This window comes from Isoalcanivorax indicus, assembly GCF_003259185.1.
GTDB lineage: Bacteria > Pseudomonadota > Gammaproteobacteria > Pseudomonadales > Alcanivoracaceae > Isoalcanivorax > Isoalcanivorax indicus.
The window spans coordinates 507,894-563,650 of sequence record NZ_QGMP01000001.1; the positions used below are offsets into that span (position 1 = coordinate 507,894).

Consider the following 55,757-nt stretch of genomic DNA (forward strand, 5'->3'; position numbering starts at 1 on the left):
AGCTGTACGCCGCCATGAACAAGTTCGAGAAAATCGGTGGCCGTACCGCCGATGGCCGTCGCAATCCCTGGTTCCAGATCATTCGCCAGCACGCCAAGTTTGTGGTGAATCGCAGTAACCGCGTCTATCACGTCCCGGTGGATGCGGTGGTCCGGTTGACCGGGCATATCCCGCGCCGGGCCTTGCCAGCGGTGCCCTCCTGGGTGAAAGAACTCACTTATCGTCCGGCCGCCTGAACAGCCTGAACAGAGAGATACGCCACATGAGCACAGTGTCTGAAACACGCAAACCGCGCCGTAAGGCCGCCGCCCGCAAGACCACGAAAGCCGGCGCGCGTTCGGCCAGTTCGTCATCGTCCCGCACGGATGCTGTGGTGGCTCGCAGCGAAGTGCTGATCATCGGTGCCGGGTTTGCCGGGCTGGGATCGGCCATTCGACTGCGCCAGCAAGGTATCGAGGATATCGTAATCCTGGAACGGGCAACTGACGTGGGGGGCACCTGGCGGGACAACACCTACCCGGGGGCGGCCTGCGATATCCCCTCGAACCTGTACTCGTTTTCCTTTGCCCAGAATCCGGAGTGGTCGCGCAGCTTCTCCGGTGGCTCGGAAATCCTGCGTTACGTGCATCATCTGGCGGATCACTACAACCTGCGCCCACTGGTGCGTTTCGAGCACAACGTCGAATCCATGCAGTACGACGACCAGCGCGGCGTCTGGTGTGTAAAAACCTCAAAAGGCGTATTTGAAGGTCGCTCCGTGGTGATGGCGCAAGGCCCCCTGTCCAACGCCAGTCTGCCGAACATTGCCGGTATCGAGGATTATCAGGGCCACAAGATCCACAGCGCCATGTGGGATCACGATTACGATTTTGAAGGCAAGCGGGTGGCCGTTATTGGCACCGGCGCCAGCGGTATCCAGATCATTCCGGAGTTGGTGAAAAAGGCCGGGTTCGTCAAGGTGTTCCAGCGTACGCCGGGCTGGGTGCTGCCGCGTCCGGATTTTGAAACACCTGGCTGGAACAAGGCGCTGTTCCGTCGCTTCCCGGCCAGCCAGGATGCCATGCGCAAGGCACTCTATCTGTTTCACGAATCCGTGGCGCTGGGCATTATCTGGGATACCCCGCTGACAGCGCTGGTCGAGCGCATCGGGCGCCTGCATCTGCGCATGCAGGTGAAGGATCGCTGGTTGCGTCGCCAGCTGACGCCTGATTTTCGCATCGGCTGCAAGCGGGTGCTGATGTCCAGTGATTACTACCCGGCGCTGCAGAAAGACAACTGCAAGCTGATCACCTGGCCGATCGCTCGTCTGAGCGAGAAAGGTATCCGTACGGTGGAGGGGATCGAGCATCAGTTCGATTGCATCGTCTTTGCCACCGGCTTTGACGTATCGCATTCCGGCACGCCGTTCCCGGTCACAGGCCGCGACGGCCGTGTGCTGGGCGAGGAATGGTCTGGCGGCGCTCAGGCCTACAAGAGCATCAACGTGTCCGGCTATCCGAACCTCTACATGACGTTTGGCCCGAACTCCGGCCCCGGCCACAATTCAGCGCTGGTCTACATGGAGGCGCAGATTGATTACCTGGTGCGTGGCATCCAGACGCTGCGCGAGCGCAAGCTCAAGGCGCTGGATGTAAAGCCGGATGCACAGCGCGCTTTCAATCGGGATATCCAGCGTCGCCTGGCCAAAACCAACTGGAATTCCGGCTGCAAGAGCTGGTACCTCACCGAGGACGGCTTCAACGCCACCATGTTCCCCGGTTTTGCCACCCAGTTTGCCCGGCAGATGGCAGCGTTTGATCTGGGCGATTATACCGAATTGCCCGCCTGATTCGGCTTGTAGTTCTTCTCCTTCGCGTTATTATCGGTCCGCGCGGGATCGCGAATGACAAAATCCAAGGTATTGAAGGGGAAGTATTATGAAAAAGATTGTTTGCCTGGCTGCGATGGCCATGTTGGCCAGTCCGGCCGCCATGGCGAGAGAGGGTCTCTATGGCGGTCTGATGATCGGGATCGGAGACACGCAAATCGAGATGCGTGACCGTGAAGTGGGTTTCGTGGATGTGCGTGTTGAAGGGCTGGGCGCGTCTGGCGCCGCAGCGCAGCTGTTTCTGGGTTCTGCCATCCCGACGGACTCCGGCTACTGGGCTTTCGAGCTCAATGCCGGGGGTTCCAACATCGAATACAAGGAATCCTATGGCGATGAGCTGACCTTCGAGAGCGGTGCCTCTGTTGGTGTCAGTACGCTGTTGGCCGCGCGCTTTGGCGAGGCGCATATGTATGGTCGTCTCGGAATACAGCGCACTACCTATGAGTTGACCTATCGTGAGCTCGGTTCCGGCAGTTTCAGCCGTGACGATAATCATGTCGGGGCGCGGCTTGGTCTCGGGGTGGATCTCCCGATGCCTTCCGGCATTGATCTGCGATTGGACTGGACCCGAACCTTCTACAATTCCCGGGAATATTTCGGCGACAGCAGCAGTGATGTGAGCTTCCGGCCCAGAGAAAGCATATTCAGTGTGGGTGTCGTAGCCTCATTCTGACCGTTCCGGGTTCGCAGGGAACTCAGAACCACCATCGCGGCAGCAGCGCACGGATATCCGGGCGGGCGAAGCGCTCATCAATCAGATAGATCACGCCACGGTCGTCGCGGGTGCGGATAACGCGCCCGGCGGCCTGGATCACTTTCTGGACTCCGGGATAGAGGTAGGTGTAATCGAACCCGGTCCCGGGGATCAGTTGTTCCAGGCGATCCCGCATCTGCTCGTTGACCGGATTGATCTGCGGCAGTCCCAGCGTGGCGATGAAGCTGCCGATCAGCCGATTTCCGGGCAGATCAATGCCCTCGGAAAAGGCGCCGCCGAGCACCGCAAAACTGACCTGCTGACTTTCCGGGACGAAGCGCGCCAGAAACGCATGGCGTTCTGCCTCGGGCATACCGGGTTGCTGTCGGTGCACGGGGATATGCGGTGCAAGCCGTTGTAACGCATCGGCCACCAGAGCGAGATAGTCAAAGCTGCTGAAAAAGGCCAGATAATTACCCGGTTGCGCATCGAATTGTCGGGAGATCAGCCCGGCGATGGGTAGTGCTGTGCCGGGGCGTTGCTGGAAGCGAGTAGATAGCGGCACCTGATGCACGCGCAGTTGGCTGGCATCAAACGGTGGCGGAATATCGACAAAGCGACTGTTTGCGGGCAGGCCGAGCAGGTCGGCATGGAAGCGAGGCGGCGTCAGGGTGGCGGAAAACAGCACGGTGCCGCTGGCGGTGGCCAGGCGCTCGCGAACAAAGGGCGCTGGCACCAGGTTGCGCAACGTCAGGCGCGTTCGAGTCGGGTCTTCCTGCGACGGTTCACAGTCACACAGATAATGCTCGTCAAAAAACTCGGCGATGCGGGTGAACTGCAAGGCGTCAAAATAGAAGGCCAGCACCGCCGCTGACGTATCAGTGGGGTGATCGTTGCGATAGTCGCTGATGGCGTGGACGCTGGCGACCAGTGCACTCATCAGTGTCTGGGGTGGCTCCGGCAGCTTCCGGTAGGCCGTGGCGGCGGCGCCCGCGGTCTGGTTCATTTCCTGCCAGGCCTGTTCAAGGCGGCGCAAAGGTTTGCGCAGTGCGGTGGGGGCATGCCGGGCGAGGCGGGCAATGGCGTCCTCATCCAGACTGGCGGAATACATGTCGCGACTGCGCGGCAGCAGATTATGGGCCTCGTCCACCAGTACCAGTGCCTGCCACTGCTGCTGGCTGGTCAGTGCGAACAGGAGCGCGTTGAGGTCGAAGTAATAGTTATAGTCGCCGACCACCACGTCACTCCAGCGCGCCATTTCCTGAGCCAGATAGTAGGGGCAGACCTGATGGCTGTGAGCGATCTCGCCCAGTGAGGCCTGATCAAGCCATCCTTGTTCGGCGGCAGCCTGCCGGGCGGCGGGCAGGCGGTCGTAAAAGCCACGTGCCAGCGGGCAACTGTCGCCATGGCAGGCCGCCTCCGGGTAAACACAGGCCTTGTCCCGTGCAATCAGTTCCAGCCGCCGCAGCGGCAACGCTGTCCCGGCGTCGAGTTGCGAGAGCGCGTCCAGTGCCAGCTGTCGGCCGGTAGTGCGCGCGGTAAGGAAGAACAGCCGATCCTGTTGGCGGGTAGCCAGTGCTTTCAGGGCCGGAAACAGCGTGCCCAGCGTTTTGCCAATCCCCGTCGGTGCCTGGGCCATCAGCACGTGTTTCTGATGTAGTGTGGTGTAGACCGCTTCTGCCAGGTCTCGTTGCCCCGGGCGAAATTCCGAATGCGGAAAAGACAGTGTCTTCAGGGTGGCATCGCGCGCCTGTCTGTGTGCCTGTTCCTGCACAGCCCAGTCGAGAAAGGCACCGGCATGGCGGGCAAGAATGTCGTCCAGAGCCTGCCGTGACCAGTGTTCTTCGATACGGGTTTCGGTTTGTTTCACGACATCGAAGTAGACCAGCGCCAGGGTTACGGCGTCGCACGCGCGCTGGGCGCAGAACAGGGCACCATAGCAATGCAGTTGCGCCCAGTGCAGGGCACGGTGATTGGCCGGCATCCGGCTCAGGTCGCCGCGAAAGGTCTTGATCTCTTCCAGCGTGTGGCGTTGCGGGCAATAGCCATCAGCGCGACCACGCAGCAGAAGCTGGCGGTATTCACCCTGGAGTGGAATTTCCGTTTCATAGTCGTCATCACGGCGACTGGTCACCAGTTGATGCCCGGCAATGCCCTCGCGGGCACTGGGTGCTGGCGTAAAGCGCAGGTCCAGATCGCCGCGCCGGGCAGTGAAATCGCACAGGGCGCGAACGGCGACGGTGTAACGCGTTGTGCTCATGGTGACGGCGCCCACTGCACATGACAGACCCGCGCCGGGATACCCTGCTGGCAGAAGAAGGTGAGCCAGCGTTGCTGATGGTCCTGCAGTCGGTCGCCGGGGCCTTTGATCTCGATCAGCGCATAGCGTTGCCCGGCAGGCCAGAACTGGATCAGATCCGGGAAGCCGGCACGGTAACGGTCTGGCGCACGCAGCAGACGCTGGAAGACCGCACGAAGGTGGCTTGCCGGGATGCACGACAGCGCCAGCTCAAGCAGCGTGTCGCTGAGGGCGGGCCAGATCACGAACGGGTTGCGCAGACCGGCATGCTCGCGATAGCGGCGCAGGATCAGATCGCGATAGCTGCCGTCGTCGAGGGCGGCCAGACATTGAGCAAAATCGTCGCGGCGGCGGGCGACAAAGTCCGGGTCACGCAAATCGGCGGGGCCGTCCTGAAACGGATGGAAAAAGGCGCCGGGCACAGGCCGGAACAGGGCTGGCCAGCACAGCAGGCCGAACAGGCCGGGCAGCAACGCATTTTCCACGTAATGGACGTCGCTGTCCGGCTCCCGGGTGGCCAGTGCCAGGGCCGCAGCAAGCTCCACGCGGGTGTGGGTACTGGCGGGCAGGGTGATGTGTTGCACCGGCGGGTCGGGGTCAGTCGTGGGCGGCGGCCGTACATCGCCCGTCTTGCGGCACAGGCGCGGCACGATGCGCTGCAACTGCAGCGCGGTTTCATCATCCGGGAGGTCAGCCAGCCGCTGCCGGGCCAGACGCAGGGCATACCGGTGCTGGCCGAGGCGTTCCAGCGCGCGCACCTGACGCACGCGGGCTTCCGGGGTGTCGCTGGCGGCATAGCATGCCAGCGCGCGGGCGGGCTGCTGGCGCCGCTCGAAGGCTTGGCCGAGTCGGCACAACAGCCGTGCATGGCGCGCACGCAGCCAGGGCAGTGTCGGTGGCGGCGGCAACTGGGCCACGGCCTCTTCCGGGCTGCCTTCGGCTGCCAGGGTGTCGCGGCTGGCGGATAGCGCGGCCGCGATATCGATATCGGCGCGTGTCCGGAAAGCGCGTGCTTCCGGATGCAGGGGGACTGGCACAAACCGGTGGTGCCCCAGTTCGGTCAGCACGAAGGTGGACCAGTCCTGATAGAGGTTGCCGAAGAACATCAGTCGCAGCCGCTCGCACAGCGGCATGAGGGTCAGGCTCAGGAGGGTGTCGTCTGCCAGTCGGGGGCTGCCGTGACACCAGTCCTCGAAGCGCGCTTCGTGACGGTGCTGCTCGTCCAGCAGCGCGGTCAGCGCCGGTTTGCGCAGACGCCGCAGTGCAGTGGGTGGCGGACTGTCCGGTCGGCTGCCGAGCACGGCCATCAGTTCCTCGCGGGTGAGCAGGCTGGCCAGGGTGGCGGCATCCAGCGGTGCGTCGTGGCGCAGCCAGCCGAGTGCCTGCAAGGGTGCGGCGGCCGTGCGGATGTCGCCGAGTTCGGCGTACGCCAGCCGTTGCAGACGGAAATGAATGCCACGCCGCATGATGAGTCGTACCAGCAGCCCCTGGCTGGCATCGGGCAGCGCGGCGAAGGCGCGAAGAAACGCCTGTTCCTGTGCATCCAGCAGGTCGTCATAGCGGGCAGCCAGCCACGCCAGCACGCTGCGGAAATTGCGCAGATAATAGAGGGGATCGCTCAAGGGGGCGGCGAGCGGCGTGGCGGCAATACTGTCCATATGGACATGTTAGCGTTTGCGGTGGCGACGCGAAAGGTCAAGACCCTGCCTGGCATGCAGGGCACGCTCGGACGCCGATGCCCGACACAAGACACGAGAGAGGACATGATATGGCTCACCTGCGCGGCAAGACCATTGTGCTGACCGGCTCCTCAAGCGGTATCGGCGCCATCGCGGCGGGGAAGATGGCTCGCGCGGGGGCGCGGGTGTGTCTGGTGGCGCGCAATGCCGGGCAACTGGCGAGTGTCCGCGACGAGATCGAGGCCGCCGGGGGCAAGGCCTGGATTTACCCGGCAGACCTGACGATCGAGGCTGAACTGGCCGCCTGCGCCGAGGCGATTCTGGCCGAGCATCGACGGGTGGATGTGCTGATCAATAATGCGGCGCGTTCGATACGGCGGCCGATCGAGCAGGCCCTGGACCGGTTGCACGACTACCAGCGGACCATGCAGATCAATTATCTGGGCGCTGTCGGGCTGACCCTGAAGTTGTTGCCGCGCATGCTGGAGCAGGGGCAGGGCCAGGTGGTGAATATCTCGACCCTGTCCACCCAGGTGCCCATTCCGCTGTTCTCGGCCTACCTGGCCAGCAAGTCAGCGCTCGAGTCGTTTTCCCGTTCCTTGCAGGCTGAGCTGGGCCACAAGGGCATTGATGTGACGGTGGTGCATTTCCCGATGGTGCGCACGCCGATGTCGAACAAGACTTCGATCTACAAGCATATGCGCATGATGGACACCGAGGCGGCGGCGGACTGGCTGGTCAAGGCGGTGCGCGAACGCCCGGCGCGGATTGCCCGGCCGCTGGGTAACGTCAGCAGCGTGATACTGGCGGCGCTGCCGGGGCCGGCCACGCGTTATACCCAGCCGTTGTTCCGGCTGATGGATTACCGCCTCAAGCGCAAGCTGGAGAAGGAGTAATCAGCGGCTGAAGCGTACCGGCACCACCAGCACCATCTCCATGGGCTGGCCCTCGGTGTCCCGTGCGGGCTCGAAACGCCACTGGCCGACCGAGGTCAGGGCCGCTTCGTCCAGTGTGGCCGATCCGGAGGTCTGCACCAGCACGCGGTCTCCGGCACTGCCGTCCGGCAGCACCATCACCTGCACCATGGCCTCGCGGCGTTCGCCCGCTTCCAGCGCGGATTCAGGGTAGTCCACTGGCTGGTGGGTGGGTTGCGGGGGCACCGCCAGGGTCTGGCCGGTGTTCATCGGCTGACGGCTCTGTTCGGGGGCCGGGTTGGGCACGTTCAGGCGTTCTTCCGTAACCGTGACGCAGGCGCTGAGGGTCAGACTGGTGCCAAGCACCAGAGCGGGCAGGGAAAATCGTATGACAGTCATGCCTAGGGGCATCCTTGTGTGATCCGGGCAGGGTATAACCCTACCCGGCATCCCGTCTGTCGTCACCCCGCCGCCGCCTCGCGCAGCAGCGCTTCGGTAGGCGCCCAGCCCAGACAACCGTCGGTGATGGACTGGCCGTAGCGCAGGTCTCCGCCCAGATCCTGCCGCCCGTGCACCAGATGACTTTCCAGCATCACCCCGGCGATGGCGGTCTGCCCGGCGCGGCGCTGGGCCAGCAGGTCGTGCAGCACGGCAGGTTGGTTATCCGGGTGCTTGCCGCTGTTGGCATGGCTGCAATCCACCATCAGGCGTGCCGACACGCCGGCCTGGGAGAGCGCCCGCCGCGCTGCCTCGACACTGTCAGCGTCATGGTTTGGCCCGCCGTTGCCGCCGCGCAATACCAGGTGCGTGTCCGGATTCCCGGGCGTGATACGCATGGCGGGGTGGCCCAGCTCATCGACCCCGAAATGGCGGTGGCCGTGCCTGGCGGCCCCCATCGCGTCGATCGCCACCTGTACGGAACCGTCGGTGCTGTTCTTGAAGCCCACCGGCAAGGGCAGACCGCTGACCAGCTCACGATGCACCTGGGACTCCGTGGTGCGTGCGCCGATGGCTGCCCAGCTGAGCAGATCACCGAGGTAGTCCGCCGCCATGGGGTGCAGCAGCTCCGTGGCCAGGGGCAGGCCCAGCCCCGCCAGTTCGCGCAGCAGGCGCCGCGAGGTGTCCAGCCCGGCAGCCATGTCATGAGTGCCGTCCAGGTGCGGGTCGTAGAGCAGGCCTTTCCAGCCCACCGTGGTGCGGGGTTTTTCGACATAGGCGCGCATCACGATCAGCAGGTCATCGCGCAGGGCATCGGCCAGCGTAGCCAGGCGCTCACCGTACTCCAGCGCGGCGGCGGGATCATGCAATGAGCAGGGGCCGGTGATCACCAGCAGGCGCGGGTCATCGCCGTTGAGCACGGCGCGCAGGGCGTCACGCTGTGTGCTGATCTGTTGTGCCAGCGCGGCACTGAGGGGCAGGCGCGCGCGCAACGTGGCCGGTGCCGGCAGGGGCAGGGCGCTGGTGGTGGCCTCCGGCGCGGCGGGCGCCAGGGCGGTGGAGCGGCTGTTCATGTTCGAATCCTTCTGGCCAGAAAATAAAAACCCCCGGTGGGACAGGCCGACCGGGGGTTAGGTGTTCTCTCAGTCAGGCGTCCCGGGTTGCTGGGCGCCTGTGGGGGGTATCAGGCGCGCCAGTGGCTAAACCAATACCCGAAGCAATAACCTGCGTGGCCCACCGCCGTGCGCGCAACGCCCTGCGCCAGCCCGCTGTGCGGGGCCGGGGTGTTGGCGGCTATGGGCCTGTGGCGGAGCCTGTGCATCGTCATCGCGTGCTCGTCATTACGCTATCGTTACTGCTGCAAGCCTAACGCGTTTTGCGTGACATTGTCATGTCAGGCTGCGGCATGGCAGCAATAGCTGTGCGCTATTTGGTCGACGATGCGGGCAGCGGGGCAAGCTGCCCGCGTGCGACGCCCCAGCGACCGACGGGGGCGACCTGACGACGCAGACCGGTCACCGGCGCAATCATGAACAGGTCGCCGTTGCGCCCGGTGAGCTGGCGCGGCACGCCGGCATGGCGCGCCAGCGCCGCATTGGCAGCCATGTGCGCGGCCTCGCCATGAACCGGGATGGCCAGACGCGGACGTACCCAGCCGTACATGGCCAGCAGTTCCTCGCTGGCCGGGTGGCCGGAAGCATGAATGGGGACAGCGGCATCATCGTCGGTGATGACCTCGACACCGCGCTGCTGCAGGCGTTCGATCAGGCGCGCCACCGCTTCTTCGTTGCCGGGAATGACGCGGGCGCTGAAGATCACCCGGTCGCCGGGTTCCAGGCTCAGGTCCGGGTGGCTGTCGTCGGCCAGACGATGCAGGGCGGTACGGGGCTCGCCCTGGCTGCCGGTGGCCACGGCCAGGACCTCCTCGGCGGGCAGATAGCCCAGATGGCCGCTATCAATGGGGTCGGCAGCGGCCTGCCAGACGCCAGTGGCACGCGCCGCCGATACCATGTTCACCAGCGAGCGGCCCAGCAGGCCGAAATAGCGATTGGCCTCATGGGCGATACGCCCCAGGGTGTGCAGGCGCGCGATATTGCTGCCGAAGCAGGCCACGACGACACGTCCGGGGGCGCCCTGTATGGCGTCGCGCAACCCGGCATACAAGGATCCTTCTGACCCGGAATGCCCGGTGACCAGGGCGTTGGTGGAATCGCACACCATGGCATCCACGCCGTCGTCGCCAAGCTGCCGGAACAGGCTGGCGGAGTAGCCCGGGCCGACCACGGGTGCGGGATCAAGCTTCCAGTCACCGGTATGAAAAATACGTCCGGCCGGGGTCTCGATGACCACGCCGTTGGGTTCGGGCACCGAGTGGGTGAGATGCAGATAGCGGATATGGAAGACGCCGATGTGGTGCCCCTGGCCGGGTTGTACGTCGATCAGCGGCACTTGCCCGCTCAGGCCGCGTTCGGCCAGTTTGCGGCGCAGGACTTCGGTGGCAAACGGGGTGGCATAAACCGGGCAGCGCAGCAGTGGCCATAGCCAGGCGACGGCGCCGATGTGGTCTTCGTGGGCGTGGGTGATCAGCAAACCGGCCAACTGTTCGCGCCGGGCACTGATAAAGCCCGGGTCGGCCATCTGGATATCGGCGCCGTGATGGTCGGGGTCGCCTGCTCTGGCAAAGGTGATGCCGCAGTCCACCATCAGCCACTGGCCGTTGTGCCCGTAGAGATTCAGGTTCATGCCGATTTCGCCGCAGCCGCCGAGGGGCAGGAACCAGAGGTCATGCAGATCAGGTGTCATATCATGGGTCAAAAGCAGTAAGGATCCTCTTCCAGCGGGAAGGCGACGTGAAAGGTGGTGCCTTCCGGCCCCGTATCGAAGTCAATGCTGCCGCCCATGGCCAGCGCCAGTTCGCGACAGATGGCCAGGCCCAGCCCGGTGCCACCGGCCCGGCGGGTATCGGAGCTGTCGGCCTGGGAAAAACGCTCGAACATACGGTCGCGGAATTCCTCTGGTATGCCCTTGCCCTGGTCGCGCACAGAAAACACGAGGCGTTCACCGTCCTGCTGGCCGCTCAACGTGATGAGCCCCTGGGGTGGGGAATATTTGGCAGCGTTGGACAGCAGGTTGGCCATGATCTGCTGGAAGCGCATCGGATCCACCTTGACCAGGGTCCGGGTTTGCAGGGGCCAGTTGAGTGCCAGCGACACGTTATAGCGCGAACCCAGGCCCTGATTCAGTTCGATGGCGCTGTTTGCCAGCATGCGTCCGTCGCAGACTTCGTAACTGAATTCCAGCTTGCCGGCATCCAGTTTTTCGAAATCGAGCAGATCATTGATCAGGCGCAGCAGGCGCTTGGTATTCTCGTTGGCGATCCGCAGCAGCTGGTTGGCCTTGTCGGGCATGGTGCCTACGGCGCCGCCCAGAAGCAGCCCCAGTGATCCTGAAATGGCGGTGAGCGGTGTGCGCAACTCGTGGCTGACCGTGGATACGAATTCACGCTTCATCAGCTGGTTGTGGCGCTTCTCGGTGACGTCCCAGCAGGTGCCGGTCATGATCGGGTTGACCTGCTCGGGCAGTTGCAACACTCGCGCACGCGAGGCGATATGCCGTTGCGTGCCGTTGGGCCATACCACGCGATATTCGGTGTCGAACTCCTGCTCGCCTTCCTGAGCCATTTCCAGCTCGCGGCGCACACGCTCGCGGTCATCGGGGTGGACGATTTGCAGAAAAGCGCGCATGCCGCCCTCGAAGCGATAGTTCGGTGAATAACCGAACAGCGGGGCCAGCTGCGCGTCTCCCAGGAATTTTCGCGTCTCGAAGTTCCATGTCCAGGTCCCCATGGAGCTGGAGTCCAGGGCGAGTTTGTAGCCCTCTTCATTCAGGCGCAGCGCTCGTTCGGTCTGGCGCAGTTCCTCCGTCATCTGTTCGGCGATGCGCGTGGCCCGGTCGCGACTGGTGCCGAGCAGGTAGGTAATCAACGATAACAACAGCGAGACAGGAAGGCCGATGCCCAGCACGGTGCCATAGGGAATGCTATGGAGTGTGTCATGGAAGGCATCGGTGCTCTGGAAATCGATGGTCCAGTTCTGACCCAGTAGCGGCACCACCCGTCGACGTTGCAGCGCGTCAGGATCATCCGGGAGTTCGTCGGCCGCGCTGCGGTAAACAAGCCGGTGGGCATCGGCCGTCAGCCCGTCATAAATGCTGTAGTGCATGAGCGGCGTGTCAGCGTGCTGAATGCCGGCCATCAGATCCTTGATGCGAAAGGCGCTGTAGGTGAAGCCCCGCAAGGCGTCCCAGCGCTGTGACACGGAGGCGATCGGCCGGTCGTGATGATAGGTGGGCAGATAAAGTAACAGGCCCGGTTGTGGCTCCGATTCCGCATATCCCTGAATCAGTGTCACCACGTTGGACAAGACGGCGGTGTTCATGGCTACGGCCCGATCCATGGCCCGCTGGCGAACAGGGTTGCTGTACATGTCATAGCCGAAGGCGGCCAGATTGCTGCCTTCGAAAGGCTCGACGAACACGATACTGGTGTAACGGGGGCGCTCCCCGGCGGGCCGCACGTCGTAATCCGGGAAGCCCTTGTCGCGCATCTGCGCGGTATGCGACGCCAGCTCATCAGGACCCAGCACCACGGCAAAACCGAGCGCCTGGATGCCGGGATAATACTGCGACAATCGAAGCCGGTCATGGAAGCGGCGCCAGGCCAGTGCGTCCATGTCGGTATGGTTTTCGACGAATCCGGCGGAGGCCAGCAGCACTTGCTTGTAGGTGCCCATGCGTGAACTGATATCGCGGGCCAGACTTTCGGTGAGGATGTGGAACTCCCTTTCGGCCTGACGCTCTGCCTGGATATTGATTTGCTGATTGATCATCAGTGTGGCGCCGATACCACAAATCAGCACGACGAGACTGGCTGCCAGTGCGTTGGCGCGCAACCAGCCCCGTGCATTGCTGAGGACTGCGGTCTTTGTGGCGTTCATCCCGATGCCCCTTTCTCCATGATGCGTCAGAACGCGAGGTGAAGGCCCGCGCTGGCGAAGTTGAACCAGGCAAATGTGTACACGTCGTCATTGTCTGCGCCGCCTTCCAGCGTGCGGTAGCCTGCGTGCAGCCAGAGGTCGTCCCGCAGCCGGTATTCGGCACGTAGCCCCAGATCCAGCGCGCGCCCCTGCGGCGCCGCGAGGGCATCAGCGTCGAAGGCAAGGCGCCAGTCCGGTGTCAGCTGGTAGTGCCCTGCAGCATGCACCAGCGGCACCAGGCCCACGTTGGTGTCGCGGCCCTGATTGCTGCCCTGGTTGAGGCGGATTTCCGCATCGCGCACCAGCAAGGTACCGCCCAGTTGAAGGCGGCCACGAGCGGTATGCCGCAAGGTATAGCGGTAGGTCACGCGATGCGCGTCGAACTGATAGCGGGCGCGTACAGCGCCGGGCGTGAAGGTGGTGCCCGCAAACTGTACGGTGTCGTTCAGCGTGCCGCGCTCATTCACGCGCAGCGGCGCGTACACCACACGTACGCCATGCTGCGGCGTGATGTCCCGTGCCAGTGCGGCGCGGAAAAAGGGCTGGGGACCGCTGCCGGTGATGTCGTCCAGTGCGAACCTGTCGCCGCTGCTGTCGTTCGGCACCTGGACATTGTTGCGAGCTTGCCAGCCAGCGCCACCTTCCAGCGAAAGGGTCCAGAGCGTCTGCTCGTCGGCAAACGCGTGAGCACTGCTGAACAGCGCTCCGAGCAGCGCGCCGATGATGTGGCGCCTCGTCGGCGCCCGCATCAGGGGCTGCCTGCCAGCTGCCACAGGTGGGTGGAGCGCGCGCCCGAGCGGCAGAAGGCCAGCACCGGCTTTTCCGCGTCCTCCAGTGCACTCTTCATGGCGCTGGCTTGCTCGGCGGTAATCTGGCCACTGATGACCGGCAGATAGACGTACGCCAGGCCAGCCGCTTGCGCTGCGCGTGCCAGGGCCTCCGAGCGGGGCTGGTCGGGGCCGCCTTCACCATCCGGGCGGTTGTTGATCAGCGTGCGGAAGCCCTGGGCGGCCAATGTCCTGATGTCCTCCTCGGTGATCTGGCCACAGGTGGCAAAGTGATCGGTGTGTGTGGTCACTGAAGCGGTCATGACGTCTCCGGGGCAGGCAACGTGAATGGTATGCATGTGATTCGATTGTAGAGTATTTGCACAGCCTGCGGGAATGCGGTGGCGCAGGGTGTGACCACTGAGGCAAATCCCGCTGGCGGGCACGACGCGCCCATGGCAATCTGGAAGCGCTTCTCGCTGCAGTATTTCAGGGATCAGGTATGTCGCCAGCAGGTAGGCAGGCATGAGCGGAATGACCGATAACCATTCACATCGCGCCGCTGAGCACCGATCGGGTGCAGTCGTCGTGCTGGATGACGAGCCGCTTGTCGGACAGACCATTGCGCGTATTGCGGCAGCGGCGGGGTTTGACGCACGGCATGCCGAGACGTCTGCGGCATTCTTCGCGCTGCTTGATGAGCGTCCTGCCGATATTGTCATTATTGATCTGGTGCTGCCTGACTCTGACGGTGTGGCCGTGATGGAACGGCTGGCGGAGCGCCCCGCGCCTCCCAAGGTGATTATTTCCAGCGGTGTGGGCAGTCGCGTGCTGGATGCGGCACGGCGTGTGGTGAGTGCGCGGGGGTTGCCGATTCTCGGCGTCCTGCCGAAACCCTTTACCCAGGCTACGTTGCGTGAACTGCTGTTGAGCAGGCAGGTGCTGCCGCCGGAAGCACTGAAGAAGGTGCCCGATGCAACGTCTGCACCCGACCGTATGGATCTGGCGGCCGCGATCGAGCGCGGCGATATTCAGGTGGTGTACCAGCCCCGGGTGGCTTGCCGTACCGGCACGCTGGAAGGTTTCGAGGCTCTCGCCCGCTGGCGCCATCCCGAACATGGCGACATCAAGCCTGATTTCTTTGTAGCCCTGGCAGAACAGGAGGGGCTGATCGAGGCGTTGAGCCGTGCAGTGATCAGCCAGGCCATTGACTGGTTTGCCATGTTGCGCAGTGCCGAGACGGCGGCGCGCGTGGGCCGTGATACGCTGCGTCGTTGCAGCCTGTCAGTGAATATCTCGGCACTGTTGCTGGAGAACAACGAATTCTTTGACTGGATGCTGGCCCGTTGTCGTGCGCAGGGTATCGACGCGCAACAGCTGGTGCTGGAGGTGACTGAAAGTTCGGCCATGGCCGACATTCATGGCTCGTTATCGGTATTGACGCGCTTGCGCGTGCGAGGGTTCCGGCTTTCCATTGATGATTTCGGAACCGGCTTTTCTACCATGATGCAACTGGTGCGGCTGCCGTTTTCCGAGATCAAGCTGGACAAGTCTTTCGTGCTGCACAGTGATTCTTCCGAAGAGTCGGCGACCGTGGTGCGCTCCATCGTAGAGCTGGGCCATAACCTGAAGTTGAACGTGGTGGCTGAGGGCGTCGAGTCGCCTGCCGTGCATCAGTATCTGCGTGAGCTGGGGTGCCATGCCATGCAGGGTTACCTGATCAGCAGGCCGATGGCGCCCGAGGCCATTGAGCGCTGGTTTGTCGAACGGGAACATCAGCGTGAAGTGCAACGGCTTGAAGCCCTGTACAACAGTGGGTTGCTCGATAGCCGCTATGAAGCGCGGTTTGATCGCATTACCCGACTGACGGCACGTTTGCTGGAGGCGCCCGTCTCGCTGATTTCAGTGATCGATGGGTTGCGCCAGTGGTTCAAGTCCCGGCAGGGAATGGCTCTGACGCAAACACCTCGCAGCCAGGCTTTCTGCAGTGTCGCCATAGAGGATGATGGTCTGCTGGAAGTGCCGGATACACTGCAACATCCGCTTTTTTCCACATACGCTGCGGTGCGCGGGGACCGGCCGATTCGCTTTTATGCCGGCCATGTGATCATGCTCGCCGGGGGCGAGAAAGTGGGAACCCTGTGTGTCGCTGATTACCAGCCACGTACGTTGTCGACGCGCGAGCGGCAATGGCTGGAAGCGCTGGCGGGCCTGGTGGAAGATGAGTTGCAGCGCGCTGCTGTGGCGACAGAGCGTGCACCGGATGATCCGCGCCATCCGAGTGGTTTTCGGGCTCGGGCAACACAGTTGTTCGACTTCTGCCGGCGCCTGGAGATGCCCTGTGGCTTGCTGGTCGCCCGTATCCGGGATATAGGCGGCATCAACCATGTGCACGGCCGGGCCAAAGGTGATCGTTTGCTTGATGCCTTGCAGCATATGGTGACCGAAACCGGCCTGTCAGGCGATCTGGCCGGGCGCATGCGCGGGCGCGAGATGGCGCTGTTGATCGTTAACGCTGACGAAGCGGCCATGCGGCGCTCGCGTGCCTTGCTGAGTGCCGCGATCGATCGCTATAACCGGCAGTACCCGGATGAACCTCGGCTGAGCTGCGTGTTGGGTGATGCGATCATGGTGCCGGGGCGCGCGGATATTCTGGAAGATCTGGTCGCTCTGGCGCACCAGCAGGCCACGCCACATGATGCGACCACCTGAAAGCAAGGGGCGGCCGGGCGCGGAGCGCATCTGGGCACTGGCGCTGCTGGCGGTTGCCTTGCTCGTGGTGTTGGCCGAGCGTCTGACGGCACTGGGCTTCGCTCACGGATTACTCTACGCACCGCTGGTTTATGCATCCGGTCTGCTGGTCCGCCGCGCGGGTTTTCAGTGGCTGATCACGCTGTTGTGTGTGGTGCTGATCTGGATCGGGGCGGGGTTGTCGCCCGGTCTGGCGGACGGTTTCTCGATGGCACATGTGCTGGCCAATCGCATTGCCGCCACCGTGCTGGTGCTGGTGGTCGGCGGGTTTGCCCTGTATGCCATTCGCGAGCGCCAGCAGCATGCCCGGCGTTCTATGTCGGACCGCAATCGGCTGCGCCATTTCGAAGCCCAGGCAGAGAGTTTGCCGGTCCACGTGTGGTCGGCGGACGGCCAGGGCAGGATAGTACATGTCGGCCAGCGTATGGCGGCCCTCACCGGGCATAGCGTGCGGTACATCGCAGATCACTGGCTCGAGATGGTCCACCCGGATGATCGTGAGCAGGTCGCTCAAGCCTGGCAGAGGGCGGTGGCCCGCGGCACGCCGTACCACATGGAGTTTCGCCTGCGCCGCGCAGACGGTCGCTACGAGTGGCACCTGAACGAGGCCAGCCCGGTGTTCAACGAGCGCGGCGAAGTAGAGCGCTGGTTTGGTTCGTCCACCGATGTCACCCATGTCCAGATGCTGCGCCACAATACCGAGCAGTTGCGTCTGTTACGTTCGGCGGTGGCGAGGGTCAACGATATTATCCTGATTCTGGATGGCGGGCCGGTCACTGAAGACAGCCCGCGCATTGTGTTCGCCAATGAAGCTCATGAACGCCTCAGTGGCCTGCGTAACGATCAGGTGGTCGGTCGCAGTCCGTGGGAAACCCGCGGCCCGCCAGGGCAGGCTGAAAAACTGGCTGCGATTCGTCGCGCCATGGCTGCCGGGGAATCGGTACGCACCCAGTTGCTGGCCTACGTGCACGATGGCAGCGAACTGACACTGGATGTGGATGTGGTGCCGGTACGCGACAGCGACGGTGTCCTGACGCACTGGGTGGTGGTGGCGCGTGATGTGACCGAGCAGGCGCAGATCTATCGTCAGCTGCAGAATGCGCAGCGACTGGAGGCTGTGGGGCGGTTGACCGGCGGTATTGCCCATGACTTCAATAACCTGCTGACGGTGGTGCTCGGTAACGCGGACCTGCTGGGCAGCGTGCCGGGCATCAGTGCGGAGGCGCGCGAACTGATCGCTGTCATCCAGAGCGCGGCGGAGCGCGGCAGCGCGCTGACGCAGCGCCTGCTGGCCTTTGCGCGGCGTCAGGCCCTGTCGCCGCAGGTGATCAATGTGGCGCAGCTGGTCAATCCCATGGCACCGATCCTGCGTTCCTCTCTGACGGACCGCAGTCATCTGGATATCCATGTCGCCGATGAGACCTGGCCCCTGTGTGTGGACCCGGCGCAGTTGGAGAGCGCGTTGCTGAACCTGGCGCTCAATGCTGCCGATGCCATGCCGGACGGAGGCCGCTTCAGTATCGACGTGAGCAATGTGGTGCTGGATGCCGACTATGCGCTCACCCATCCGGAGGTGAAACCCGGAGACTATGTTTGCCTTGCCGTGGCTGACACGGGCACCGGGATGCCGACATCGATTCAGGACCGTATTTTCGAGCCTTTCTTCACCACCAAGGCCCAGGGCAAAGGCAGCGGGCTGGGCCTCAGCATGGTGTTCGGTTTCATCAAGCAATCCGGTGGCCACGTGAGCGTTGATTCGGCGCCGGGGCATGGCACTCGGTTTCGCCTGTACCTGCCGCGTGCGACGGGCGAGCAGGCCCGGCAGGCTGCGCCCGTTGCGCGCGCCCCGGCTTCCGGGATGACGGCGCGGGTGCTGGTGGTGGAAGACGACACCAGCATCCGCATGCTGTCGGTGCGCTACCTGCGCTCCGCCGGTTACGCCGTGCAGGAAGCAGCCAGTGCAGACGAGGCGCTGGTGCGGATAGAGAACGGCCTGGTCCCGGATCTGTTGTTTACCGATATCATCATGCCGGGCCGCCATTCCGGGCTGACGCTGGCGCAGGCCTGTCGCAGCCGCTGGCCGCGCTTGCCGGTGCTGTTTACGTCCGGCTATGCCGAAGCGGATGATGCACCCGATATGGCCATGGAGCAGATCGGTCCGTTGCTGCCCAAGCCCTTTCGGCGTGAGGCACTGCTGGAACAGGTGGCGGCCCTGCTGAGTGCGGGTGGGCACTCACGCGGCGGTGATCAATAAGGCCGGACACTGCGGCCATCACATCAGGAATCAGGACATGTCACAGCGTGGAAAGGTGTCATCGTTACGGGCGGGTTACCGGGCGGAGGCCAGCCTGGAGCGTCCGTTCCGCTGTCTGCAAGCCTGTGCTGACCTGCTGCGCAGTAGCGGCCCGCACACCCGTGCCGAGGTCGTCGAGACCCTGCGTCTTCATCTGGGAGTGGCCGAGGTGGTGTGGCTACGGTATCGCGCGGGTGTGCTGGAGGGACTGGCAGCCAGTGGCAGCCTGGTGAGCGCCGGTGTCCGCTACCCGTTGCGTACCGGGTTGCAGCCATTTCTTGCCTGGCCTTGCAAGCCTTTGCTGCGCCTGAAACCCAGTGATAACTGGCTGGTACACACCGCCACCCCCGGTTTCGAATGGCTGGTGCCGCTGGCGCTGGACGGCCAGGTGACCGGGTTGCTGGGCGTGGCTGGCCATGCTGACCAGCGCTCGCCGGGTGAGGCGGATCAACGCATGCTGGAAGTGCTGTCCGCGCTACTGGCCGTGCCGACGGCCGGGTCCGCCGTGGCCGGCCCGGATGCGCTGGCCGCCGAGGATCTTGGCCGCCTGACACCACGCGAGCGTGAAATACTGAGTCTGTTGCCGCGCGGGTTCAGTAACGCGCGGATCGCCGACAGCCTGGGCATTGCGCCGGGTACGGTAAAGACACACGTCGAACGTATTCTCGGCAAGCTGCAACTGGATGATCGCGCCCAGGCGGCCGCCCGCGCGGTGGAGCTGGGATTGGGGCATAGCGGAGCCGGAGGCTGAGATGCGCAGGCAGAGCGGGCGTTTCTGGTCAGGCAATCTGGGACAGCGCAGCCTTGTGCTCACTCTGATGCCGCTGGTGCTGGCGGCCACGACGATGGCCGTGTTGCTTTATACGCTGGCGCAGACGCAGCAGGCTGACGATGAAGTGCAACGTGGTCTGCGTGCGCTGGGTCAGATTCATGCTGTGCATGCAGCGCTGGCGGAAGCCGCCAGTGGCGTGCGCGGCTTCATCATTACCCAGGACGAGACGTTCCTGCGTCCTTACGAACGGGCGCAAGATCAGCTCCGAGAGGCGCTCAGGCGTCTCGAGCGTGATACCCAGGATACGGTTCAGCTTCAGCAACTGGCAGAGATATCCGAGCTGGTTGATGTGAAGCTCTCGAATCTGGCGACCTTGACCGTGCTCTCCCGGGAGCTGAGCGGCGGGCAGATGCTGGCGTATTCACGTGACAACAAGGAGCTGCTTGATCGACTCCGCCGTCGTATCGCCTTGATGGAGGAACGTGAAAACCGGATCATCGCGGATCTTCAGCAACAGCAACGTCGAACGCGCCAGATCGGTCATGCATCCATGCTCGCCGCCGTGCTCGCCACCTTTGTGCTGGCGTCACTGTTATCGCAGCGCTTCGCCGCCCGTCTGATTCGCCGTATCCGGCATCTGCGCGACAACGCACGTCGCATCAGCCAGAGGGAACCCCTGCAGCCCTATACCCACGAGGAGGCTGATGAACTGGCGGAGCTGGACCAGCTGCTGGTGCAGACCGGCCATACCCTGTATGAAAAAATCGCTGAGCTGGAAGCGGCCCGGGAAACGGCGGAAGAGGCCAGCCGTGCCAAGACGCGATTCTTGTCACGTACCAGCCATGAGTTGCGTACACCGTTGAATGCCGTCATCGGCTTCAGTGCACTGCTGAAAAAGCATCTGGAGTTGCCTGCTCAGCGCCGCCAGATCGATGCGATCCAGCACAGTGCCGAGCACCTGTTGCAACTGGTCAATGATCTCCTGGACATGTCGCGCATCGAGGCCGGCCAGCTGACCCTCAAACTGGAGAGCGTCGACGTGCCCGAGCAGATCGCGCGTGCGCTGGACATCGTCCATGGTCGGGCCGCCGCGCGGGATATCCGCCTGTTTCGCGAGGGGTGTGAGGCGCTGCCCGCAGTGGTGGCCGACACCAGCCGTGTTCTCCAGGTTCTGATCAATCTGCTCGACAACGCGGCCAAGTTTTCATCGCCGGGCAGCGCGGTGGTGATTCGCGCTGAAGCGCAGGCAGAATACGTCCGCCTGCATGTGATTGATGAGGGGCCGGGCATTCATCCCGACTTTCATGCCGACCTGTTTCGACCCTTTTCACGCCAGGACAGTCAGATGGAAGGCGTGGGGCTGGGGTTGGCGATCAGCCATGGGCTGATGGAGGCCATGGGCGGCACCCTGACGTTTGCCCCGACGGCCCACGGCGGCAGCTGCTTTACGTTGCAACTGCCGCGCAGCGGGCAGCCACCAGAGAGAACCGCCGCGCCTTCCTTGGCCGTGCCGGACGCGTTGCCGCCGCGGCGGCCTGCGCTAGCCCCATTGCAACTGCTGCTGTGCACACGCGACGATGTGTTTGCCATGCAGATTGATGCCACCGCCCAACGTCTCGGGCTGTCCTGCAGGCGAGTCGAACCCGGTGTTGCGCTGCCTTCTTCGATGATCCGCGAGTCATGGTTGCTGGTGCACGATGCCGAGGAGCCCCCGGCGTGGCCGGACGACATGCCGCCGCCGAGGGTCTGCCTGTGGCGTGATGCGCCGGAATATTTGCCAGTGCTGCCCTGCGAAGTGCGTGTGCTGGCCCACGATGCGCCGCCCAGTGCATGGCGCAACCACCTTCAGGAGTTACTGGATGAGCATCTCGCGCCCGGCAATGCGTGACGCACGCTTGCTGATTGTTGATGACGAACCGGCCAATCTGGCGTTGCTGGAGCAGATATTCACGGAGGAAGGCTTTGAGCAGGTGCTGTCTACCGTGGATGCCACCAGGGTGCCTGGCCTGATTCAGGGGTATCGGCCGGATATCGTGTTGCTGGATTTGCGCATGCCCGAGGTTGATGGTTACAGCCTGCTGACGCTGATCGAAGAGCAGCGTCGCGAGGGCAACTGGATTCCGGTGCTGGTGCTGACGGCGGACGTGACCCGTGACGCGCGCTACAAAGCCCTGTCGTTGGGTGCTTCGGATTTTCTGACCAAACCGTTTGATCCCGTGGAAGTGATTTTACGAGCCTGGAACCTGCTTGAAACACGCTTGCTTTACCGAACCCTGTCCGAGCTGGGCGAAGTGCCCGACCTGGCCGCCGAGCGGCGGCCATGGCGGGCGTTGCGTTGAGGTAGGGCCCTTATCCCTCAACATGCATGAGGGTGCGTGAAACGTCCCGGTTGCTGATGAAGAAGCCGTTATCCACGGGTTTGCGCTGGGTCACTGTCTCAAGGCGACACATCCCCGTGGGGGCTATGCGGTGCCCCGTCCAGCCCAGAAAGCGGCGTTCCGAGACATTGGCGCAAATGATATCGCGGTCCCCGAATGCCATCACAATGGCGCTTTGCCCGGTATCAAAACGCAGGCCCTCCACCGCGACCCGCTCGAAGTGCATGGGCGACTCGTCCCAGGCCGGATCCAGCTGGAAGCTGACCGAGATCCAGGCGCGGCCCAGTTCCGGGTTGATCTGGAACTGCGTGTACGGGTGGTATGCACGAACGTGGCCATGGTCAGCCAGCGTCAGGGTGACGGCCCCGCTGTGTGCCAGGCTTGCTGCGACCAGCAGGGCGCTACCGATCAGGAAGCGTGATGTATTCATGGTGTTCACCTCGATTCAGTGAGAGTTCAGGGTTGCGGGATCATGATGGGGGGGTCAGCCAGGTTGCCGCGTCTGCTGCAGGAGGGAAGAGTGCGTATGCTGATCGGCATATGCGCTGGCCTCAGAAAGCGAGCTGTGCACGTATCGCCAGTTGCCGCGTGCGGTCACCGGTAAAGGTGTTATCGCCCAGGGTGTAGTTCGCCATGAAGCGAACGGCCGGGTTGGCGAAATAGTTGATGCCGAAGGTGATCGACTCGGCCTGCATATCAGTCATGTCACTATTTTCAATATGGTCATAGCGCGCGGTAAGTTGCACGACATTGAAGCCTGTCGGTGAGCGAAACACCGCCCGTTCGGCGTCGTAGGGACGCCTGTGCCGGTTCAGGGTGTAGCCGCCCTGGAGATAGTGCGCGTTGACGCGTTGCGTTGGCCCTGATGCGCTCTGGAACTCGGCGGCAACGTACTCCGCCTGGGCAAAGAAGCCTCCGGCAGCGAGGGCCGCCTCCAACCCCAGGGCATCGACGCGACCACCTTCCAGAGTGGTAGCAATACGCTGGGATGGGCCGCGCCGACCGGCGTACAACGCATTGGCGTTGAAGGCGGGTGTCGTGGCGGTGCCGTTTTCGTGGGAAAAGGATGCCCCCAGATGCACGACCCGCTGCTCGGTCATGACCGGGGTGGCGGTAACGCGGCCGGCGGCGCCTAAGCCATCATTTCGCGTGGCGCCCGCGGCACGGGTATTGAATCCGGATACCCCCAGGGTGTGGCGGCTTCCTGACACCAGATAGCCAACCCCTTGCTGCCACTGTCTGCCTGCGTGAATACCGGTGGCCGAGGCAAAGGGGCGCTCCATCATCAGGATGTGATTGGAGCTGGTGAGTTCCTCCATGCCGCGGTATGGCTTGAATTGGCCAATGGTCAGTTGACCGGGCCCCAGTCGGGTGGCCATGAACAGGCTCCTGAAACCGGAGCCCGCTCTTTCATCCTGGCCCGCAAAATCATTCTCAAGGGTGTATTCCCAGTCATGCAGTTTGCCACGCAGTGTCAGGCGGGCCCGGCGAAATTCTGTGGTGCTGACTGAGTTTTCGATATCGTTGTCAAAAAGATAAGTATCGAAATGGATACGTGCGCTGACACGACCTTCGAACTGGCCATCAGCGGACCGGACTGTCAGGCCCCCTCGTGTCTCGGCGATGTCGGCGGTGGTCTTGCCTGGCAGCATCAGTGCCATGCTCGCAGCAAGAGCAGAACAGGTTCTCCAGCGAAGATTCATGTCAACCTCTCGATGCCGGACCAGGTCATCGCCCGCGGTGTCAGCACCGCGGGCGAAAATGGATCAGCCCTGCGTTACGGTAGAGGTGAGCTCAGGGCTGATACGGCAGCGAAGAGTGATGCAGCACGATGCGCAGCGTCCCCTCGCTGTCGAGCGAGTAACCCCAGGTCTTGTCGACCGTGGTGACATGGCCATGCTTGTCGGTGATCGACACGTTGCCCATGCTCATGGCGGTATTGCCATCGATAAACAGCGCGGCGTTATCCACCTCGACACTGCGCCAGCCTTTCAGGGCGAAGCCGCTGTCGTTCGGAAACTGGTCATCGTGGCCGACGAAATAGGCCAGCGCACCGTCGGCGGTGGTGCGGAAGGTTTGTGGTGCCACCGTCAGTGTCGGTTTGAACAGTACCGGCCCGAGGTTGTAGCCGTAAGCCGCGTCGATAACGCTTCGCGCCGTGGCGCGGGCACGCTCGATACCGCCAGCCTCATAATCCTTGCTGATCTGGACCAGGGCATTGCCCCAGGCCTGCTGAGCAGCCAGGACATCGGCTTCGGAAATACCGGCGTTGCCATGTTGCGGCGAAGCGCAGGCTGCGGTGGTGACGCCGGCAAGCACTGCAACAGCCAGGGGGGTGCGCAGGAAAGACAAGGCAGAAACCGTCATGTGAACCTCCAGTGTGTAGACCCGTTGAATGACGGGGTCATGATGGAGGCTCAGTCCGGCCGCTGCGTCTGCCGCAGGAGGGAAGAGCGTGTATGCCGATCGGCATACACGCCGAATTCAGTACAGCGGATCAGCTGGCGTGCGAATCGCCGTTGTCGTGGCGGCGCAACCCGGCCGCCAGGCGCGAGCGATCAATGGCGCGCGGTGCATTGGCTTGCGCCTGCACGCGGGCCTGAGCTTCAGCCTCGCGCGCTTGCTGCTCACGGCGCTTGCGCAGCAGGACTTCGGCGTCGGCAATGACTTCTTTCAATTGCGGTACGGTGAGATTGTCCAGAACAATGGCCATATTAAAATCTTTTGAAGTGTTCGAATAAAACGGCGTGCCACACGACACAAGGTGATGGCAGAAAGGCGCCGTCCCCGGAAATGAAAAGTAAAAATGAATAAAACGTGAAAGGGCGATGACGTGTTAATCGCCAAGACGCTTTTATACCGCTAAAGCCTTAAAACCGTCAAGGCGCATTTTGTGCAGGCCCATGGCGCGCAAATCACGCAATACACCGAAACGCCCGCTTTTCCACCTCCGTCTCGATATTCGCCGTCAACATCCTGCGCGACAGCCGGAAGTTACAGGCACCAAACAACCTCCCCAGGCCGGGCACCCGATAATGCAGTCGTGTCTGCACGCGGTTATTGAAGGTCAGCAGCTTGATCGCCGCGCGCCAGGCGCGGGAGCGGGGCAGCTGATACTGGCGGGCGCGCTCTTCGCCCAGGCAGGTGGCGCACAGTTCGAACATCATGCCGGCGGGCAGGTACATCGGCGGCCTCCCGGCGGTGCCGGTGATCAGCTCGTGCACGCGTTCCACGGTGATGGGTTTGATCTCGTGTTCGCGTTCCATGATGCGGTCGTAGGCCAGGGCTTCGTCTTCCGGGCTGGTGGTCAGGAATTCATCGGTCACGCCGTTCAGGTAGGCCACGTAACGCCAGAAGTGATGGGTGGCTTCGCGATCTTCGCGGCTCAGGGTGGCGCCGAGGCGGGCCATGCCGCGCACTGCCAGATGGTTGAATTCGATGATGGTGAAGAGCATGTCTTCCTGGTTGATGGGGTGGTCGAACTGCGCGCTATCCCAGCCCTTGTTCAGCAGATGGCGGCGCACCATGGCATGCAGCAGGCGCACTTCCATGATGGTGCGGTGGCCGGGCCCGCCGGGCCGCAGGCCGTTGGGGGCCTGGCTGTTGTGGGTCATCTGACCGGTTTCGTACAGGCGCTTGATGACTTTTTCCGGCTTGAAGCGGCCGGTGGCGGCCAGCACTTCCGAGGCCTTGTTCAGCCCGGCGCCTTCGGCCAGACCGCCGACCAGGAGCACGACGCCGCGGGTCTGGCCAAAGGCCAGTTGCACCCGGCGGGCGCGCTCGATCAGGTCCCAGTCGACCCAGTCCGGCACGGTCCAGGAGTAATCCAGGAACGCTTGAAAGACGCCGCCTTCGCTGTCGGCGCGGGCCATCACCTCGTCCAGCATCTGCGAGGGCAAATGGCGCTTGAGTTGGGCAGCCACCTGGTCTGCCAGTGGGTCGCCGGTCTGGCGCATGCGGTTCATGAAGGCGTCGCTGTAGCGGCCGTTCCGGGTATCGTGGTGGGCGGCGTTGGGGGAGCGGGCGGCAGCGCTGGCAGTCATGGGGGTCTCCTGGTACCGGGGTGCACTGTTCAGGTGTCTGCCTGATCATACGGGCCCGAAAACGAGATGACTAACCAGTCATGGGTCATTTATACAAGTGATTTCTCCCTGTATAGCGCCGGGAAGCGGCCAAACGGATTGACCGGAATGCTCAGGGTGCAACAGGCCTGTACGGTGGGGTCATGGCAGCGGATGCGGGGTCCACTAGAATCCGCTGCATGTTTCCTTTCACGGAAAAAAGACCATGAATGAATCGTCTGCTGCGGTGTCGAGCCGCTTTATTCTGGAAAATCTGCCCGTCGCCTGGGCCATGGCCAGTGGTGGCCTGCGCTCGGTGCTGCCGTTGCCGAAGAAAAGCACGCTGGACACCACGCCGCTGGATCTGACCATGAAGGCGCCGTCTGCAGCACTGCTGGCGGCCTACGACGGCTGGAGTGGCATGGATGCCGCGCGCTTCGGTGACACCCTGGCGCCGCACTTTGCGGCGGCGCGCATGGCCATGGGGACCATCTCGCGTCTGACGGCACGGGCGCCCTATCCGCTGTTGAGCGTCCTGAATCAGGGCGTCAGCCTGCGCATCAATACGCCGCTGTCGCGTACAGGTGTGTTCCAGTTGCACGGTGATTTGCTGGATGCCAGCGATGACGGCTACCGGGCGCGCATTCACAGCCGCATCAGCATCGGGCCGAAGGATGATCCACAAGCGATGATCATCGATGCCTACGCGGCCGTGATGATCAGGTCGCGCCCCGACAAGGGCGGCAAAGAGACGGCGCCCGCAGAGCGGGACTTCACCACCATCGGCCAGTGGCAGGCAGGGGCGAAAGAGGGCGTGACCTTCTTCAAACTGACCGGTGACTTCAATCCGATTCATACCTTGCCAGCCATGGCCAAACGCACCCGCTTCAAGGGCTGCATAATGCATGGCTACGGATGCTTTGCGCAGGTGTTCGAAACCATCCGCAATCAGGGCTACGACATCGCAGAAATTGATGTGCGATTTATCCGGCCGTTGCCGCTGCCCAGCCCGGTGCTGTCAATCCAGATGACGCAGACGAAAGACGACCAGGGTCGCTACGGTATCCGGCTGGTGGATGATGCGGGCCATGTCTATCAGGCCGGTGATGTGCTGTTGAGGAGCGATGTATGAGCGAACAACAACCGGTGATTGTGGCCGGCACCCGCACCCCCTTTCTGGACAGTGCCGGGCTGTATGCCGACATGATGAGCTACGAACTGGGTGCCGAGGCGCTGCGTGGCCTGCTGGCGCGCTCTGGCGTGCCTGCCACGGATATCGAACTGGTGATCATGGGCACGGTGTTGCACGAGGTGGAAACCACCAACGTGGCCCGCGAGGCGATGCTGGCCGCAGGCATGTCCAGCCGCACTCCGGCCTACACGGTGGCCATGGCAGGGATCTCGCCGAACGTGGGGGTGATGAACCTGTGTGATCAGATTCGTCTGGGGCGGCTGAAGCTGGGCATCGCCAGCGGCACGGAAAACTTTTCTGATGTGCCGGTGCGCCTGGGCCAGGGGATTCGCCGCGCCTTGATGAAGCTGCGCCAGCGCAAGGATTTTGGTGACCGCATGAAGGTGCTGGGCGGGTTGCGCCTGCGTGATTTCGGGCTGGATATTCCTGATGGCAGCGATTACACCACCGGCATGACCATGGGTGTGTCATGCGAGCGCATGGTGAAAGGCACCCCCGTTTCCCGGGAAGCTTGCGATGCCTACGCCGCCGAAAGCCATGCCGGTGCGGTGCGTGCCGCAGCGGCGGGCGATCTGGCGACCCAGATCACGCCCGTGACCAACAAAGCCGGTGACACCGCAGAAGCAGATAACACGCCGCGCGCCGATGCCACCGCGGAACGTCTGGGCAAGCTGGCGCCGGTATTTGATCGCGAGAACGGTGTCATTACCCCGGGCAATGCCTCGCGCTTTACCGATGGCGCCGGCGCGTTGCTGCTGGCCAGCCATGAAGAAGCCACACGTCGCGGTTTGAAGCCGCTGGCCATCGTGCGCGATTACCTGCTGGCCGGTGTCGATACCCTGCAGGATGAAATGCTGCTGGGCCCGGCCATGTCGATTCCGCCGCTGCTGGCACGCAACGGTCTGGGTTTTGCTGACGTCGGCGTATGGGAAATCCACGAAGCCTTTGCCGCGCAGATGCTGGTGAACATGGCCTGCATGGCGGATGCCAATTTTGTTCGTGCTCGCCATGGCCACGACATGCCCCACGGCGAGATTCCCCGTGATCGCCTGAATACCTGGGGCGGTTCGCTGTCTCTGGGCAATCCCTTCGCCGCCACCGGCTGCCGACTGCTGCTGACCGCCGCGCAGCGCCTGCAACGGGAGGGGCAACGTTTTGCGGTGGTCTCCACCTGCGCGGGCGGCGGCCTGGGCGCCGCGCTGCTGCTGGAAAATACTGACGCCATGTAATGGACGGCGCACAACAAACGCAGCATAACGGCGCTGCCCATGGCGGACCTGGCGCATGGAAATTTCGCGTGACCGGTGGTAAACAGATAAGGACATCCAAGGGGGTTGCAGGGAGCCAGGACGCTTATGACAAGGGTGATAAACGGAATGGTGCGATGGTGGTGTCCGGTCATCATCACCGCCGTGGCCATCACGTCGACGATTGCCGCCGCTTCGGAGCCAGGGCAGGACAATCCGCTCGTCAGCCGCTTTGCAGGCGCGACCATGCAGGGCTATATGGCGCGTGACTACGACGAGGTGGCCTTGCCCCTCGGGCCGATTCCGATGGATGCCTACCACCTTCGCAGCGGCTGGAATCAGGAGGTCCTGCAGCCGTTGCAGGCGGTGCTTGAGGGGCGCGTCACCTGGCTGACCTATGAAGCGCCGGCAGGCAGAAGCCCGCTGGAAATACAGCGCAACTATCAGGCTGCGCTTGCCGCTGACGGTTTTAACGTGCGCTTTGAATGCGCCGGGCAAACCGGCTGTGGTCGACAGATCGGCGCTTACGTCAGAAACGTCACCTTCCCCGACGATTACTGGCGCAACATGCGCAATGCGCTGCATCCCACCATTCTGGTGCGTGGCGGCACCCGCGCCCTGTTGGCCGAGCGCGATAACGACGCCGGGCGCACCCATGTTTTTCTGTATATCCAGGACCAGCAGGCTGCACCAGTCATTCATAAAGTCGTGGTGGAAGGGCAGGCCATGCAGACCGGGCAGGTGCAGACGGGCGCCCGCAGTGCCGATGAGCTCAGTGCCTCACTGACCGCTGACGGGTATGCCGTTGTTGACGGCATCTTCTTCGATCATGACAGCGCCGCGCTGCGGCCTGAGTCTATGGAGGCACTGACGCAGATGGCACGGCTGCTGGAAACACAACCGGATATCCGGGTGCTGGTCGTCGGGCACACCGATAATCAGGGCAGCTTCGACTACAATGCCGATCTGTCTCTGCGGCGTGCCTCAGCGGTGCGCCAGTCACTGGTCGGTGATTTCGGTATTGCGGCCGACCGCATGACGCCCAAAGGTGCCAGCTTTATGGCACCCCGTGCCAGCAATGCGAGTGAGGCCGGGCGCGAACAGAACCGCCGTGTAGAGCTGGTGCTGCAATGACCCGCGCTGTGGCGGGGTTGCTGCCGGGACTGGTGCTGGCGCTCTGCGGCTGTGGCCTCGTCAGCGGTGCCGATGAACAGGTGGGTGTTACGTCGCCGCGCGATCCCGATCCGATCGAGTACCAGTTTCTGTATCTCGCCCGCCATCTGGATTCTGCCAAACCATGCTATCTCATCCACCCGCAGAGCCTGATCCGGTCGGCCTTCAACACGCCGGGCACCAGAGTGAGCTATGTGCGCAGCGGCTGCTTCCGGGATGTCGCTTTCCACACCGGCGATGCAGCGCTGTGCCGGCAGGTGCGTTCGGTGAGCACGCTGTTTCTGTCAGGGCACCGCCTGGATGCGGCGGCATGCCGGGAAAATGCCACCGGGAACGGGCGTGTGGCGAACAGTCTGGACGTATCGGCCATCGTCGCGCTGGCAGGGTTCAGTGATGAGGAGGTGGACCGTTTTCTGGTGGCGAAAAACCGTTTTGCTTCCATGGCCGAGGCCGCTGAAGCGCGCCATCGGGAGGCGGCGCGCCATGCCTACGAGGTGAGGGATGTGCTGCTGCATTCCCGGGAATTTTTCGCGCGCATCGACAGCTTGCCCGGATTCGCTGCTGATGCAGACAGGGCTGAGATGGCGAAGATTGCCTGGCAGCCCCGTTTTACGGCATCGCCCTAGAGACCTCAGGTGCCACAGAAGGTCTGGCAGACTCGCTCCTCTGGCGCGGGTGGCACCTTGAAGGTGGCTTTGTCCGGACTGTCCTCATAGGGCGTTGCCAGCACCGCCAGCAACTGTCTGGCCAATGTCAGATCGCCTTCGCTGCTGGCGGCGTCCAGTGCTTTTTCCACCTGATGATTGCGTGGAATGATCGCCGGATTGCTGTTGCGCATCAGGCACAGGGATGATTTCAGTGGCTTGTTGTTGCGCCCGAGTCGTGCCTGCCAGCGGTCGTACCAGTTGCGGAAGTCGGCGCTGTCGCAGGGGCCGCTCTCCGGGCGCGTCTCACTGCTCAGCGCGCGAAAGGTGTTGGTGTAATCTGCTGCCTGGGATTGCATCCATTTCAGCAGATCGGTGGCCAGCGTCTGGTCCACCGAGTCCTCGCCAAACAGACCCAGTTTGCAGCGCATCATCGCCAGCCATTTTTTTCCGTAGCGCTCAGGGAACGACTGAATCAGTTCGGTTGCCGGCCCCACCGCCTGTTCCGGATCGTCGGCGATCAGTGGCAACAGCGTTTCGGCAAAACGCGCCAGATTCCACTGGGTGATGGCGGGCTGGTTGGCGTAGGCGTAGCGGCCCTGATGGTCGATGGAGCTGAACACGGTTTCCGGGTGGTAGCTGTCCATGAAGGCGCAGGGGCCATAGTCGATGGTCTCGCCAGACAGGGTCACGTTGTCGGTGTTGAGCACGCCATGAATAAAACCGACGCGCATCCACGCCACCACCAGATCAATGTGCCGGTCCATCACGGCTTCCATCAGCGCCAGCGGCTGCTTTTGCCGTTCGATCTCGGTCAGTTCCGGGTAGTGTCGTGCGATCACGAAGTCCACCAGGGCTTGCAGCAAGGCATGGTCCTGGCGGCTGGCCGCAAACTGGAAAGTGCCTACACGTACATGCGAACTGGCAACACGCGCCAGAATGGCACCTGGCAACACTTCCTCTCGATACACGGGCTCACCGGTGGTGACCACGGCCAGACTGCGAGTGGTCGGGATGCCCAGTGCATGCATGGCTTCGCTGATCAGGTACTCACGCAACATGGGGCCGAGCGCCGCGCGGCCGTCACCGCCACGGGAATAGGCAGTGCGTCCGGCCCCCTTGAGCTGGATATCGTAAAGGCGGCCGTCTGGCGCTCGCTGCTCACCCAGCAAGATGGCACGACCATCGCCGAGCATGTTGGGGTGGCCGAACTGATGCCCGGCGTAGGCTTGTGCCAGTGGCGTGCTGTGTTCGGGCAGAACATTGCCGGCCAGTAGCGCAGCGCCCTCTGCGCTGTCCAGGGTCCTGGCATCAAGCCCCAGGAAGGCCGCCAGCGCGTGATTGAACAAGGCGATCCCCGGTGTTGTGACCGATGTCGGGGCGCAGTATGAGAACAGCGCCGCCGGCAAAAGGCTGTAGTGCTGCTCCAGTGTGAAACCGAAGCGGTCGGCCGTGGTCGTCATGATCTGTCTCCAGGCAGGGCAGCAATGTCGCGTGTCGGTGCAGAATAGCAGACACGGCCCTGTGCTTGCCCGCCAGTCAGCCTGCGGATGCAGGCGTTCTGGACGACACGATACGCAACACCTCCAGATATCCCGGTGGTGCGGGCACCGCACCACGCTCGCGTAGCAAACGATGCATCAGCGGCAAACGGAAGTAGGGCACCGAGGCCATCACATGGTGCTCGATATGATAATTGACGTTAAGCGGTGCGACGGTGGCGCGGGCCAGCAGGCCGGCGCGGGTGGTGCGGGTGTTCAGGAACATGTCCGTGCTGCGCTGGGTGCAGGCATGTTCCGCCATGGAACGGATGCGCACAAACACCGAGAAAGTGGTCATGTAGGCCACGACCCAGACCAGGAACAGCCAGGCATGGCCTGCGGCCCAGAGGGCGGCCAGCAGCAGGCCGTTGACGATGAGCGTCGGGGTCGCATTACGCAGCAGCAACATGAATCGGCGCGGCAGGGTCATACCGTCGTCGGGCAACCGGACCACCTCATTGGCCACGGTCCATTTGATATAACCCGCGTCCATCAGGAAGCGGCCGATAAAGAACTTGATGCCCGTGAGGCCGCTGATATCGCGCAGCAGCTTGCGGGCCAGCGACGCGCGGGTGGTGGGGAAGGGCGCTACCAGCGACAGGTCGGGGTCATCCTGCTGCCCGGTACGGGTGTGGTGGATGACATGGTGGGCGCGGTACTTGTGCAGATCGTTCCAGATCGGCCGTGCGCAGAGCCAGTCGGCCAGCACGTTGTTCAGCCCTTTGCTTTTGAACAGGGTGCCGTGGGAGGCGTCGTGCATCAGAATGGCAAGGCTCAGTTGCCGGCCACCGATCACGCACAGCGCCAGCAGCAGCACGGGCAGAAAAATCAGCAATGATTGCTGGCTGGCCCAGGCCAGTGCCACGAAGGAAAGCCCGATCACCAGCCAGGTCCATCCGACGGCGGCGAACCCGCGAAGGTCGGAGCGTTCGGTCAGCATGCGAATCTCCTCGCGGCTGAAAATGTCGGTGACTTTGCGTCGGTTTGCTTGTGTGTTCATCGCGGTTAACCCTTGAAGGATGACAGACCGTAATCGCCGAACGGTTCATCCCGCTCACGCACGGCTTGCTTGAAACCTGCCTCGGCGGCGCGTTGCTGGAAGGCATAACCCTCAGGCGTGTGGCGAGTGATGCCGTCGAACACGGTGCCCAGTATCTGGGTGGTGTGCAGCCCCTGTTGCATGACGGATTGATTCAGCAGCAGCTTCATCATCATCAACTGGTTGATGGGCATACGGGCAATGCGCGTCAGCAATGTCTCGAAGCGTTCATCGAGCGCGTCGGCCGGGGCTGATTCGATCGCCAGTCCCCATTCCTGCGCCTCCTTGCCGGACAGGCAATCGCCGGTGAACAGCAGCCGCTTGGCCTTCTCCAGGCCCAGCCGATGAAACCACAACGACGTGGTGGGCGAGCCCCAGACCCGGGCCGGGGGGTAGCCGATCTTGGCGTCGTCGGCAATCACCAGCAGATCCGAACACAAGGCCATGTCGGTGCCGCCCGCAACGCAGAAGCCATGCACCTTGCACACCACCGGCTTGTCCGAGTGAAACAGGCTCATGAAGCCACGCATGTTGCGGCTCATCATGGCGTAGTCGGTCATCGGGTCCCAGGTGCGGTCTGGACGGTGATTCTCGCGCTGCACCAGCGGGTCCAGCGGTGAACCGGGCGGCCAGTCGCCGCCCGGATTGTCCATGGTCATGTCCTGGGCGCTGTCCACCAGATCGTACCCGCCACAGAAGCCGGAGCCGTTGCCCGCCAGGGCGATCACGTGCACCGCCGGGTCCAGATTGGCCTGCTCGACACAGGCCGCCATCTCGCGTGGCATATCCATCGTGATGCCATTGCCGCGTGCCGGGCGGTTCAGGGTGATGCGGGCGATGCGGCCTGTGACCTCGTAGGTCATCGTCTTCAGTGTCTTCATGGTTGCCACTCAGGTGCCGTGTGATCCGTCATTTCTATTGATTGTTACATGTTTTGTCAATGATAGGTTTTATGGGTAACATCTGGGTCGATTTCAGACGCAGGAAAGACATTGGCCATGCCGCTCAACCCGAAAGACCTGATCCTGACGCTCCTGCTGGCTTCGGACGAGCAGCTGCTGGAGGCGCGCGAAGCGGTGTCCGCCTGCGCCCTGTTCGGGGTGCGGGCCAACAGCGTGCGCGTGGCGCTGGTGCGCCTGAATGCGGCCGGGCTGCTTGAGGCCGCAGGCCGGGGCAGCTACCGGCTGGGGCCCCGGGCGGTGGAGTTGGCGGGCGAATTGAGCCTGTGGAAGCAGGCCGAGGCGCGTATCCGGCCCTGGGCGGGCGGTTGGTTGATGGTCTACACCGGCGAACTGAAGCGCAGCGACAAACCGGCGCAGAACCGGCGCCTGCGAGCACTGCGGCTGGCTGGCTTCGAGGCGTTGCGGCGTGATCTCCACGTGCGCCCCGACAATCTGGTGGAAGATCTGACCGCGCTGCGCCAGCGCCTGGGTCGGCTGGGCCTGGATGCCGAAGCGATGTTGTGGCGCGCCGAGACGCTGGAGCCTGCCTGCGAGGCGCAGGCTCGTACCCTGTGGGATGGTGAGGCCCTGAATGCCCGCTACCGTGAATCCACGCAACGCATTCGTCAGTGGCTGGCCAAGCTGCCAGCGCTCGACACCGAGGAAGCCGCGCGTGAATCCTTCCTGCTCGGCAATGCCGTGATCAGGCAGATGATCTATGACCCGCTGCTTCCGGATCCACTGGTGGACAGTGCCGCCCGGCGTGATTGTCTGGAGGCGGTGCGGGAGATTGACGAGGTGGGCCATGACATATGGCGACGACTGCGTGAAGCGGCATTTTCTGTGGGGTCTGCAGACGGTGTGGCGTAAGGAAGGCGGTCGCAAGGGGGCTGTCGAAAGGGGGCAGAGCGATTCGACCAGAGCAGGAATCAGTCTCTTATCCTATCGCACAGGAGATCACCCATGCCCCATACCATACGACTTCATCGTGTTGTTCAGGCGCCCGCCGAGCGTGTGTACCGTGCTTTTCTGGAACCGGATGCCAAGGTGAAATGGCTGCCGCCGAACGGCTTTACCGGACGGGTTCACGAGATGGACGTGCGGGTGGGTGGCCGCTACCGCATGTCGTTCACGAACTTCACCACCGGCAACAGCCATTTCTTCGGCGGGGAATATCATGAGCTGGTGCCGAATCAGCGCATCCGCTTCACCGACACCTTCGAAGACCCGAATCTGCCGGGCACCATTGACGTGACCGTCGAGCTGCGGGAGGTTTCCCTGGGTACCGAGATTCACATCACTCAGGACGGCGTGCCCGACGTGATTCCGGCGGAGGCCTGTTATGTGGGCTGGCAGGAATCGCTGATTCTGCTGGCGAAACTGGTGGAGCCGGACATTCAGGAGGGATGAGCCTCGTCGGCCAGTTTCCGTCGTCGGTTTATCCAGTCCAGGCTGACCAGCGCCGCCACGATCAGCACGGCAACCCACGCCAGGGCGACGTGTGGTACCAGCCTGTCGCCCCCGAAAATCAGCAGTGCAAACAGCGCTGCGCCAATCAGCCTTGGCAGGTTGGCGCGGCGGCTGCGATCGCCAGCCACCATGCTCAGTAGCAGGAAGAATAGCGCCAGAGAGCCGAAGTACACGGCGGTATAGCCCGCATCGGCCTGGCCGGTGGTCACGGACTCGAACAGTCGCGATGTCGCCACGGCCAGCGTAATCAGTGCCAGCGCCAGCGGCAGGTGCGCCAGAATCCATGGCAGGGGATTTTCCGGTCGCACCATGCGTGCGGCCGCGCGCTCGCTGTCGATGGCGGTAAAGTACAGCCACCAGAGGCCGAAGAAGGTCGCGATGGCCGGTGCGGAGAACAGCACCGCCTCCAGCGAAAATGTCGGCGCCGGGTCGGCGGTGATGCTTTTGATGAAGGTTTCCCCGAGCACCAGAATGATCAGGGTGCCGAAGCGTTCGACCAGATGGTGCATGTGCACCGGGTGTACACGCATCAGTGCCACAAAGCGCGGCAGGAAAGCGCATCCCACCTCACCGGCAAAGATCAGCGCCCAGGCGTAAGGTCGATGCTCCGGCGCCAGCAGCAGCGACAAGCACCACAGGAGTGCGCCAGGCGCGTGGAAATGCGTGATATGGCGCACCAGCAGAGCGCGCTGCTCCGGCGCATGCCGCAACGTGCGCGCATACATGGCGATCATGGTCAGGCGGAAGCCGATATAGCAGATGACAAACTGGGTGCTCTGGTCGCCAAACGCCTCCGGCACACTCAGGCCGATCCAGGAAATGAAGAAGATCTGCACCAGCAACAGCAAACGGTGCGTCACGTCATCCACATCGAACCGGTTCATGTACCAGGCGATATTCACCCAGATCCACCAGATCGGCGCGAACAGCAGCAGCACCGTCAGCATGCCAGCGCCACTCACATCCCGGCTCAACAGATCGCCGATCTGGATAAAGACCGCCACGAACACGAGGTCGTAGAACAGCTCCAGCCAGGTCGGATTGGCTGCCTGCGGCTCGGGAAGGTGATGTCGGCTTCGAGGGGGTTGGAACATGAGGCACCTCGATCAGCGTCGTGGTGACGACAAAAACTGATTACACCAGCTTGAGAGGGGGTATGCCAGGGATGAGAGGGAAGGGTGAGGGAAGTGGTGGGCCCACCTGGACTCGAACCAGGGACCAAGGGATTATGAGTCCCCTGCTCTAACCAACTGAGCTATAGGCCCGGAAAACATGAAAACTGTGGAAACGCTGGGTTAACGTTTTTGCATTCTTGTGTGTGCTGTAAACGCGCCAGCCGCTGAATAATGCAGCGGCTGGCGGTGTCTTTCAAGTGCTGATCAGGCGTCGCCGTCCAGGAAGCTGCGCAGGTGTTCGCTGCGCGACGGGTGGCGCAGTTTGCGCAGGGCCTTGGCTTCGATCTGGCGGATTCGCTCGCGGGTGACGTCGAACTGTTTGCCGACTTCTTCCAGCGTGTGGTCCGTATTCATGTCGATACCGAAGCGCATGCGCAGCACCTTGGCTTCGCGGGCGGTCAGGTTGGCCAGGACTTCGCGGGTGGCTTCTTCCAGGCCCAGCATGGTGGCGGAGTCCACCGGCGATTCGATGTTGGCGTCTTCGATGAAATCGCCCAGGCTCGAATCCTCGTCGTCGCCGATGGGCGTCTCCATGGAGATCGGTTCCTTGGCGATCTTCAGCACCTTGCGCACCTTGTCTTCCGGCATTTCCAGGCGTACGCCCAGTTCTTCCGGGGTCGGTTCGCGGCCCATTTCCTGCAGCATCTGGCGCTGTACCCGGTTGATCTTGTTGATGGTCTCGATCATATGTACCGGAATACGGATGGTGCGCGCCTGATCGGCGATGGAGCGGGTGATGGCCTGGCGAATCCACCAGGTGGCGTAGGTGGAGAACTTGTAGCCACGGCGGTATTCGAACTTGTCCACGGCTTTCATCAGGCCGATGTTGCCTTCCTGGATCAGGTCGAGGAACTGCAGGCCGCGGTTGGTGTACTTCTTGGCGATGGAGATCACCAGACGCAGGTTGGCCTCGACCATTTCTTTCTTGGCGCGGCGGGCCTTGGCTTCACCGATGGAGACGCGGCGGTTGATTTCCTTGATGTCGGCGACAGGTATGCCGCAGGTCTCTTCGAGCTGCTGGATGCGTTTCTGGGTGCGGATGATGTCATCCTTCACGGCGCCGAAACGGTCGGAATCCAGTTTGACTTTCTTGCTGCGCAACATCTTGTCGCACCAGTCAACGTTGGTCTCGTTGCCCGGGAAGTTGCGGATGAACTCCTTGCGTTCCATGCCGCCACGGCGAATCGCCAGGGCCATGATCTCGCGCTCGTGGCGGCGGATCTGGTCCAGGGTGTCGCGGACCTGGCGCAGCAACTCGTCATAGATGCGCGGCACCAGTTTGAACATGGTGAACTGTTCGGCCAGCGCTTCCAGGTTCTTGGCGCTGCTGGCGTGGTCGCGGCCATTGCGCTTCAGGGAGCGGACAGTCTTGTCGAGCTGGGCGCGCAGGTTGTTGAAGCGCTCGGCGGCCAGCACCGGATCGATGCTGCCATCGTCTTCGCTGTCATCGTCGCTGTCGTCATCTTCTTCGTCGTCGTCTTTCTCGGCCTTGTCGTCCTTGCGCGAGGCAAATTGCGGCTCGGCCGGGGCGGCGGGTGCGGCCGCGCCGTCATCGTTCGGGTCGAGATAACCGGCGATGATGTCGGAAATGCGGCGTTCTTCCGCCTGTACCTTGTCGAATTCGGCAATCACGGTTTCCACGGTGCCGGGCCAGTGGGCCATGGCGTGCAGCACTTCGCGGATGCCTTCCTCGATACGTTTGGCGATTTCGATTTCGCCTTCGCGGGTCAGCAGTTCCACCGTGCCCATTTCGCGCATGTACATGCGCACCGGATCGGTGGTGCGGCCCGGTTCGGATTCCACAGACGCCAGTACGGCAGCCGCCTCTTCCGCAGCGACTTCGTCGGTGCTTTCGGCGTTGTCGTCCATCAGCAACTGTTCGGCGTCGGACGCCTTTTCAACCACATGGATGCCCATGTCGTTGATCATCTGGACGATGTCTTCCACCTGATCGGTGTCAGTAATCGACTCCGGCAGATGGTCATTCACTTCGGCGTAGGTCAGGTAGCCCTGCTCTTTGCCCAGAGCGATCAGCTGTTTCAGCTGTGACTGCTGCTGCTCTTTCTGCGACGTCATGTTGCGGCCCGTGGTTGGAGTTGCCAAACGGCGGATTATACTGGAAGCCCCGTGCTGTGCCTACATGGCATGGCGACGGGTATCAGCTCGATATGTGTCCATCTTTCGGTATTTCAAGGTGTTGCGCGTGAAGGTGAGGGGTTGACGGCGGGCTACTGCAGGGGCGCTGACAGGCTCAGCCGGGCGTCGCTCAGAGCCCGGTGCAGGCTCATCAGGCGGCGGGCATCAGGGCGCGGCTGCCGGGTCTCCTGGCTGATGGCCTGCTCCAGACGGCGCACTTCCAGCTGCTGGACGGCGTCGCGCCAGTAGCGGCCTGCGGTGGCCTCGTCCATGGGCGTGCGCAGGGTTTCGCGCAGCAGCCGGGTCAGCAGTTCTCCCTGTTCCAGAGCCATCAGGCTGCCCAGCAGGGCCGCAGCGGGTTGATCCGGATTGTCCTGCACCAGGGTGCTGACCTCGATCAGCAGGTCCATGCCTGGCAGTTCCAGTTCCTCGACCTTCTCGGGCAGCGGGTGCTGGCGGATCAGCGACGGGGCGTTCAGCAGTATCACCGTCATCCGCTCACCCAGGCTCAGTGTGCTGCCGCGCCCCCGCCGTGGCGGGGCGGTGCGGGGGGTGGACGGCGCCACGACGGGTGGCGGTGCGCCCCAGTCAGGCGGCGGCGTATCGGCCGGGGGAGCCCCGTAGGCGTCCTCATCAAACCAGACGTCCGGCCCCGGCGGTGGGCCGCTGCCTGCCGAGGACGCGGGCGGCGTGGCGGCGCGTGCCGGGGCGGTCGCGCCCTGCGGTGCTGCCGGGCGGCCGGGGGGGGCTGGCGTCAGCCGTTCGAGTTCGTCTTCTGTCAGGCGGGTGCGTTCCGCCAGTTCGCGGCGCAGCAGGCTGCGATAGAAATCGCCCTTCACCTTGGCGATGAAGGGCAGGGCGAGCCGGGCCAGACGAGCCCGGCCGTCCACCGAACGCACGTCCAGACCCTCTTCCAGATGCCGGAACAGGAACTCGGACAGCGAGGGGGCGTCAGCGGCCATGGCCAGCAAGGCTTCGCGTCCCTGCTGGCGCACCAGGGTGTCCGGGTCTTCGCCTTCGGGCAGGAACAGGAAGCGCGCCTGCTTGCCATCTTCCAGGGTGGCCAGGGCCGATTCGAGGGCGCGCCAGGCGGCCCGTCGGCCCGCGTCGTCGCCATCAAAGCAGAACACCACTTCATCCACCTGACGGAACAGTTTCTGCGCATGCTCTTCCGTGGTGGCGGTGCCGAGGGTGGCGACGGCGTTATCCACGCCGTGCTGGGCCAGGGCGATGACGTCCATGTAGCCTTCCACCACGAACAGTTGCGTGGACTTGTCGCGACTCTGGCGCCACTCCCACAGGCCGTAGAGTTCACGGCCCTTGTGGAAGACCGGGGTTTCCGGGGAATTCAGGTATTTCGGTTTGCTGTCGCCCAGCACGCGGCCACCGAAGCCGATGGTGCGGCCGCGGCTGTCGCGGATCGGGAACATGATGCGGTCGCGAAACTTGTCGTAGGTGCGGCCGGTGTCTTCCCGGCGTACCAGCAGGCCCGCTTCCAGGGCCAGGGCCAGGCCGCGTTCGTCCAGCGACAGGCCGCTGATCAGGTTGTCGAAGCCGGGCGGCGCAAAGCCGATGCCGAAGCGGGCGGCGATTTCGCCGCTCAGGCCGCGGCCTTTCAGGTATTTCACCGCCGTTTGCCGCTCCGGCGCGTTCTTGAGCTGCTGGCGATAGAAGCGGTCGGCGCGGGCCAGCAGGTCGTACAGGGTCTGGACATGATCCTTGCGGGCGCGATCGTCGGCGGTTTCCGGGCGTTCGCGCGGCACTTCCACCCCGGCTTTGTCGGCCAGTTGTTTGACCGCCTCCGGGAAGCTCAGGTGCTCGTATTCCATGAGGAAGCCGACGGCGTTGCCCTTGGCGCCGCAGCCGAAGCAGTAGTAGAACTGCTTGTCCGGGGCGACCGTGAACGACGGGGTTTTTTCGTTGTGGAACGGGCAGCAGGCGCTGTAGTTGCGGCCGGTCTTCTTCAGCGGCACGCGCGCATCAATCACCTCGACCAGATCGGTACGGGCGAGCAGATCCTGAATGAAGGAATCCGGAATACGGGACATGGCGCGCGGCTGCCGGTTATTGAGCAAGTAGGTTGAAGAACGTATCAGGGAGAAGAGTGTAGCGTGGCCGGGCTGGCCGGGGGAAACCCTGTTCGGTCTGTCAGGCGGTCAGGCGTGCCTTGATGCGGCCACTGACAGCGCCCATATCGGCGCGGCCCTGCAGTTGCGGCTTGAGCTGGCCCATCACCTTGCCCATGTCCTGCATGCCGGCAGCACCGGTGTCGGCGATAGCCTGGCTGATCAGGGCGTCGATCTCGTCGTCGCTGAGGGGCTGGGGCAGGAATTCGCGCAGTACCTCGATTTCGGCCAGTTCGGTGTCGGCCAGATCCTGGCGGCCGGCGTCGCCATACTGGCGGGCGGCGTCCTGGCGCTGCTTGACCTGCTTGTCGAGGATGGCGAGCACGCGGGCGTCATCCAGCTCGATGCGCTCGTCCACTTCCACCTGCTTGAGCGCCGCCAGGGCCATACGAATAACGCCCAGACGGGCGCTATCCTTGGCACGCATGGCGTCTTTCATGGCATCCGTGAGGCGGGCCTTGATATCGCTCATGGCAGGGTGTCCGTAGACCGGATCAGTACAGACGCTTGCGGTGCAGCTGCTCGCGGGACACCTTCTTCAGGTGGCGCTTCACGGCGGCGGCGCGCTTGCGCTTGCGCTCCTGGGTCGGCTTCTCGTAGAACTCGCGACGGCGTACTTCGGCCAGAATACCGGCCTTCTCGCAGGAGCGCTTGAAGCGACGCAGGGCGACGTCAAACGGTTCGCCTTCCTTTACTCGTACTTGCGGCATGCACTATCACCTTTGTATGTCGGCCGGCGGCGGGGCCGACCGTTAAGAAGTCAATCGCGGGTGCCGTCCCGGTCGAGCGGGGTCCGGACACTGCGGAGCGCGGCATTCTACCGGAGCCTGATGGATTTGCAAACATTTGCTCGATATCATGCCCGCGCCGGACGGCCCCCACCGAATCGAGAGGAAACATGCGCGTTCTGGGTATCGAGACCAGCTGTGACGAAACCGGAGTAGCCCTGTACGACACCGAACAGGGCCTGCTGGCGGACGCCCTGTACAGCCAGGTGGGCATGCATGCCGAGTTTGGCGGCGTGGTGCCGGAGTTGGCCAGCCGCGACCATGTGCGGCGCCTGCTGCCGTTGATGCGCCAGGTGCTGGAGCAGGGCGGCACCGCGCCAGAGGATCTGGACGGCATCGCCTACACCGCCGGGCCGGGGCTGGCTGGCGCCCTGCTGGTGGGGGCGGCCACAGCCCGGGCACTGGCGTTTGCCTGGGATATCCCGGCCTTGCCGGTGCATCATATGGAAGGTCATCTGCTGGCGCCGCTGCTGGAGGCGGATCCCCCTGCCTTCCCGTTTGTTGCCCTGCTGGTCAGCGGTGGGCACACCATGCTGCTGGATGCCCGGGCTCTGGGGGACTATCACTTGCTGGGCGAATCCGTAGACGACGCTGCGGGGGAGGCCTTCGACAAGGCTGCCAAGATGATGGGGCTGGGCTACCCCGGTGGGCCGCGCATCAGTGCACTGGCACAGCAGGGGAACCCGGACCGCTTTACCTTCCCCCGGCCGATGACCGACCGGCCGGGTATGGATTTCAGCTTTTCCGGGCTCAAGACCTATTGCCTGAACACCATTGCCGCCTGTGGTGGCGCCGAGGCGCTGTCCGAGCAGGATCGTGCGGATATTGCCCGTGCCTTCGAGACGGCGGTGGTGGAAACCCTGGTGATCAAGTGCCGCCGGGCCATGGAGGCCAGCGGGCACGGTACGCTGGTGATGGCGGGCGGGGTCTCGGCCAACACCCGGTTGCGGGCACGGCTGGACGAGGCGTTGGGGGCGAAGGGGGTGCGGGTGTGCTATCCGCGCCAGGCCCTGTGCACCGACAACGGCGCCATGATTGCCTTTGCGGGCGCGCTGCGGCTGGCGGCCGGGGAGCGTCAGGAGGGCCTGGGCATCAGCGTCCGGGCCCGCTGGCCGCTGATGGAGCTGGCACCGATCTAGCGCTTGCGGAAGCCCAGTTCCTTGCCGGTAAGCAGATTGCGAATGTTCCTGTGATGTCGCACCAGCAGCATGGCGGTGAGCAGGACCATCGGCCAGAAGGCCTCCGGTAACCACGCGTAAATGGCCATCGGCATGGCGATGAAAGCCAGCATCGAGGCGACGGACGATACCCGGAACAGGCCGAAGATCAGGAGCCAGACGGCGCCGGTGACCAGCCCGCTGGGCCAGTGCAGGGCAAAAATCAGCCCGAAGGCGGTGGCCACGCCCTTGCCGCCGCGCAGTTGAAAGAAGATCGGGAAAAGGTGACCCAGGAAGGCGCAGAAGCCAGCCAGCGCCGCCACTGCAGGGCCCTGATTCAGCAGCAGGGCAGCCAGTACCGGGATGACGCCTTTCAGGACATCGCCCGCCAGCGTCATGGCCGCCGCCGGCTTGCCCGCAATGCGCAGGACATTGGTGGCGCCGGGATTGCTGGAGCCTTCCGTACGAGGATCGGGATACCCCAGGGTGCGGCAGATCAGAATGGCGCTGGACACGGAGCCGAGCAGATAGCCCCCCAAGCAGAGCAGGGAAACCAGCCACCAGGTGTGTTGCAAACTGTTGATATCCAAGCGACCAAGTCCTCTGCAATGCGTCCATTCCTGCGAGCGCGCCGGGTGCTGACGCGCTCTTCGCCATGCCACCAGTATAACCGCAGGGCGTGAATCAACACGCAAAACACATTACTCTTGCGCGTCCGGCACCCTGCTCTGGCGCCGCCGGTGTGCAAGATTCGCACGATTGCATGGGGATTGGAAATGGACATCGTCTATATACGCGACCTGAAAGTGGACACCGTGATCGGTATCTTCGATTGGGAGCGTCGTATCCGCCAGACCGTCAGCCTGGATCTGGAAATGGCGGCGGATATCCGCCGTGGCGCCGCCACCGACAGCATTGAGGATGCCCTGGACTACAAGGCCGTCGGCAAACGTCTGATTGCCTTCATTCAGGCCTCCGAATTTCAGCTGGTGGAAACCCTGAGCGAGCGCTGTGCCGAGATCGTCATCCATGAATTCGGTGTGCCCTGGTGCCGCCTGCGGCTGTCCAAGCCGGGGGCGCTGCGCGGCGCGCAGGATGTCGGCGTGATAATCGAGCGAGGTGAACGTCCCTGATGCAGGTGTTTCTGAGTCTCGGGTCCAATATCGACCGCGAGCACAATATCCGCTCCGGGCTGGATGCCCTGGCCGCAGCGTTTGGCAGGGTGACCATCAGCCCGGTCTATGAAAGCGAGGCGGTGGGTTTCGACGGGGATGCCTTCCTGAACCTGGTGGCCGAGATCGATACGGATCTGCCGGTGGGGGCGCTGGCGGCGGCGCTGCGCGAGATCGAGGCGGCGCATGGCCGGGTGCGTGGGGAAAAGAAATTTTCCAGCCGGACGCTGGATATCGATGTGCTGACCTACGGCGATCTGGTTGGTGAAATCGATGGCGTTGAGTTGCCGCGCGATGAAATTCTGAAGCATGCCTTTGTGCTGCAACCGCTGGCGGACCTGGCGCCGCATGCGACACACCCTGAGTCGGGCGTGTCGTACGCCGCCTTGCTGGCGGAAAAGGATTTCAGCAAGCAGAAACTCTGGGCCGTTCACTTCAACTGGCCCGGCTGAAACGAGGCCGCTCAGCCGCCCTGAAAGGCCAGCGAGCGGCCGCCATCCACAGCCAGTATCTGTCCTGTCACGAAGGGCGCATCCAGAGCCAGCCAGGCCACGGCACCGGCAATGTCCCGGGGGCTGCCGCAGCGGCCCAGTGCGGTGGCGGCGAGAATATCCTGCTGATTGTCCTGACCGCCTTCCGGCCACAGGATCGGCCCGGGTGAGACCCCGTTGATGCGTACCTCTGGCCCCATTTCGCGGGCCAGGCTTCTGGTCATGCTGGCCAGGGCCGCTTTCGCCATGCAGTAGAGGCTGTGGTCGGCGAGGGGTTTTTCTGCATAGACATCCACCAGATTGACCACGCTGCCTCGATGCTTGCGCAGGCTGGGTGCCAGCGCCTGCACCAGCAGATACGGGGCGCGCACGTTGGAGTGCATCAGGGCATCCCAGTCGTCGTCGGTGGCGCGTTCCAGCGGCGTCGGGTAAAAGCTGGAGGCGTTGTTCACCAGCACATCCACGCCGCCCCACTGGGCGAGGGCGTCCCGGGCCAGTGCGCGCACGGCATCGGGTTCGTTGAGGTTGGCGCGCAACACACGGGCAGAATCGGGTTGCAGGCGATTCAGCTCAGCAGCCAGCGCGTCGGCGTCTTCAGCACTGCGCCGGCAATGGATGATGACGTTCATGCCGCGCTTGTGCAGGGTGCGGGCGATGTCGGCGCCTATACGCCGTGCAGCGCCGGTAATCAGTGCGACTTTTGCCATGTTTGCTGGTACTCCCTGATAGCCTGTATGCGGGCGCGCTCGATGGCATCGCCCAGTGCCTTGCCTTCATGGCCGCGTGCGCGCAGCGCATCGATCGGCACCTGAGCTGCCGCCTCGGCGGCGCCGAGCAGGAAACGACGCTGGGGATAGTCTCTGTCGGCAAACCCGGTACGTCCGCGGGCATCTGCTTCGCAGGCACCAAGGAATAACGGTAACCGCTCTGGCCGACGCAGCACATCGAAAGCGCGTAACAGTTTCCATACGGTGTTGGAGCGTAGCGTGAGTGCCCGGTGAGCGTGTGTATGCCAGCGCGCGGTCAGGGCGCCCAGTTCGCGCAGGGCCACGGGGACGCGCAGCCGCTCGCCCAGCGCCTGTGCCAGGCGTTCGCCGCGCGCTTCGTGGGCAATATGTTGCGGCCAGTCCGCTTCCGGGGTCAGGCCTTTGCCCAGATCGTGCACCATGACCGCATAGCGGGCGGCCAGCGGCAGGTCCATGTCGGCCGCGGCTTTCAGAGCCAGAAACTGATGTGTCAGGGTGTCCACTTCGGGGTGGTGTGCGGCGGGCTGGGGCACGCCGCGCAGGGCGGCCAGCTCCGGGAACAACGCCTGCAGGGCGCCGCAGTCTTCCAGCACCTGGAAGTACACCTGCGGGTCGGGTTCGCCCAGTGCCTTTTCGGTTTCTTTCCAGACACGTTCGGCGGCCAGCGTGGCCAGCTCACCGGACCGGGCCAGCTGGCGCATCAGCGCCAGGGTGTCGGGAGCGACATGGAAGCCGAGCCAGTGGTAGCGGGCCGCAAAGCGCGCCACCCGCAAGACGCGCAAGGGATCTTCGGCAAAAGCCGGGGATACATGGCGCAGCAATCGGGCCTTGAGGTCTTCCCGGCCGGCAAACGGATCGACCAGCGGCCCGCCGGGGCGGCGCGCCATGGCATTGATGGTCAGGTCACGGCGCGCCAGATCCTGTTCCAGCGTTACCGAAGGGTCGGCATTGAAATTGAAGCCATGGTAGCCGGCGCCGACTTTGCGTTCGGTGCGCGCCAGCGCGTATTCCTCCTTGCTTTGCGGATGCAGGAACACAGGAAAGTCCTGGCCTACGGGCGTATACCCGGCGGCATGCAGTTGTGCCGGGGTGGCGCCCACCACGACCCAGTCCCGCTCCGTGACCGGCAGGCCGAGCAGGTGGTCGCGCACGGCGCCGCCAACCAGGTACACATCAAAATCCGTCATGAATCGCCATCAAGTGGTTGCACTGTGTGGGGTGGCTCCGCATTATGTTCGCATGATGAAGCCAACCGATACATTACTGATGCCGTTTGCCCTGCCGGGTTCCCCGGTGGTGATGGTGTGCCTGGCGCCGAAAATGGCGCTGCGAGCAGCACGCGTGTGGCGTGCGCGCTGGAGGCTGTGTGTCGGGTAGTTGAAAAAAACGTATACCAGAGCCGCAGCGTCGTCCCGACCCTGCGGCTTTTTCATTTCTGGCGGGCGGGACATGACAGAAAAGGACTGAACAATGTCGACCGTACTCGCCTATATCACCGTGGTGCTCGTCTGGGCCACCACGCCGCTGGCCATCAACTGGAGCGCCGAAGCGGGCGCGCCGATTGGCAGTGTCTGGCTGCGTATGCTGCTGGCCACGCTGGTGGGCATGCTGTTGCTGCGCGCGCTCGGCGGGCGCATGGTCTGGCATCGTCAGGCCCTGCGCAGCTATGCCGCGGCGGTACCCGGGGTGTTTGGCGCCATGGGGCTGTCCTATGCCGCGTCGCTGCATGTGCCGTCCGGGCTGATCTCGGTGATGTTTGGTCTGGCGCCGCTGATTTCCGGCCTGATGATGCAGGCGTTGCCCGGCGGTGTGCGATTGCGGGCGGGGCATTGGGTCGGTTGCCTGCTCGGGCTGGCCGGGCTGGCACTGATCTTTCGTGATGCGCTGGTGCCTGGCTCCACCGCCTTGCGGGGGGTGCTGATGCTGCTTGGCGCGGTGATCTGTTTCTGCGGCAGTGGTCTGGCGGTGCAGCGGGTCGCCGCCGGGCTGCCGCCCCTGACGCAAACGCTGGGGGCGCTGAGCCTGAGCCTGCCGTGCTACGCCGTGCTGTGGCTGGCCAGTGGGGAGCCGTTGACGGTGCCCCTGAGCACGCGCGGGCTTTTTGCGGTGGCGTACCTGGCGCTGTTCGGTTCGTTGCTGGGATTTCTGTGCTACTTCCTGATCCTGTCGCGGCTGAGCGCTGCCACGGTGGCTCTGGTCACCCTGATCACACCGGTACTGGCCTTGTCGCTGGGCATGTTCCTGAACAATGAGCAGCCGGGGGTCGGGGTGCTGGCTGGAGGGGGGTTGATTGTGGTGGCGTTGGGGGCCTACCTGTACGCGGACCGGGCCTTGTGGCGTCGAGGCTACCCGAAGCACTCACGTTCGTGATTGCTTTGGCCATTGTCCGACCGGCACGGCTCTGGTGTAGTGCCTGCTCCCCGGCCCGCGTCCGTTGCGGTGCTGGCTGATCATGAGGGAGTCACATCCATGAAGACACGTATTACCGAACTGCTGGGCATCCGCTATCCGATCGTTCAGGGCGGCATGCAGAACGTCGGCTATGCCGAACTGGCCGCGGCCGTTTCCAATGCCGGGGGCCTGGGCATCATTACCGGCCTGACCCAGCCGACGCCGGAAGACCTGGACCAGGAAATCCGCCGCTGCAAGGAGATGACCGATCAGCCGTTCGGTGTGAACCTGACGATCCTGCCGACCATCAAGCCTGTGCCCTATGAAGAGTATGCGCGGGTGATCTGCGAAGCGGGTATCGGCGTGGTGGAAACGGCGGGCCGTAACCCGGAACCCTTCATGCCGCTGTTCCAGCAGTACGGGGTGAAAGTGGTGCACAAGTGCACCTCGGTACGCCATGCCATCAAGGCAGAAAAAGTCGGTGTCGCGGCGGTCAGCGTCGATGGCTTCGAGTGCGCCGGGCATCCGGGCGAAGACGATATTCCGAATCTGGTGCTGCTGCCTGCGGCGGCGGCAAAGCTGAGCATCCCGATGCTGGCGTCGGGTGGTATCGGTACTGGCGCGCAGATGGCGGCCTGTCTGGCCCTGGGGGCTGACGGCATCAATATGGGGACACGCTTCCTGGCGACGAAGGAAGCGCCGGTGCATGAGAACATCAAGCGAGCTATTGTGGCGGCTTCTGAGCTGGATACAGCGCTGATCTTCCGGCCGCTGCGCAACACCGCCCGGGTTTACCGCAACAAGGTGGCGACCACGGTCAACGAGATCGAGCGCGAGCAAGGTGCGCAGATGGAATTCGGCCTGATTCAGGACATGGTGGCGGGCGCCAAGGGCAAGGTGGCGTTGAGCGATGGTGACATCGATTACGGTATCTGGACGTCTGGCATGGTGCAGGGGCTGATCAACGATATCCCCACCTGTGAAGTGCTGATCGACAATATTGTCAATGAATGCCGCCAGGTCATTCGTGAGCGCATGACGGCCCTGATGGGCTGACAGCTGGTGTGTTCCGATTCGCTGGAGAGGCTGCTGCCGTCAGGACGCGGCCTCTTCGGGGGGCGGCACGGAAATACGCTCGACGATACGCCCGTCTTCCACGCTTTCCAGATGCACATCGAACTGCCACAGGCGGTAAAGGTGGCGCATCACATCCTGCGCGCGATCGCGGGCCAGCGGGCGCCTGCTTTCGCGAATGTGTTGCAGTGTCAGGGAGCGGTCGCCGCGCACGGCCGCTTCATACACCTGGATGTTCGGCTCATGAATGCTCAGGTTGTACTGCTCTGACAGCAACTGCCGCACAGTCTGATAGCCGGCATCATCATGAATGGCGCGGATCTCCAGGTGCTGGTGCTTGTCGTCATCGAGCACGGCGAACAACTTCATCTCACGAATCACGCGGGGTGACAGGAACTGCTGGATAAAGCTCTCATCCTTGAAGCTTTGCATGGCAAATTTCACTGTGGCCAGCCAGTCACTGCCGGCGATATCCGGAAACCAGCGCTGATCTTCCTCGGTGGGGTGTTCACAGATACGGCGGATGTCGCGGAACATGGCGAAGCCCAGCGCGTAAGGATTGATGCCGTTGTACCAGGGGCTGTCAAAGGACGGCTGGAAGACAACCTGCGAGTGACTTTGCAGGAATTCGAGCATGAAACCTTCGGTCACCAGCCCTTCGTCATACATCCGGTGCAGCAAGGTGTAGTGCCAGAAGGTGGCCCAGCCCTCATTCATGACCTTGGTCTGTCGCTGTGGATAGAAATACTGTGCCATCTTCCTGACGATGCGTACTATCTCGCGCTGCCACGACTCCAGCAGCGGGGCGTTCTTCTCGATGAAATAGAGCAGGTTCTCCTGCGGCTCTGCCGGATACCGCGCAGTGGGTTTGCGGCGCTTGATGCCGGGCTGCATCTCGGGAAAGGTCTTCCACAGTTCGGAAACCTGCATCTGCAGTGTCTCCTCACGTTCACGCTGACGCAGGCGCTCGGCTTCCGCAGAGATCGGGTAGGGGCGCTTGTAGCGATCCACGCCATAATTCATCAGGGCATGGCATGAATCGAGAATCTGTTCCACTGACTCCACGCCATGGCGTTCCTCGCACTCCGCAATGTAGCGGCGAGCAAACACCAGATAATCGATGATGGCCGAAGCGTCGGTCCAGGTGCGAAACAGGTAATTGCCCTTGAAGAAGGAATTGTGCCCGTAGCAGGCATGGGCGATCACCAGTGCCTGCATCGGCATGGTGTTCTCTTCCATCAGATAGGCAATACACGGATTCGAGTTGATGACGATCTCGTAGGCCAGGCCCATCTGCCCGCGCCGGTACAGGTTCTCCACTTCGACAAATTGCTTGCCGAACGACCAGTGATTGTAGCCCACCGGCATGCCGACGGAGGAGTAGGCGTCCATCATCTGCTCGGAGGAGATGACTTCAATCTGGTTTGGCCAGGTATCCAGCCCATAGACGTCATGGGCAATCCGGGCGATTTCCTGGTCATAGCGCTCGATCAGCTCGAAGTTCCACTCGGAGGTGGTGGACAGGGGTTCGCGTCGCGGCATAGCTGTCATGGCTCAATGCTCCTCCATGCGCTGGCGGAACAGTTCGCGAAATACCGGATAAATGTCGCCGGGCGTGTCGATCTGCTCCATGGCAAAGACCTGAGGCTGGTCGCGGCGCAGCTGTGCATAGGTGTTCCAGAGCGCCTGGTGGCGCCGTGGCATGATCTCCACATAGGAAAAATATTGCATGTTCGGCAGCAGTTCATCACGAAGTATACGCATGCAGGCCGGTGAGTCGTCATTCCAGTTGTCTCCGTCGGAGGCCTGGGCGCCATAGATATTCCAGCTGTCGGCGGGATAGCGCTCGCGGATGATGTCAGCGGTCAGTCGCAAGGCGCTGGACACGATGGTCCCACCGGTTTCGCGCGAGTAGAAGAATTCCTGTTCATCCACCTCCTTGGCGCTGGTGTGGTGGCGGATAAAGACCACTTCAGTGTGCTGATAGTTGCGCTCCAGGAAAAGGTAGAGGAGCAGGAAGAAACGCTTGGCCAGCTCCTTCATTTCCTGGCTCATGGAACCGGACACATCCATGATGCAGAACATGACAGCGCGGCTCACCGGCACCGGCTGGCGCACGGTATGGTTGTAGCGCAGATCGACCGTATCGAGAAAAGGAATACCGTTGATGCGCCGCTCAAGGCGTTCGATCTGCTGTGCCAGTTCCTGCAGTCGCGCTTGCCGTTCAATGGATTGTTCGGTGTCCAGCAAGGCAGCCTGCTCGGTCTGCAGGTCGCGCAACCGTCTGCGGGTGGCGGCGCTGAGGGCGCGGCGGCGCATGGAGGCCTGACGCATGGAGCGGACGATATTGATCTTGGTCGGGTTGCCTTCACTGACAATGCCACCGTGCACCACCCGGAAGCTGCTGTCGCCCTGGAGCTGGCGTTTTACCAGATTGGGCAGTGCCAGCCCTTCGAAGAGGAAGTTGAGGAATTCCCGTGGGTCCAGCTCGAAGGCGAAATCATCCATGCCCTCACCGCTGTTCGAGGCCTGGCCGCCGTCACCCGCGCCGCCGCCCTCCGGCCTGGCCACCGTGTCACCCTGCTGGAATTCCTTGTTGCCGGGATGCACTACGGTGCGCCGTCCCCCTGGCCCATGGTGGAACTGCGGTTCGTTGAGGTCCTTGCGCGGGATGATGATGCGCTCGCCGCGCTCCATGTCACGGATGGAGCGCTGATTGACGGCATCGTTGACGGCATCGCGAATATGCTCGCGATAGCGGCGCATGAAGCGCTGACGGTTGACCGTGCTCTTGTTCTTGCCATTCAGCCTGCGGTCGACGATAAAGCTCATGCCGCGCTCCTGACAGGGGTTACTGCGACAGGGGTTACTGCGCCTTGCGCACCCGCAGGTACCATTCCGACAGCAGTCGGACCTGCTTCTCCGTGTAGCCGCGATCCATCATGCGTTGTACGAAGTCGTTGTGTTTCTTCTGGTCTTCCTTCGAGCCTTTGGCGTTGAAGGAGATCACCGGCAGCAGATCCTCGGTGTTCGAGAACATCTTCTTCTCGATCACATTGCGCAGCTTCTGGTAACTGAGCCAGGACGGATTGCGCCCCTCGTTGTTGGCGCGGGCGCGCAGGACGAAGTTGACGACCTCGTTGCGGAAATCCTTGGGGTTGGAGATGCCGGCCGGTTTCTCGATCTTTTCCAGCTCCTCGTTGAGCGCCTGGCGGTCGAAGATTTCGCCGGTATCCGGGTCACGGAACTCCTGGTCCTGTATCCAGAAATCGGCGTAGGTGACATAGCGATCAAAGATGTTCTGGCCATATTCGGAGTAAGACTCCAGATAGGCTGTCTGGATTTCCTTGCCGATGAAGTCGACATAGCGCGGCACCAGGAATTCCTTGATGTAGCGGCGCAGCTGCTCCTGACGTTCCTGCGGGAACTGCTCCTGTTCGATCTGCTGTTCCAGTACATGCATCAGGTGCACCGGATTGGCGGCCACCTCGGTATGGTCGAAGTTGAAGACCTTGGACAGGATCTTGAAGGCAAACCGGGTCGAAATGCCGCTCATGCCTTCATCGACGCCTGCCGCGTCCCGGTACTCCTGCAACGATTTCGCTTTCGGATCGACATCCTTCAGGTTGTCGCCATTGTAGATGCGCATCTTCGAGTAGATGCTGGAATTTTCCGGTTCTTTCAGGCGTGTCAGGACCGAAAACTGAGCCAGCATCTCCAGCGTATCCGGGGCACACTGGGCGTCACGCAGGCTGCTGTTGGCCAGGAGCTTTTCATAGATATGCACCTCTTCGTCGAAGCGCAGGCAATAAGGCACCTTGACGATAAAGACGCGGTCGATAAAGGCCTCGTTGTTCTTGTTGTTGCGGAATGTCTGCCACTCTGCTTCGTTTGAATGCGCGAGCACGATGCCCTCGAACGGGATGGCCCCCATATGTTCGGTGCCGTTGTAGTTGCCTTCCTGGGTCGCGGTGAGTAGCGGATGCAGCACCTTGATGGGTGCCTTGAACATCTCCACGAACTCGAGCAGGCCCTGGTTGGCGCGGCACAGGCCGCCGGAAAAGCTGTAGGCGTCCGGGTCGTTCTGGGCGAAATCTTCCAGTTTGCGAATGTCGACCTTGCCGACCAGGGCCGAAATGTCCTGGTTGTTCTCGTCGCCCGGCTCGGTTTTGGCCACGGCCACCTGGTCGAGAATGGAGGGATACAGTTTGACCACCCGGAACTGAGAGATGTCGCCGCCGTATTCGTGCATCCGTTTTACCGCCCAGGGCGACATGACAGAACGCAGGTAGCGGCGCGGTATGCCGTATTCCTCTTCCAGAATGGGGCCGTCTTCATCCGGGTCGAACAGCGCCAGGGGCGACTCGTTTACCGGTGATCCCTTGATGGCGTAGAAGGGGACTCTCTGGATCAGCGCCTTGAGCTTTTCGGCCAGTGATGATTTGCCACCGCCGACGGGGCCAAGCAGGTACAGGATCTGTTTCTTTTCCTCCAGCCCCTGCGCGGCATGGCGAAAGTAGGCGACGATATTCTCGATGGCTTCTTCCATGCCATAGAAGTCGCTGAATGCCGGGTACCGGCGAATCATCTTGTTGGAAAAGATGCGGGAGAGGCGTGTGTCGCGAGAGGTATCAATCAGTTCCGGTTCACCGATCGCCATCAGCATGCGTTCGGATGCGGTGGCGTAGGTGGTGGGGTCCGACTTGCACAAGGCGAGGTATTCTTCGAGCGAATACTCCTCCTGCTGGGTGGCTTCATAGCGGGCTTGGTAGTGGCTGACGATGCTCATGCCTGGACTCCCTCACTCAGTGCCTGGTTACATCCGGACGGTATCCTTGTATTGCTGGCGTATTGGTTTCAAGACACATCTAGAATGGACATGAAGCGCGCCGAAAGTCAAAAAAATCAGCGCGTGAAATGTGCTGCTACGGGTTAGCGGCGTGGGCTGCAGTCGCAGTGAAATCGGTGGTTGTCGTCCAGCCGCAGGGCGGTCAGGCGGCCGCCCCAGACGCAGCCGGTATCGAGTGCTTCCAGCTGACTTTCCGACACACGGCCTTCCAGCGCCGCCCAATGGCCGAACAGGATGCGTACATCGGTGGCGCGCCGCCCGGGGTGTTGGAACCAGGGCATGAAGCCCGGCGGTGCCGTGTCGGCTTCCCCTTTGGTGGACAAGTCCATGGCGCCATCCATAGCGACAAATCGCATGCGTGTCAGATAGTTGGTGATGACGCGAAGGCGTGTCATGCCGTTCAGGTCATCGGACCAGGCGGCAGGGGTGTTGCCATACATGGCGTGAAAGAAATCGCTGGCCTGTTCGCTGCGCAACACCGCCTGTACTTCGGCGGCACGGGCGAGGGTATCGGCGGCGCTCCACAGGGGGGGGACGCCGGCGTGCACGAGCAAGGCATTGAAGTCGGGCAACGCCACTGCCAGGGGCTGCTGGCGCAGCCAGTCGAGCAGGAGGTCGCGGTCCGGGGCCGCCAGGATCTCGGCAAGATCACGCTCTTTTGGGCGCACGTTCGCTGCACCTGCCGCCAAAGCCAGCAGATGCAGGTCATGATTGCCGAGCACGCAGGTTACCGCGTGGCGCAGGGCGTATATCCGCCGCAGGGTGCCGAGCGAATCCTCGCCCCGGCTGACCAGATCGCCAGCCAGCAGCAGGCGGTCACGGTCGGGATCGAAGGCAATCCGTTCCAGCAGGCTGTTGAAGGCGCCCAGGCAGCCCTGGATGTCGCCGATGGCGTAGGTGCTCATCAGAGGGCGGCGTCAGTGCAGTGCATGCGGTGGTGCCAGGGTAAAGGGCGGGATGGTGGCGTCAAAGCAGGTGCCGTCTTCGGCCAGCATCTGGTAGCTGCCATGCATGCTGCCGACGCTGGTTTCCAGCACCGCGCCGCTGCTGTAGGAAAAGGCCTGACCGGGCGCCAGGCGGGGTTGTTCGCCGATGACGCCTTCGCCGTGCACCTCCTGAACACGCTCCTCGCCGTCAGTGATGACCCAGTGACGGGTCAGCAGACGCGCCGGCATGTCGCCGTCGTTGCGGATAGTGACGTGGTAGGCATAGACCCAGCGCGGGATATCGGCATCGCTCTGCTCGGCGAGAAACTCGGCCTCTACCTCCACGTGAATGCGGTAGTGCGGGTCTTCATTGGCCTGGGTCATGTCGATGTTCCCTGCGATGGTGATGGCTCTGCGGTGTCGCGTGCTGCGGCAGCGTTGGCCAGGGTGGCAAACTCCGCCAGCCCCAGCTGGTCCGGGCGCAGCCCCGGGTCAATGTCGAGCGCCTCGATCTCTTCACGCGACAGGTATGATTTTAGCCCATTTCGGATGGCCTTGCGCCGTTGCGTGAACACCTGGTTCACCAGCCCGGCAAACACGGTGTAGTCGGTCACCGGGTGTGGCAGTGTGGCATGAGGGGTCAGGCGGACAATGGCGGAATCGACTCTCGGCGGAGGACTGAAGGCCTCGGGCGGCACGGTAAACAGGAAGTCGGTCTCGCAGTGGTACTGGATCATCACGCTCAGGCGGCCCCAGTCGCTGCAGCCGGGACGGGCCACCAGCCGGTCGACCATTTCCTTCTGCAACATGAAGTGCATGTCGCGGATGATGCCGATCTGGCTGATCAGGTGGAACATCAGCGGGGTGGAGATGTTGTAGGGCAGGTTGCCCACCACACGCATGGTGCCGGGGGCATCGCTGATGGTACTGAAATCGAAGCGCAGCGCATCGGCCGCATGCACGGTCAGCCGCTGCGGGCTGATCTGCCGCTCCAGCAGGGTGATCAGGTCGCGGTCCAGTTCCACAGCATGCAGATGCTCCACGGCATCCAGCAGTGGGCGGGTCAGCGCACCTTGTCCGGGGCCGATCTCCACCATCAGGTCGTCCGGCGCGGGGGCAATACTGCGCACCAGACGGTGAATCAGCTGGGTGTCGACAAGAAAGTGCTGGCCGAAGCGCTTGCGCGCCTGATGTCGGGCCATGGGAGCTCCGTACCGGATTCAGAGGGGCGGCAGTGTAGCACGGGCGAACGCTAGCGGGAGCCGGACAGCGTGAGGGCCATCCGCGTGGCGGCCAGCAGGCTGCCGGGGTCGGCCTTGCCGGTGCCGGCCAGGTCGAAGGCGGTGCCGTGGTCCACGGAGGTGCGCAGGAAGGGCAGGCCCAGCGTGATGTTCACCGCCTCACCGAAGCCCGAGTACTTGAGCACCGGCAGGCCCTGATCGTGATACATGGCGAGTACCGCATCATGGCCTTCCAGATGGCGGGGGGTAAAGGCCGTGTCGGCGGGCAGCGGACCGGTCAGCAACAGGCCTT

General features: G+C 63.1%; 51 protein-coding genes and 1 tRNA gene (2 of these 52 cut by a window edge). 20 read left to right on the forward strand and 32 right to left on the reverse strand.

The window, feature by feature from the left end:
- The 3 genes from DKW65_RS02320 to DKW65_RS02330 form a co-directional block, all read left to right on the forward strand.
- Nucleotides 1-236: the end of a ferritin-like domain-containing protein gene (locus DKW65_RS02320; RefSeq protein ID WP_111655743.1), read on the forward strand. 691 nt of this gene lie to the left of the window's left edge; the window shows 236 of its 927 coding nt (coding positions 692-927); its start codon lies beyond the left edge, outside the window; its stop codon occupies nt 234-236.
- A gap of 26 nt (nt 237-262) precedes the next feature.
- On the forward strand, nt 263-1,828 hold the full coding sequence (locus DKW65_RS02325; protein ID WP_111655744.1) for a flavin-containing monooxygenase: 1,566 nt from the start codon (nt 263-265) through the stop codon (nt 1,826-1,828).
- Between the two features lie 88 nt (nt 1,829-1,916).
- Nucleotides 1,917-2,540, forward strand: coding sequence for an outer membrane beta-barrel protein (locus DKW65_RS02330; protein WP_111655745.1), 624 nt, complete (start codon nt 1,917-1,919; stop codon nt 2,538-2,540).
- A 22-nt stretch (nt 2,541-2,562) separates the two neighbouring features.
- Here the strand turns inward: DKW65_RS02330 and DKW65_RS02335 are convergent, their stop codons facing one another.
- Together DKW65_RS02335 and DKW65_RS02340 are read right to left on the reverse strand one after the other, a co-directional pair.
- Complete coding sequence (locus DKW65_RS02335) at nt 2,563-4,821, reverse strand: helicase C-terminal domain-containing protein (protein WP_111657483.1); 2,259 nt, start codon at nt 4,819-4,821, stop codon at nt 2,563-2,565.
- The gene (locus DKW65_RS02340; protein WP_111655746.1) at nt 4,818-6,518 is read right to left on the reverse strand and encodes a VRR-NUC domain-containing protein; all 1,701 of its coding nucleotides are present in this window, start codon (nt 6,516-6,518) and stop codon (nt 4,818-4,820) included. The genes DKW65_RS02335 and DKW65_RS02340 overlap by 4 nt, the downstream gene beginning before the upstream one ends.
- Before the next feature lie 110 nt (nt 6,519-6,628).
- Here DKW65_RS02340 and DKW65_RS02345 point away from each other — a divergent pair, with 110 nt between their 5' ends.
- Nucleotides 6,629-7,435, forward strand: a complete 807-nt coding sequence (locus DKW65_RS02345) for an SDR family NAD(P)-dependent oxidoreductase (protein WP_111655747.1) — start codon at nt 6,629-6,631, stop codon at nt 7,433-7,435.
- On the opposite strand, the gene DKW65_RS02350 is transcribed toward DKW65_RS02345, so the two are convergent.
- The 6 genes from DKW65_RS02350 to DKW65_RS02375 form a co-directional block, all read right to left on the reverse strand.
- A complete protein-coding gene (locus DKW65_RS02350) occupies nt 7,436-7,852 on the reverse strand; it encodes an energy transducer TonB (protein ID WP_162925656.1) in 417 nt (138 codons plus the stop codon).
- 62 nt (nt 7,853-7,914) lie between these two features.
- Nucleotides 7,915-8,964 carry a 3-deoxy-7-phosphoheptulonate synthase gene (locus DKW65_RS02355; protein WP_111655749.1) on the reverse strand — a complete coding sequence of 350 codons (1,050 nt, stop codon included), beginning with the start codon at nt 8,962-8,964 and terminating at the stop codon, nt 7,915-7,917.
- A gap of 352 nt (nt 8,965-9,316) precedes the next feature.
- The gene (locus tag DKW65_RS02360) at nt 9,317-10,693 is read right to left on the reverse strand and encodes a ribonuclease J (RefSeq protein ID WP_111655750.1); all 1,377 of its coding nucleotides are present in this window, start codon (nt 10,691-10,693) and stop codon (nt 9,317-9,319) included.
- A gap of 8 nt (nt 10,694-10,701) precedes the next feature.
- Entirely contained in the window at nt 10,702-12,885 is a 2,184-nt protein-coding gene (locus DKW65_RS02365; protein ID WP_111655751.1) for a CHASE domain-containing sensor histidine kinase, read from the reverse strand.
- A 26-nt stretch (nt 12,886-12,911) separates the two neighbouring features.
- Nucleotides 12,912-13,673 carry a porin family protein gene (locus DKW65_RS02370; protein WP_111655752.1) on the reverse strand — a complete coding sequence of 254 codons (762 nt, stop codon included), beginning with the start codon at nt 13,671-13,673 and terminating at the stop codon, nt 12,912-12,914.
- The gene (locus DKW65_RS02375) at nt 13,673-14,014 is read right to left on the reverse strand and encodes a protein tyrosine phosphatase family protein (RefSeq protein WP_111655753.1); all 342 of its coding nucleotides are present in this window, start codon (nt 14,012-14,014) and stop codon (nt 13,673-13,675) included. Before DKW65_RS02375 ends, DKW65_RS02370 begins: the two co-directional genes overlap by 1 nt.
- Before the next feature lie 202 nt (nt 14,015-14,216).
- On the opposite strand from DKW65_RS02375, the gene DKW65_RS02380 reads away from it, so the two are divergent.
- The 5 genes from DKW65_RS02380 to DKW65_RS02400 are packed head-to-tail and all read left to right on the forward strand — an operon-like array spanning nt 14,217 to nt 21,846.
- Nucleotides 14,217-16,403 (forward strand): EAL domain-containing protein, encoded by a 2,187-nt coding sequence (locus DKW65_RS02380; RefSeq protein ID WP_111655754.1) that lies wholly within the window; start codon nt 14,217-14,219, stop codon nt 16,401-16,403.
- Nucleotides 16,387-18,696 carry a hybrid sensor histidine kinase/response regulator gene (locus DKW65_RS02385; protein ID WP_162925657.1) on the forward strand — a complete coding sequence of 770 codons (2,310 nt, stop codon included), beginning with the start codon at nt 16,387-16,389 and terminating at the stop codon, nt 18,694-18,696. The genes DKW65_RS02380 and DKW65_RS02385 overlap by 17 nt, the downstream gene beginning before the upstream one ends.
- Before the next feature lie 37 nt (nt 18,697-18,733).
- Nucleotides 18,734-19,486 carry a helix-turn-helix transcriptional regulator gene (locus tag DKW65_RS16005; protein WP_211315724.1) on the forward strand — a complete coding sequence of 251 codons (753 nt, stop codon included), beginning with the start codon at nt 18,734-18,736 and terminating at the stop codon, nt 19,484-19,486.
- Between the two features lies 1 nt (nt 19,487).
- Nucleotides 19,488-21,395 carry a sensor histidine kinase gene (locus tag DKW65_RS02395; RefSeq protein WP_162925658.1) on the forward strand — a complete coding sequence of 636 codons (1,908 nt, stop codon included), beginning with the start codon at nt 19,488-19,490 and terminating at the stop codon, nt 21,393-21,395.
- Nucleotides 21,367-21,846: a response regulator gene (locus DKW65_RS02400; RefSeq protein WP_211315725.1), complete on the forward strand. Its 480-nt coding sequence runs from the start codon at nt 21,367-21,369 to the stop codon at nt 21,844-21,846. Before DKW65_RS02395 ends, DKW65_RS02400 begins: the two co-directional genes overlap by 29 nt.
- A gap of 10 nt (nt 21,847-21,856) precedes the next feature.
- On the opposite strand, the gene DKW65_RS02405 is transcribed toward DKW65_RS02400, so the two are convergent.
- From DKW65_RS02405 to DKW65_RS02425, 5 genes are all read right to left on the reverse strand, one after another.
- Entirely contained in the window at nt 21,857-22,315 is a 459-nt protein-coding gene (locus DKW65_RS02405; RefSeq protein WP_162925659.1) for a hypothetical protein, read from the reverse strand.
- A 121-nt stretch (nt 22,316-22,436) separates the two neighbouring features.
- On the reverse strand, nt 22,437-23,537 hold the full coding sequence (locus DKW65_RS02410; RefSeq protein WP_162925660.1) for an OprO/OprP family phosphate-selective porin: 1,101 nt from the start codon (nt 23,535-23,537) through the stop codon (nt 22,437-22,439).
- 142 nt (nt 23,538-23,679) lie between these two features.
- Complete coding sequence (locus DKW65_RS02415) at nt 23,680-24,252, reverse strand: phosphoribosyl-AMP cyclohydrolase (RefSeq protein WP_111655759.1); 573 nt, start codon at nt 24,250-24,252, stop codon at nt 23,680-23,682.
- A gap of 130 nt (nt 24,253-24,382) precedes the next feature.
- Nucleotides 24,383-24,598 (reverse strand): hypothetical protein, encoded by a 216-nt coding sequence (locus DKW65_RS02420; RefSeq protein WP_111655760.1) that lies wholly within the window; start codon nt 24,596-24,598, stop codon nt 24,383-24,385.
- A gap of 202 nt (nt 24,599-24,800) precedes the next feature.
- The gene (locus DKW65_RS02425) at nt 24,801-25,928 is read right to left on the reverse strand and encodes an oxygenase MpaB family protein (protein ID WP_111655761.1); all 1,128 of its coding nucleotides are present in this window, start codon (nt 25,926-25,928) and stop codon (nt 24,801-24,803) included.
- A 244-nt stretch (nt 25,929-26,172) separates the two neighbouring features.
- On the opposite strand from DKW65_RS02425, the gene DKW65_RS02430 reads away from it, so the two are divergent.
- From DKW65_RS02430 to DKW65_RS02445, 4 genes are all read left to right on the forward strand, one after another.
- Nucleotides 26,173-27,078 (forward strand): MaoC family dehydratase, encoded by a 906-nt coding sequence (locus DKW65_RS02430; protein ID WP_111655762.1) that lies wholly within the window; start codon nt 26,173-26,175, stop codon nt 27,076-27,078.
- On the forward strand, nt 27,075-28,367 hold the full coding sequence (locus DKW65_RS02435; protein WP_111655763.1) for a thiolase family protein: 1,293 nt from the start codon (nt 27,075-27,077) through the stop codon (nt 28,365-28,367). Before DKW65_RS02430 ends, DKW65_RS02435 begins: the two co-directional genes overlap by 4 nt.
- Before the next feature lie 126 nt (nt 28,368-28,493).
- Entirely contained in the window at nt 28,494-29,519 is a 1,026-nt protein-coding gene (locus DKW65_RS02440) for an OmpA family protein (RefSeq protein WP_111655764.1), read from the forward strand.
- Nucleotides 29,516-30,184: a hypothetical protein gene (locus DKW65_RS02445; RefSeq protein WP_111655765.1), complete on the forward strand. Its 669-nt coding sequence runs from the start codon at nt 29,516-29,518 to the stop codon at nt 30,182-30,184. The genes DKW65_RS02440 and DKW65_RS02445 overlap by 4 nt, the downstream gene beginning before the upstream one ends.
- A 5-nt stretch (nt 30,185-30,189) precedes the next feature.
- Here DKW65_RS02445 and DKW65_RS02450 read toward each other — a convergent pair whose 3' ends face one another.
- The 3 genes from DKW65_RS02450 to DKW65_RS02460 form a co-directional block, all read right to left on the reverse strand.
- A complete protein-coding gene (locus DKW65_RS02450) occupies nt 30,190-31,665 on the reverse strand; it encodes a protein adenylyltransferase SelO (protein WP_111655766.1) in 1,476 nt (491 codons plus the stop codon).
- A gap of 76 nt (nt 31,666-31,741) precedes the next feature.
- Nucleotides 31,742-32,743: a fatty acid desaturase family protein gene (locus DKW65_RS02455; RefSeq protein WP_111655767.1), complete on the reverse strand. Its 1,002-nt coding sequence runs from the start codon at nt 32,741-32,743 to the stop codon at nt 31,742-31,744.
- A 5-nt stretch (nt 32,744-32,748) separates the two neighbouring features.
- A complete protein-coding gene (locus DKW65_RS02460) occupies nt 32,749-33,663 on the reverse strand; it encodes a crotonase/enoyl-CoA hydratase family protein (protein ID WP_111655768.1) in 915 nt (304 codons plus the stop codon).
- Between the two features lie 117 nt (nt 33,664-33,780).
- On the opposite strand from DKW65_RS02460, the gene DKW65_RS02465 reads away from it, so the two are divergent.
- Nucleotides 33,781-34,593, forward strand: coding sequence for a PaaX family transcriptional regulator C-terminal domain-containing protein (locus tag DKW65_RS02465; protein ID WP_111655769.1), 813 nt, complete (start codon nt 33,781-33,783; stop codon nt 34,591-34,593).
- A gap of 93 nt (nt 34,594-34,686) precedes the next feature.
- Nucleotides 34,687-35,133, forward strand: coding sequence for an SRPBCC family protein (locus DKW65_RS02470; protein ID WP_111655770.1), 447 nt, complete (start codon nt 34,687-34,689; stop codon nt 35,131-35,133).
- Here DKW65_RS02470 and DKW65_RS02475 read toward each other — a convergent pair.
- The 6 genes from DKW65_RS02475 to rpsU form a co-directional block, all read right to left on the reverse strand.
- Entirely contained in the window at nt 35,121-36,287 is a 1,167-nt protein-coding gene (locus DKW65_RS02475) for a low temperature requirement protein A (RefSeq protein ID WP_111655771.1), read from the reverse strand. The two genes, DKW65_RS02470 and DKW65_RS02475, sit on opposite strands and share 13 nt — an antisense overlap.
- 94 nt (nt 36,288-36,381) lie before the next feature.
- Nucleotides 36,382-36,458 (reverse strand) — tRNA-Ile (locus tag DKW65_RS02480).
- Between the two features lie 114 nt (nt 36,459-36,572).
- Complete coding sequence (rpoD, locus tag DKW65_RS02485) at nt 36,573-38,444, reverse strand: RNA polymerase sigma factor RpoD (protein WP_111655772.1); 1,872 nt, start codon at nt 38,442-38,444, stop codon at nt 36,573-36,575.
- Between the two features lie 152 nt (nt 38,445-38,596).
- Nucleotides 38,597-40,552: a DNA primase gene (dnaG, locus tag DKW65_RS02490; protein WP_111657486.1), complete on the reverse strand. Its 1,956-nt coding sequence runs from the start codon at nt 40,550-40,552 to the stop codon at nt 38,597-38,599.
- 100 nt (nt 40,553-40,652) lie between these two features.
- On the reverse strand, nt 40,653-41,102 hold the full coding sequence (locus tag DKW65_RS02495) for a GatB/YqeY domain-containing protein (RefSeq protein ID WP_111655773.1): 450 nt from the start codon (nt 41,100-41,102) through the stop codon (nt 40,653-40,655).
- Nucleotides 41,103-41,124: 22 nt separating this feature from the next.
- Nucleotides 41,125-41,340: a 30S ribosomal protein S21 gene (gene rpsU / locus DKW65_RS02500; protein WP_111655774.1), complete on the reverse strand. Its 216-nt coding sequence runs from the start codon at nt 41,338-41,340 to the stop codon at nt 41,125-41,127.
- A gap of 188 nt (nt 41,341-41,528) precedes the next feature.
- Between rpsU and tsaD the strand changes: the two genes are divergently transcribed.
- Entirely contained in the window at nt 41,529-42,557 is a 1,029-nt protein-coding gene (gene tsaD / locus DKW65_RS02505) for a tRNA (adenosine(37)-N6)-threonylcarbamoyltransferase complex transferase subunit TsaD (RefSeq protein ID WP_111655775.1), read from the forward strand.
- On the opposite strand, the gene plsY is transcribed toward tsaD, so the two are convergent.
- Nucleotides 42,554-43,165 (reverse strand): glycerol-3-phosphate 1-O-acyltransferase PlsY, encoded by a 612-nt coding sequence (plsY, locus tag DKW65_RS02510; protein WP_111655776.1) that lies wholly within the window; start codon nt 43,163-43,165, stop codon nt 42,554-42,556. The two genes, tsaD and plsY, sit on opposite strands and share 4 nt — an antisense overlap.
- 186 nt (nt 43,166-43,351) lie before the next feature.
- On the opposite strand from plsY, the gene folB reads away from it, so the two are divergent.
- The gene (gene folB / locus DKW65_RS02515; RefSeq protein ID WP_111655777.1) at nt 43,352-43,708 is read left to right on the forward strand and encodes a dihydroneopterin aldolase; all 357 of its coding nucleotides are present in this window, start codon (nt 43,352-43,354) and stop codon (nt 43,706-43,708) included.
- The gene (folK, locus tag DKW65_RS02520) at nt 43,708-44,199 is read left to right on the forward strand and encodes a 2-amino-4-hydroxy-6-hydroxymethyldihydropteridine diphosphokinase (protein WP_111655778.1); all 492 of its coding nucleotides are present in this window, start codon (nt 43,708-43,710) and stop codon (nt 44,197-44,199) included. The genes folB and folK overlap by 1 nt, the downstream gene beginning before the upstream one ends.
- Before the next feature lie 11 nt (nt 44,200-44,210).
- On the opposite strand, the gene DKW65_RS02525 is transcribed toward folK, so the two are convergent.
- Both DKW65_RS02525 and DKW65_RS02530 read right to left on the reverse strand, forming a co-directional pair.
- Entirely contained in the window at nt 44,211-44,945 is a 735-nt protein-coding gene (locus DKW65_RS02525) for a pteridine reductase (protein ID WP_111655779.1), read from the reverse strand.
- Nucleotides 44,927-46,171, reverse strand: a complete 1,245-nt coding sequence (locus DKW65_RS02530; protein WP_111655780.1) for a multifunctional CCA addition/repair protein — start codon at nt 46,169-46,171, stop codon at nt 44,927-44,929. Before DKW65_RS02530 ends, DKW65_RS02525 begins: the two co-directional genes overlap by 19 nt.
- Before the next feature lie 283 nt (nt 46,172-46,454).
- Here DKW65_RS02530 and DKW65_RS02535 point away from each other — a divergent pair, with 283 nt between their 5' ends.
- Nucleotides 46,455-47,354 (forward strand): DMT family transporter, encoded by a 900-nt coding sequence (locus tag DKW65_RS02535; protein ID WP_111655781.1) that lies wholly within the window; start codon nt 46,455-46,457, stop codon nt 47,352-47,354.
- Nucleotides 47,355-47,453: 99 nt separating this feature from the next.
- The gene (locus tag DKW65_RS02540; protein WP_111655782.1) at nt 47,454-48,431 is read left to right on the forward strand and encodes an NAD(P)H-dependent flavin oxidoreductase; all 978 of its coding nucleotides are present in this window, start codon (nt 47,454-47,456) and stop codon (nt 48,429-48,431) included.
- 39 nt (nt 48,432-48,470) lie between these two features.
- Here the strand turns inward: DKW65_RS02540 and DKW65_RS02545 are convergent, their stop codons facing one another.
- The 7 genes from DKW65_RS02545 to pdxA form a co-directional block, all read right to left on the reverse strand.
- Nucleotides 48,471-49,991, reverse strand: a complete 1,521-nt coding sequence (locus DKW65_RS02545) for a SpoVR family protein (RefSeq protein WP_111655783.1) — start codon at nt 49,989-49,991, stop codon at nt 48,471-48,473.
- Nucleotides 49,992-50,003: 12 nt separating this feature from the next.
- Nucleotides 50,004-51,281, reverse strand: a complete 1,278-nt coding sequence (locus tag DKW65_RS02550; protein ID WP_111655784.1) for a YeaH/YhbH family protein — start codon at nt 51,279-51,281, stop codon at nt 50,004-50,006.
- Between the two features lie 34 nt (nt 51,282-51,315).
- Nucleotides 51,316-53,238 (reverse strand): PrkA family serine protein kinase, encoded by a 1,923-nt coding sequence (locus DKW65_RS02555; protein ID WP_111655785.1) that lies wholly within the window; start codon nt 53,236-53,238, stop codon nt 51,316-51,318.
- Between the two features lie 143 nt (nt 53,239-53,381).
- A complete protein-coding gene (locus DKW65_RS02560) occupies nt 53,382-54,203 on the reverse strand; it encodes a symmetrical bis(5'-nucleosyl)-tetraphosphatase (RefSeq protein WP_111655786.1) in 822 nt (273 codons plus the stop codon).
- A 12-nt stretch (nt 54,204-54,215) separates the two neighbouring features.
- Entirely contained in the window at nt 54,216-54,608 is a 393-nt protein-coding gene (gene apaG, locus DKW65_RS02565) for a Co2+/Mg2+ efflux protein ApaG (RefSeq protein WP_111655787.1), read from the reverse strand.
- The gene (gene rsmA / locus DKW65_RS02570; RefSeq protein WP_111655788.1) at nt 54,605-55,426 is read right to left on the reverse strand and encodes a 16S rRNA (adenine(1518)-N(6)/adenine(1519)-N(6))-dimethyltransferase RsmA; all 822 of its coding nucleotides are present in this window, start codon (nt 55,424-55,426) and stop codon (nt 54,605-54,607) included. The genes apaG and rsmA overlap by 4 nt, the downstream gene beginning before the upstream one ends.
- A gap of 50 nt (nt 55,427-55,476) precedes the next feature.
- Nucleotides 55,477-55,757 carry the end of a 4-hydroxythreonine-4-phosphate dehydrogenase PdxA gene (pdxA, locus tag DKW65_RS02575; RefSeq protein ID WP_111655789.1) on the reverse strand. It continues 697 nt past the right edge of the window, so only the last 281 of its 978 coding nucleotides appear in the window; its start codon lies beyond the right edge, outside the window — the gene reads right to left on this strand; the stop codon is at nt 55,477-55,479.

Excerpts from the sequence above, each read along its gene's own strand:
- DKW65_RS02325 (WP_111655744.1), top strand. The coding sequence starts at position 263 with ATGAGCACAGTGTCTGAAACACGCAAACCGCGCCGTAAGGCCGCCGCC.
- DKW65_RS02330 (WP_111655745.1), top strand. The coding sequence starts at position 1,917 with ATGAAAAAGATTGTTTGCCTGGCTGCGATGGCCATGTTGGCCAGTCCG.
- DKW65_RS02335 (WP_111657483.1), bottom strand. The coding sequence starts at position 4,821 with ATGAGCACAACGCGTTACACCGTCGCCGTTCGCGCCCTGTGCGATTTC.
- DKW65_RS02340 (WP_111655746.1), bottom strand. The coding sequence starts at position 6,518 with ATGGACAGTATTGCCGCCACGCCGCTCGCCGCCCCCTTGAGCGATCCC.
- DKW65_RS02345 (WP_111655747.1), top strand. The coding sequence starts at position 6,629 with ATGGCTCACCTGCGCGGCAAGACCATTGTGCTGACCGGCTCCTCAAGC.
- DKW65_RS02350 (WP_162925656.1), bottom strand. The coding sequence starts at position 7,852 with ATGACTGTCATACGATTTTCCCTGCCCGCTCTGGTGCTTGGCACCAGT.
- DKW65_RS02355 (WP_111655749.1), bottom strand. The coding sequence starts at position 8,964 with ATGAACAGCCGCTCCACCGCCCTGGCGCCCGCCGCGCCGGAGGCCACC.
- DKW65_RS02360 (WP_111655750.1), bottom strand. The coding sequence starts at position 10,693 with ATGACACCTGATCTGCATGACCTCTGGTTCCTGCCCCTCGGCGGCTGC.
- DKW65_RS02365 (WP_111655751.1), bottom strand. The coding sequence starts at position 12,885 with ATGAACGCCACAAAGACCGCAGTCCTCAGCAATGCACGGGGCTGGTTG.
- DKW65_RS02370 (WP_111655752.1), bottom strand. The coding sequence starts at position 13,673 with ATGCGGGCGCCGACGAGGCGCCACATCATCGGCGCGCTGCTCGGAGCG.
- DKW65_RS02375 (WP_111655753.1), bottom strand. The coding sequence starts at position 14,014 with ATGACCGCTTCAGTGACCACACACACCGATCACTTTGCCACCTGTGGC.
- DKW65_RS02380 (WP_111655754.1), top strand. The coding sequence starts at position 14,217 with ATGAGCGGAATGACCGATAACCATTCACATCGCGCCGCTGAGCACCGA.
- DKW65_RS02385 (WP_162925657.1), top strand. The coding sequence starts at position 16,387 with ATGATGCGACCACCTGAAAGCAAGGGGCGGCCGGGCGCGGAGCGCATC.
- DKW65_RS16005 (WP_211315724.1), top strand. The coding sequence starts at position 18,734 with ATGTCACAGCGTGGAAAGGTGTCATCGTTACGGGCGGGTTACCGGGCG.
- DKW65_RS02395 (WP_162925658.1), top strand. The coding sequence starts at position 19,488 with ATGCGCAGGCAGAGCGGGCGTTTCTGGTCAGGCAATCTGGGACAGCGC.
- DKW65_RS02400 (WP_211315725.1), top strand. The coding sequence starts at position 21,367 with ATGAGCATCTCGCGCCCGGCAATGCGTGACGCACGCTTGCTGATTGTT.
- DKW65_RS02405 (WP_162925659.1), bottom strand. The coding sequence starts at position 22,315 with ATGAATACATCACGCTTCCTGATCGGTAGCGCCCTGCTGGTCGCAGCA.
- DKW65_RS02410 (WP_162925660.1), bottom strand. The coding sequence starts at position 23,537 with ATGCTGCCAGGCAAGACCACCGCCGACATCGCCGAGACACGAGGGGGC.
- DKW65_RS02415 (WP_111655759.1), bottom strand. The coding sequence starts at position 24,252 with ATGACGGTTTCTGCCTTGTCTTTCCTGCGCACCCCCCTGGCTGTTGCA.
- DKW65_RS02420 (WP_111655760.1), bottom strand. The coding sequence starts at position 24,598 with ATGGCCATTGTTCTGGACAATCTCACCGTACCGCAATTGAAAGAAGTC.
- DKW65_RS02425 (WP_111655761.1), bottom strand. The coding sequence starts at position 25,928 with ATGACTGCCAGCGCTGCCGCCCGCTCCCCCAACGCCGCCCACCACGAT.
- DKW65_RS02430 (WP_111655762.1), top strand. The coding sequence starts at position 26,173 with ATGAATGAATCGTCTGCTGCGGTGTCGAGCCGCTTTATTCTGGAAAAT.
- DKW65_RS02435 (WP_111655763.1), top strand. The coding sequence starts at position 27,075 with ATGAGCGAACAACAACCGGTGATTGTGGCCGGCACCCGCACCCCCTTT.
- DKW65_RS02440 (WP_111655764.1), top strand. The coding sequence starts at position 28,494 with ATGACAAGGGTGATAAACGGAATGGTGCGATGGTGGTGTCCGGTCATC.
- DKW65_RS02445 (WP_111655765.1), top strand. The coding sequence starts at position 29,516 with ATGACCCGCGCTGTGGCGGGGTTGCTGCCGGGACTGGTGCTGGCGCTC.
- DKW65_RS02450 (WP_111655766.1), bottom strand. The coding sequence starts at position 31,665 with ATGACGACCACGGCCGACCGCTTCGGTTTCACACTGGAGCAGCACTAC.
- DKW65_RS02455 (WP_111655767.1), bottom strand. The coding sequence starts at position 32,743 with ATGAACACACAAGCAAACCGACGCAAAGTCACCGACATTTTCAGCCGC.
- DKW65_RS02460 (WP_111655768.1), bottom strand. The coding sequence starts at position 33,663 with ATGAAGACACTGAAGACGATGACCTACGAGGTCACAGGCCGCATCGCC.
- DKW65_RS02465 (WP_111655769.1), top strand. The coding sequence starts at position 33,781 with ATGCCGCTCAACCCGAAAGACCTGATCCTGACGCTCCTGCTGGCTTCG.
- DKW65_RS02470 (WP_111655770.1), top strand. The coding sequence starts at position 34,687 with ATGCCCCATACCATACGACTTCATCGTGTTGTTCAGGCGCCCGCCGAG.
- DKW65_RS02475 (WP_111655771.1), bottom strand. The coding sequence starts at position 36,287 with ATGTTCCAACCCCCTCGAAGCCGACATCACCTTCCCGAGCCGCAGGCA.
- rpoD (WP_111655772.1), bottom strand. The coding sequence starts at position 38,444 with ATGACGTCGCAGAAAGAGCAGCAGCAGTCACAGCTGAAACAGCTGATC.
- dnaG (WP_111657486.1), bottom strand. The coding sequence starts at position 40,552 with ATGTCCCGTATTCCGGATTCCTTCATTCAGGATCTGCTCGCCCGTACC.
- DKW65_RS02495 (WP_111655773.1), bottom strand. The coding sequence starts at position 41,102 with ATGAGCGATATCAAGGCCCGCCTCACGGATGCCATGAAAGACGCCATG.
- rpsU (WP_111655774.1), bottom strand. The coding sequence starts at position 41,340 with ATGCCGCAAGTACGAGTAAAGGAAGGCGAACCGTTTGACGTCGCCCTG.
- tsaD (WP_111655775.1), top strand. The coding sequence starts at position 41,529 with ATGCGCGTTCTGGGTATCGAGACCAGCTGTGACGAAACCGGAGTAGCC.
- folB (WP_111655777.1), top strand. The coding sequence starts at position 43,352 with ATGGACATCGTCTATATACGCGACCTGAAAGTGGACACCGTGATCGGT.
- folK (WP_111655778.1), top strand. The coding sequence starts at position 43,708 with ATGCAGGTGTTTCTGAGTCTCGGGTCCAATATCGACCGCGAGCACAAT.
- DKW65_RS02525 (WP_111655779.1), bottom strand. The coding sequence starts at position 44,945 with ATGGCAAAAGTCGCACTGATTACCGGCGCTGCACGGCGTATAGGCGCC.
- DKW65_RS02530 (WP_111655780.1), bottom strand. The coding sequence starts at position 46,171 with ATGACGGATTTTGATGTGTACCTGGTTGGCGGCGCCGTGCGCGACCAC.
- DKW65_RS02535 (WP_111655781.1), top strand. The coding sequence starts at position 46,455 with ATGTCGACCGTACTCGCCTATATCACCGTGGTGCTCGTCTGGGCCACC.
- DKW65_RS02540 (WP_111655782.1), top strand. The coding sequence starts at position 47,454 with ATGAAGACACGTATTACCGAACTGCTGGGCATCCGCTATCCGATCGTT.
- DKW65_RS02545 (WP_111655783.1), bottom strand. The coding sequence starts at position 49,991 with ATGCCGCGACGCGAACCCCTGTCCACCACCTCCGAGTGGAACTTCGAG.
- DKW65_RS02550 (WP_111655784.1), bottom strand. The coding sequence starts at position 51,281 with ATGAGCTTTATCGTCGACCGCAGGCTGAATGGCAAGAACAAGAGCACG.
- DKW65_RS02555 (WP_111655785.1), bottom strand. The coding sequence starts at position 53,238 with ATGAGCATCGTCAGCCACTACCAAGCCCGCTATGAAGCCACCCAGCAG.
- DKW65_RS02560 (WP_111655786.1), bottom strand. The coding sequence starts at position 54,203 with ATGAGCACCTACGCCATCGGCGACATCCAGGGCTGCCTGGGCGCCTTC.
- apaG (WP_111655787.1), bottom strand. The coding sequence starts at position 54,608 with ATGACCCAGGCCAATGAAGACCCGCACTACCGCATTCACGTGGAGGTA.
- rsmA (WP_111655788.1), bottom strand. The coding sequence starts at position 55,426 with ATGGCCCGACATCAGGCGCGCAAGCGCTTCGGCCAGCACTTTCTTGTC.